At 54.9% G+C, this 57,671-nt stretch carries 47 protein-coding genes and 3 pseudogenes (2 of these 50 only partly in view); 40 read left to right on the top strand and 10 right to left on the bottom strand.

Features of this window, described 5'->3' with window-relative positions; translation table 11 throughout:
- A protein-coding gene (locus tag MJA45_RS16435; protein WP_315608038.1) for a pyridoxal phosphate-dependent aminotransferase crosses the window boundary here: on the bottom strand, nucleotides 1-366 show its 5' portion. Its footprint begins 825 nt before the window's first position; 366 of the gene's 1,191 nt are visible here — the first part of the coding sequence; its start codon is at nucleotides 364-366; the stop codon falls past the left edge of the window.
- A gap of 196 nt (nucleotides 367-562) precedes the next feature.
- Here MJA45_RS16435 and MJA45_RS16430 point away from each other — a divergent pair, with 196 nt between their 5' ends.
- Nucleotides 563-1,378, top strand: a complete 816-nt coding sequence (locus MJA45_RS16430) for a carbon-nitrogen family hydrolase (protein ID WP_315602997.1) — start codon at nucleotides 563-565, stop codon at nucleotides 1,376-1,378.
- A gap of 81 nt (nucleotides 1,379-1,459) precedes the next feature.
- Here the strand turns inward: MJA45_RS16430 and MJA45_RS16425 are convergent, their stop codons facing one another.
- On the bottom strand, nucleotides 1,460-2,350 hold the full coding sequence (locus MJA45_RS16425; protein WP_315602996.1) for a LysR family transcriptional regulator: 891 nt from the start codon (nucleotides 2,348-2,350) through the stop codon (nucleotides 1,460-1,462).
- A 124-nt stretch (nucleotides 2,351-2,474) separates the two neighbouring features.
- On the opposite strand from MJA45_RS16425, the gene leuC reads away from it, so the two are divergent.
- The 14 genes and pseudogenes from leuC to gyrA all read left to right on the top strand — a co-directional run bounded on the left by leuC (nucleotide 2,475) and on the right by gyrA (nucleotide 22,827).
- Entirely contained in the window at nucleotides 2,475-3,878 is a 1,404-nt protein-coding gene (gene leuC / locus MJA45_RS16420) for a 3-isopropylmalate dehydratase large subunit (protein ID WP_315602995.1), read from the top strand.
- 19 nt (nucleotides 3,879-3,897) lie between these two features.
- Nucleotides 3,898-4,503, top strand: coding sequence for a 3-isopropylmalate dehydratase small subunit (leuD, locus tag MJA45_RS16415; RefSeq protein ID WP_315602994.1), 606 nt, complete (start codon nucleotides 3,898-3,900; stop codon nucleotides 4,501-4,503).
- Between the two features lie 144 nt (nucleotides 4,504-4,647).
- Nucleotides 4,648-6,006 (top strand): N-acetylmuramoyl-L-alanine amidase family protein, encoded by a 1,359-nt coding sequence (locus MJA45_RS16410; RefSeq protein ID WP_315602993.1) that lies wholly within the window; start codon nucleotides 4,648-4,650, stop codon nucleotides 6,004-6,006.
- Between the two features lie 14 nt (nucleotides 6,007-6,020).
- Nucleotides 6,021-6,620 (top strand): GerMN domain-containing protein, encoded by a 600-nt coding sequence (locus MJA45_RS16405; protein WP_315602992.1) that lies wholly within the window; start codon nucleotides 6,021-6,023, stop codon nucleotides 6,618-6,620.
- A gap of 172 nt (nucleotides 6,621-6,792) precedes the next feature.
- Complete coding sequence (nth, locus tag MJA45_RS16400) at nucleotides 6,793-7,479, top strand: endonuclease III (protein WP_315602991.1); 687 nt, start codon at nucleotides 6,793-6,795, stop codon at nucleotides 7,477-7,479.
- A 26-nt stretch (nucleotides 7,480-7,505) separates the two neighbouring features.
- Nucleotides 7,506-7,781, top strand: a complete 276-nt coding sequence (locus tag MJA45_RS16395; RefSeq protein WP_315602990.1) for an NAD/NADP transhydrogenase alpha subunit — start codon at nucleotides 7,506-7,508, stop codon at nucleotides 7,779-7,781.
- Nucleotides 7,782-7,882: 101 nt separating this feature from the next.
- Nucleotides 7,883-11,554: a dynamin family protein gene (locus MJA45_RS16390; RefSeq protein ID WP_315602989.1), complete on the top strand. Its 3,672-nt coding sequence runs from the start codon at nucleotides 7,883-7,885 to the stop codon at nucleotides 11,552-11,554.
- Nucleotides 11,555-11,773: 219 nt separating this feature from the next.
- Nucleotides 11,774-13,549: an ABC transporter ATP-binding protein gene (locus MJA45_RS16385; protein ID WP_315602988.1), complete on the top strand. Its 1,776-nt coding sequence runs from the start codon at nucleotides 11,774-11,776 to the stop codon at nucleotides 13,547-13,549.
- Nucleotides 13,546-15,402 carry an ABC transporter ATP-binding protein gene (locus MJA45_RS16380; protein WP_315602987.1) on the top strand — a complete coding sequence of 619 codons (1,857 nt, stop codon included), beginning with the start codon at nucleotides 13,546-13,548 and terminating at the stop codon, nucleotides 15,400-15,402. Before MJA45_RS16385 ends, MJA45_RS16380 begins: the two co-directional genes overlap by 4 nt.
- A 141-nt stretch (nucleotides 15,403-15,543) precedes the next feature.
- Nucleotides 15,544-16,368, top strand: coding sequence for a GSCFA domain-containing protein (locus MJA45_RS16375; protein WP_315602986.1), 825 nt, complete (start codon nucleotides 15,544-15,546; stop codon nucleotides 16,366-16,368).
- A gap of 18 nt (nucleotides 16,369-16,386) precedes the next feature.
- Nucleotides 16,387-17,336 (top strand): annotated as a pseudogene (locus MJA45_RS16370) (ABC transporter ATP-binding protein).
- Nucleotides 17,329-18,316, top strand: a pseudogene (locus tag MJA45_RS16365) (ABC transporter permease). The pseudogenes MJA45_RS16370 and MJA45_RS16365 overlap by 8 nt, the downstream one beginning before the upstream one ends.
- Before the next feature lie 81 nt (nucleotides 18,317-18,397).
- Entirely contained in the window at nucleotides 18,398-20,374 is a 1,977-nt protein-coding gene (gene parE / locus MJA45_RS16360; RefSeq protein ID WP_315602985.1) for a DNA topoisomerase IV subunit B, read from the top strand.
- A 12-nt stretch (nucleotides 20,375-20,386) separates the two neighbouring features.
- Nucleotides 20,387-22,827, top strand: a pseudogene (gyrA, locus tag MJA45_RS16355) (DNA gyrase subunit A).
- On the opposite strand, the gene MJA45_RS16350 reads toward gyrA, so the two are convergent.
- Nucleotides 22,818-23,000 carry a hypothetical protein gene (locus tag MJA45_RS16350; RefSeq protein WP_315602984.1) on the bottom strand — a complete coding sequence of 61 codons (183 nt, stop codon included), beginning with the start codon at nucleotides 22,998-23,000 and terminating at the stop codon, nucleotides 22,818-22,820. The pseudogene gyrA and the gene MJA45_RS16350 sit on opposite strands and share 10 nt — an antisense overlap.
- A 181-nt stretch (nucleotides 23,001-23,181) precedes the next feature.
- Between MJA45_RS16350 and MJA45_RS16345 the strand changes: the two genes are divergently transcribed.
- Entirely contained in the window at nucleotides 23,182-23,592 is a 411-nt protein-coding gene (locus MJA45_RS16345) for a MarR family winged helix-turn-helix transcriptional regulator (protein ID WP_315602983.1), read from the top strand.
- Between the two features lie 167 nt (nucleotides 23,593-23,759).
- Here MJA45_RS16345 and MJA45_RS16340 read toward each other — a convergent pair whose 3' ends face one another.
- Together MJA45_RS16340 and MJA45_RS16335 are read right to left on the bottom strand one after the other, a co-directional pair.
- On the bottom strand, nucleotides 23,760-24,479 hold the full coding sequence (locus MJA45_RS16340; protein WP_315602982.1) for an RluA family pseudouridine synthase: 720 nt from the start codon (nucleotides 24,477-24,479) through the stop codon (nucleotides 23,760-23,762).
- Nucleotides 24,480-24,485: 6 nt separating this feature from the next.
- Nucleotides 24,486-25,349, bottom strand: a complete 864-nt coding sequence (locus MJA45_RS16335) for a class I SAM-dependent methyltransferase (RefSeq protein WP_315602981.1) — start codon at nucleotides 25,347-25,349, stop codon at nucleotides 24,486-24,488.
- A 218-nt stretch (nucleotides 25,350-25,567) separates the two neighbouring features.
- Here MJA45_RS16335 and MJA45_RS16330 point away from each other — a divergent pair, with 218 nt between their 5' ends.
- The 6 genes from MJA45_RS16330 (at nucleotide 25,568) to MJA45_RS16305 (ending at nucleotide 35,425) form a co-directional block, all read left to right on the top strand.
- Complete coding sequence (locus MJA45_RS16330; RefSeq protein ID WP_315602980.1) at nucleotides 25,568-27,562, top strand: stalk domain-containing protein; 1,995 nt, start codon at nucleotides 25,568-25,570, stop codon at nucleotides 27,560-27,562.
- Nucleotides 27,563-27,777: 215 nt separating this feature from the next.
- On the top strand, nucleotides 27,778-29,760 hold the full coding sequence (gene glgB, locus MJA45_RS16325; protein WP_315608037.1) for a 1,4-alpha-glucan branching protein GlgB: 1,983 nt from the start codon (nucleotides 27,778-27,780) through the stop codon (nucleotides 29,758-29,760).
- Nucleotides 29,760-30,899 (top strand): glucose-1-phosphate adenylyltransferase, encoded by a 1,140-nt coding sequence (locus MJA45_RS16320; RefSeq protein WP_315602979.1) that lies wholly within the window; start codon nucleotides 29,760-29,762, stop codon nucleotides 30,897-30,899. The genes glgB and MJA45_RS16320 overlap by 1 nt, the downstream gene beginning before the upstream one ends.
- A 28-nt stretch (nucleotides 30,900-30,927) precedes the next feature.
- Nucleotides 30,928-32,037 carry a glucose-1-phosphate adenylyltransferase subunit GlgD gene (glgD, locus tag MJA45_RS16315; RefSeq protein WP_315602978.1) on the top strand — a complete coding sequence of 370 codons (1,110 nt, stop codon included), beginning with the start codon at nucleotides 30,928-30,930 and terminating at the stop codon, nucleotides 32,035-32,037.
- 23 nt (nucleotides 32,038-32,060) lie between these two features.
- Nucleotides 32,061-33,497, top strand: a complete 1,437-nt coding sequence (gene glgA, locus MJA45_RS16310) for a glycogen synthase GlgA (RefSeq protein ID WP_315602977.1) — start codon at nucleotides 32,061-32,063, stop codon at nucleotides 33,495-33,497.
- Between the two features lie 155 nt (nucleotides 33,498-33,652).
- Nucleotides 33,653-35,425, top strand: a complete 1,773-nt coding sequence (locus tag MJA45_RS16305) for an MASE4 domain-containing protein (RefSeq protein WP_315602976.1) — start codon at nucleotides 33,653-33,655, stop codon at nucleotides 35,423-35,425.
- Between the two features lie 141 nt (nucleotides 35,426-35,566).
- Here MJA45_RS16305 and MJA45_RS16300 read toward each other — a convergent pair whose 3' ends face one another.
- The gene (locus MJA45_RS16300) at nucleotides 35,567-36,304 is read right to left on the bottom strand and encodes a TraR/DksA C4-type zinc finger protein (RefSeq protein ID WP_315602975.1); all 738 of its coding nucleotides are present in this window, start codon (nucleotides 36,302-36,304) and stop codon (nucleotides 35,567-35,569) included.
- Between the two features lie 268 nt (nucleotides 36,305-36,572).
- Here MJA45_RS16300 and MJA45_RS16295 point away from each other — a divergent pair, with 268 nt between their 5' ends.
- The 7 genes from MJA45_RS16295 to MJA45_RS16265 all read left to right on the top strand — a co-directional run bounded on the left by MJA45_RS16295 (nucleotide 36,573) and on the right by MJA45_RS16265 (nucleotide 42,679).
- Nucleotides 36,573-36,986 carry a VOC family protein gene (locus MJA45_RS16295; protein ID WP_315602974.1) on the top strand — a complete coding sequence of 138 codons (414 nt, stop codon included), beginning with the start codon at nucleotides 36,573-36,575 and terminating at the stop codon, nucleotides 36,984-36,986.
- Between the two features lie 75 nt (nucleotides 36,987-37,061).
- A complete protein-coding gene (locus tag MJA45_RS16290) occupies nucleotides 37,062-37,484 on the top strand; it encodes a VOC family protein (RefSeq protein ID WP_315602973.1) in 423 nt (140 codons plus the stop codon).
- 168 nt (nucleotides 37,485-37,652) lie between these two features.
- Nucleotides 37,653-38,447: a DUF2935 domain-containing protein gene (locus MJA45_RS16285; RefSeq protein ID WP_315602972.1), complete on the top strand. Its 795-nt coding sequence runs from the start codon at nucleotides 37,653-37,655 to the stop codon at nucleotides 38,445-38,447.
- Nucleotides 38,448-38,599: 152 nt separating this feature from the next.
- Complete coding sequence (locus tag MJA45_RS16280) at nucleotides 38,600-39,901, top strand: phytoene desaturase family protein (protein ID WP_315602971.1); 1,302 nt, start codon at nucleotides 38,600-38,602, stop codon at nucleotides 39,899-39,901.
- Nucleotides 39,879-40,754: an RNA polymerase sigma factor SigJ gene (gene sigJ / locus MJA45_RS16275; protein ID WP_315602970.1), complete on the top strand. Its 876-nt coding sequence runs from the start codon at nucleotides 39,879-39,881 to the stop codon at nucleotides 40,752-40,754. The genes MJA45_RS16280 and sigJ overlap by 23 nt, the downstream gene beginning before the upstream one ends.
- A 151-nt stretch (nucleotides 40,755-40,905) precedes the next feature.
- The gene (locus tag MJA45_RS16270) at nucleotides 40,906-42,381 is read left to right on the top strand and encodes a protein adenylyltransferase SelO (RefSeq protein WP_315602969.1); all 1,476 of its coding nucleotides are present in this window, start codon (nucleotides 40,906-40,908) and stop codon (nucleotides 42,379-42,381) included.
- Between the two features lie 70 nt (nucleotides 42,382-42,451).
- A complete protein-coding gene (locus MJA45_RS16265; protein ID WP_315602968.1) occupies nucleotides 42,452-42,679 on the top strand; it encodes a hypothetical protein in 228 nt (75 codons plus the stop codon).
- A gap of 128 nt (nucleotides 42,680-42,807) precedes the next feature.
- On the opposite strand, the gene MJA45_RS16260 is transcribed toward MJA45_RS16265, so the two are convergent.
- Both MJA45_RS16260 and MJA45_RS16255 read right to left on the bottom strand, forming a co-directional pair.
- The gene (locus MJA45_RS16260; RefSeq protein ID WP_315602967.1) at nucleotides 42,808-43,086 is read right to left on the bottom strand and encodes a YxcD family protein; all 279 of its coding nucleotides are present in this window, start codon (nucleotides 43,084-43,086) and stop codon (nucleotides 42,808-42,810) included.
- A 2-nt stretch (nucleotides 43,087-43,088) separates the two neighbouring features.
- Nucleotides 43,089-43,523, bottom strand: coding sequence for a hypothetical protein (locus tag MJA45_RS16255; RefSeq protein ID WP_315602966.1), 435 nt, complete (start codon nucleotides 43,521-43,523; stop codon nucleotides 43,089-43,091).
- Nucleotides 43,524-43,647: 124 nt separating this feature from the next.
- Here MJA45_RS16255 and MJA45_RS16250 point away from each other — a divergent pair, with 124 nt between their 5' ends.
- The 10 genes from MJA45_RS16250 to MJA45_RS16205 all read left to right on the top strand — a co-directional run bounded on the left by MJA45_RS16250 (nucleotide 43,648) and on the right by MJA45_RS16205 (nucleotide 55,771).
- Nucleotides 43,648-44,187 (top strand): DUF309 domain-containing protein, encoded by a 540-nt coding sequence (locus tag MJA45_RS16250; RefSeq protein WP_315602965.1) that lies wholly within the window; start codon nucleotides 43,648-43,650, stop codon nucleotides 44,185-44,187.
- The gene (locus MJA45_RS16245) at nucleotides 44,188-44,910 is read left to right on the top strand and encodes a response regulator transcription factor (protein ID WP_315602964.1); all 723 of its coding nucleotides are present in this window, start codon (nucleotides 44,188-44,190) and stop codon (nucleotides 44,908-44,910) included. It abuts the gene before it with no gap.
- On the top strand, nucleotides 44,907-46,349 hold the full coding sequence (locus MJA45_RS16240) for a sensor histidine kinase (RefSeq protein WP_315602963.1): 1,443 nt from the start codon (nucleotides 44,907-44,909) through the stop codon (nucleotides 46,347-46,349). The genes MJA45_RS16245 and MJA45_RS16240 overlap by 4 nt, the downstream gene beginning before the upstream one ends.
- 112 nt (nucleotides 46,350-46,461) lie before the next feature.
- A complete protein-coding gene (locus MJA45_RS16235; RefSeq protein WP_315602962.1) occupies nucleotides 46,462-47,070 on the top strand; it encodes a hypothetical protein in 609 nt (202 codons plus the stop codon).
- Nucleotides 47,071-47,097: 27 nt separating this feature from the next.
- Entirely contained in the window at nucleotides 47,098-48,891 is a 1,794-nt protein-coding gene (locus MJA45_RS16230) for a permuted SH3 domain-containing protein (RefSeq protein WP_315602961.1), read from the top strand.
- A 144-nt stretch (nucleotides 48,892-49,035) separates the two neighbouring features.
- On the top strand, nucleotides 49,036-49,755 hold the full coding sequence (locus MJA45_RS16225) for an ABC transporter ATP-binding protein (protein WP_315602960.1): 720 nt from the start codon (nucleotides 49,036-49,038) through the stop codon (nucleotides 49,753-49,755).
- Nucleotides 49,752-50,930, top strand: coding sequence for an ABC transporter permease (locus tag MJA45_RS16220; protein WP_315602959.1), 1,179 nt, complete (start codon nucleotides 49,752-49,754; stop codon nucleotides 50,928-50,930). The genes MJA45_RS16225 and MJA45_RS16220 overlap by 4 nt, the downstream gene beginning before the upstream one ends.
- Before the next feature lie 52 nt (nucleotides 50,931-50,982).
- Entirely contained in the window at nucleotides 50,983-53,517 is a 2,535-nt protein-coding gene (locus tag MJA45_RS16215; protein WP_315602958.1) for a hypothetical protein, read from the top strand.
- A 198-nt stretch (nucleotides 53,518-53,715) separates the two neighbouring features.
- On the top strand, nucleotides 53,716-54,420 hold the full coding sequence (locus MJA45_RS16210) for a response regulator transcription factor (RefSeq protein ID WP_315602957.1): 705 nt from the start codon (nucleotides 53,716-53,718) through the stop codon (nucleotides 54,418-54,420).
- Nucleotides 54,410-55,771, top strand: a complete 1,362-nt coding sequence (locus tag MJA45_RS16205) for a sensor histidine kinase (protein WP_315602956.1) — start codon at nucleotides 54,410-54,412, stop codon at nucleotides 55,769-55,771. The genes MJA45_RS16210 and MJA45_RS16205 overlap by 11 nt, the downstream gene beginning before the upstream one ends.
- A gap of 124 nt (nucleotides 55,772-55,895) precedes the next feature.
- Here MJA45_RS16205 and MJA45_RS16200 read toward each other — a convergent pair whose 3' ends face one another.
- Together MJA45_RS16200 and MJA45_RS16195 are read right to left on the bottom strand one after the other, a co-directional pair.
- Nucleotides 55,896-56,474, bottom strand: coding sequence for a beta-class carbonic anhydrase (locus MJA45_RS16200; RefSeq protein WP_315602955.1), 579 nt, complete (start codon nucleotides 56,472-56,474; stop codon nucleotides 55,896-55,898).
- A gap of 35 nt (nucleotides 56,475-56,509) precedes the next feature.
- Nucleotides 56,510-56,836, bottom strand: coding sequence for an iron-sulfur cluster biosynthesis family protein (locus tag MJA45_RS16195; protein ID WP_315602954.1), 327 nt, complete (start codon nucleotides 56,834-56,836; stop codon nucleotides 56,510-56,512).
- Nucleotides 56,837-56,959: 123 nt separating this feature from the next.
- Between MJA45_RS16195 and MJA45_RS16190 the strand changes: the two genes are divergently transcribed.
- Nucleotides 56,960-57,671, top strand: the start of a protein-coding gene (locus tag MJA45_RS16190; RefSeq protein ID WP_315602953.1) for a carboxypeptidase M32. Its footprint extends 803 nt past the window's final position; the window shows 712 of its 1,515 coding nt (coding positions 1-712); its start codon is at nucleotides 56,960-56,962; its stop codon lies beyond the right edge, outside the window.

The following is a 57,671-nucleotide window of genomic DNA, read 5'->3' as shown; positions in this document are numbered from 1 at the left end:
GAGGCACTGGCTGATCTCGACGAGGCCGGTTTTGCCGCCGAACAGAATAGCGACTTCCTTCTCGGGATCGAGCGTTACCCCGTAGTCTTCCTTGTAGCGCTTGGCGATGGCTTCCTTTAGGAACGCAAATCCGCTGAACGGAGGGTATTTGTGATAAAGGGGATTGGCCGCTTCCTCTTGAAGCTTGCGGACAATGTGGGCTGGGGTAGGCTGATCGGGATTTCCTTGGCCCAGGTTGATGACGTCATGCCCGAGGGCAGTCTGTTCATTGGCCTTACGGACCAGATTGGCAAAAAATTGAGCCGGAAGCTCTCTCATCCGGTCGGCCGGTGTGATTTGGATGCCTTTAGGCAGGCGGCTGTTCATTTGGTCTTCACTCCAGTTCTCATCATGACAATAAAACCAATTTACCATGTTTCGTTGTTCAAGTATAGGACAACCCGTGCATTCAGATCGGTTCAACAGGGATTGAATTGCCGGTAAACTTTCCTTATAGTGAAAAGAAGGAAGGGCTCATCCGGGTACCCGGAAATAGCCTGCTGAAGGAATGAGGAGTGAAACCATGGACAGAAGCAAGCTGAACGTAAGCGTTCTTCAAATGGATGTAGCCATAGGAGATCCGGACGCCAATTTTGCGGCAGTGAAACGGATGTTAAAGGAAGCGGTAGGAAGGGAACCTAAGCCGGATGTGCTCATCCTGCCAGAAATGTGGAACACGGGCTATGCCCTCGACCGCATAACGGAGCTCGCCGACGAGAACGGGGAGAGGACAAAAGCATTTTTTGCGGAATTTTGCCGCACCCATCAAGTAAACATTATCGCCGGTTCTATTGCAGAGAAGAGGGACGGCGACGTTTATAATACCATTTACGCTTTTGACCGGGAAGGACGCCTGGTGTCCGACTATTCGAAGATCCATCTGTTTCGTCTGATGGACGAAGAGAAATACCTTAAGGCCGGGGACAAAAGAGGACGATTGGAGCTTGGCGGGGTTCAAGCAGGAGCGATGATCTGCTACGATATTCGTTTCCCGGAGCTCGCGCGGACGCTGGCCCTGGAGGGAGCCCATGTGCTGTTCGTACCGGCTGAGTGGCCCAATCCAAGGCTTCACCATTGGCGTACCCTGCTCATGGCCCGGGCCATCGAGAATCAAATGTACGTGGTGGCCTGCAACCGGGTAGGGATAAGCGGTACCACGGAATTTTTTGGACACTCGCTTATTATCGACCCGTGGGGTGAAATTCTAGCCGAGGGCGGGGAGTGGGAGGAAATCCTGACCACTGAGCTGGATCTTGAACTGGTGGAGGGGATCCGCCGCCAAATACCGGTGTTTGAGGACCGGCGGCCGTCTCTATACCGCCAATCCGATGAAGGGTAACTTCTGGGAAAAGGATTCTGATCAGACTTTTCACCAAAAAAAGCCGCCATGGGAATGGCGGCTTTCTCACGGACGAAGCGTTTATTTGACTACATCGGTCAAGGTCGAGATGAAAGCCTCCGCGGCCTTGGACAAATAGCGCCCTTTCCGGTAGGCGATCACCAGTGTTCGGAATGGAGCTCCTTCCAGATGCCGGTATACGGGGGTAAAGGAACCGGCCTGCTGCTTGGCGATCATGGAGGGTACAAAAGCAATCCCCATCCCTGCGGCTACGAGGGATTGAACCGTTCCAATGTTGCTGCTCTCGAAAACAATATGGGGCTCGAACCCATGCCGGCGGCATAGATCCAGAGCAATGGTACGGAACCCTTGGCCTTTCTTCAGTAGAATAAAAGGTTCATTCTTAAGGTCGGCCACGCTGATCCGCCGGTTCTCGTCTGTTTGAGCGAGAGGGTGTTGGGGAGGAACCGCCAGACAGATCTCTTCTTCTATAAGCGTTTGACAAGATAGCGAGGCTTCCTCGAGAGGGAGCGTCAGCAGGCTGATATCGGTTTGACCGCTCGAAATGAGGGATTCGAGATTGGCGGAGGTATCTTCAATCAGAACAACCTCGATTTCGGGATAATTGGCATGAAAAACAGGCAGAACCAACGGTAAAATATGAGATCCGGTGATAGGAAGGCTTCCGACCACCAGCTTGCCTTTGCGCATCTGGGAAATATCTTCCATTTCCTTCTTGAGCTGGGCGACCCGGTCGAGAATGATCTGGGCTTTCTCCACGAAGACGGAGCCGGCATGGGTGACTTCCACGGAGTTCGTGTTGCGCTGAAAGAGTAGAACTCCGATTTCCTTCTCCAGCTTGGACAGCTGCTGGCTCAGGGATGGCTGGGCGATATGCAGCTTCTCTGCGGCCCGGGAGAAGTTTTTCTCGGTGGCGATTTGGATGGCATACTGAAGCTGTCTGAGTTCCATGAGATCACCTCTTATTATCTTTGCCTATAAATCTTATAGTAATTATATCTTGGAACAATGAAGAAGGAAATGCTAATATGTAAAAATAGAAAGCAAGAATGTAATCTTTATAGAGGTGACCATAATGGCAAAAACAATGTTCGAGAAGATTTGGGATAATCATGTTATCTATCAGGAAGAAGGAAAGCCCAGCATCATTTATATCGATCTTCACCTGGTGCATGAGGTAACGTCTCCGCAAGCTTTTGAAGGGCTTCGTCTTTCCGGCCGCAAGGTGCGCCGTCCTGACCTGACCTTCGCAACGATGGATCATAACGTTCCAACCAAGGACCGTTTCAATATTACGGACGAAATTTCCCGGCAGCAGATCGATACCCTGAGCAAGAACTGCGCGGATTTCGGCGTAACGCTGTATGATCTCAAAAGCGTGGATCAAGGCGTCGTGCACGTAATGGGGCCTGAGCTCGGTCTGACGCACCCTGGCAAAACGATCGTCTGCGGGGACAGCCACACCTCCACACACGGAGCCTTCGGTGCTCTGGCGTTCGGGATTGGAACGAGCGAGGTGGAGCATGTGCTCGCTACCCAGTGTCTGCAGCAGTCCAAAGCCAAGACGCTGGAAGTTCGCATCAACGGCAAGCTGAATCCGGGAGTAACGGCTAAAGACCTTATCCTTGGCGTTATTGCCAAGTACGGAACGGACTTTGCTACCGGTTATGTTATCGAGTATACCGGGGAAGCCATCCGAGGCTTGTCGATGGAAGAGCGCATGACGGTGTGCAACATGTCCATCGAAGCGGGTGCTCGTGCAGGTCTGATCGCACCGGACGAAACAACCTTCAATTACTTGCGTGGACGGGAATACGTTCCCCAAGGTGAAGCTTTCGAGGCCGCCGTCCAAGAGTGGAAGAAGCTCGTTACGGACGAAGGTGCTGTCTACGACCGCGTAGTGGATTTTGACGCCGACTCCCTGATTCCGCAAGTGACCTGGGGAACGAGCCCGGGGATGGGAACGAGCATCTCGGCAACGGTGCCGAATCCGGCCGATTTCACAACGGAGAACGAAAGAAAAGCCGCCGAGAAAGCCCTCGAATACATGGGCCTCACTCCGGGAACTCCGATGAGCGAGCTTGAAATCAACCGGGTGTTTATCGGTTCCTGCACGAACGGACGGATCGAGGACCTGCGTGCCGCTGCTTCCGTAGCGAAGGGCTACAAGGTTTCTTCCAAAGTAAACGCGATCGTGGTTCCGGGCTCGGGCCGTGTTAAGATTCAGGCGGAGAAGGAAGGACTCGACAAGGTTTTCACGGAAGCGGGCTTTGAGTGGCGGGATGCCGGCTGCAGCATGTGTCTCGCGATGAATCCCGACGTACTGGATCCGGGCGACCGCTGTGCCTCGACCTCCAACCGTAACTTCGAAGGCCGTCAAGGACGCGGAGGACGCACGCATCTGGTTTCTCCTGCAATGGCAGCCGCTGCTGCGATCCAAGGACGCTTCGTAGACGTCCGCGACTGGAAATTCAACTAACCGAGAGGAGTCCCTTTCTATGGAATCATTCAAAAAACATACCGGTCTGGCTGTTCCGGTCGACCGGGTTAACGTAGATACCGACGCAATCATCCCTAAGCAATTTCTAAAAAGAATCGAGCGTTCCGGCTTCGGCCAGTTTCTCTTCTTCGAGTGGAGATGGTTTGAGAACGGGGAAGTGAACGAGGAATTCCCGCTTAACCAGCCGCGTTACCAAGGCGCCTCGATCCTCCTGTCCCGTGCCAATTTCGGATGCGGCTCCTCCCGGGAGCACGCCCCCTGGGCGATCATGGATTATGGCTTCCGCGTGGTAATCGCTCCTTCGTTCGCGGATATCTTCTACAACAACTGCTTCAAGAACGGAATTCTGCCGATCAAGCTCTCGGAAGAGCAGGTGGAAGAGCTGTTCCAGCGCACGGCTTCTAACGTTGGTTACCAGCTGACCGTTGATCTCGAGAACAAGACGATCTCCGATGATCAAGGCTTGACGATTTCCTTTGACCTTGACGAGCACCGCCGTCAGTTCCTGCTTCAAGGGCTGGACGACATCGGGCTTACCCTTCAGCATGCCGATGCCATCAGCGCCTACGAGCAGAAGAACGAGCAAAGAATCGCTTATAAGTAAGAGCCTAACTTAACAAAATACCCGAAAATCCCCCATTGAAACAGAATTTTCTGGCAATGGGGGATTTTTTTCGCAACTTTTTGTCGGGAAGCTCGTCTAATCTATCGTCCGCACGCAGAATCTATTAAGTCCCAGAGGTGAATGATGAAAAAGCTTTTAGTCTCCATGTTGTCGCTGCTCCTGCTCACCGTTCTGATTCCCCAGTTTACTTTTGCCGCCCAAGCCGATATCAAGCTCTATTTCAACGGAAAACAGTTAAACCCAGAAGTCGCTCCCCGCAAGATCGGCGATTATTCGATGGTTCCTGTACGTATCATTTCCGAGAACATGGGCGCCAAAGTAAGTTGGGACCAAGCGAAGCAGATGGTGACCATAGAAAAAGCGGACATTTACATGCAGCTGGTCATCAACAAGAAAGAAGCTGTCCTTAATTCCAAGGCGATCACATTGGAAGCGGCTCCCGTGCTGCTTGCGGGCAATACGCTCATTCCGGTGCGGTTTGTCGCGGAGAGACTGGGACTGCTTGTGGATTGGGATGACGCCACCCAGTCGGTCTACGTAAAGACTCCTGATCCGTCTAATGGCGGAACGACACCGACACCTAGTCCGACACCAACCCCAACCCCTAAGCCGGGAGTTCCCCAGATTACTTCCATGGAATCGGTCGGGGATCAAATCATCATCAAAGCCAGCGGACCGATCAAAAGCAAGCTGATGTACCTGTCGAATCCGGAAAGGCTGGTTATTGACCTTCCGGGAACTACCTTCGGATCAGGCATCATGGTACCGGGTGCCGGTCAGATGGGGGGAGTGTGGACCGCGAACCCTTCCATCTCAGCCATTCGTTATGCCGTGAACGATCCCGCCACCTCGACCATCCGCGTAGTGGTTGATCTTAAGGTGAAATCGGGGTACAGCCTGATTGAGGACGGATCCAAAGGCCAAGTCGTGGTGCAGCTGAAAAATGCGAAGTACAAGGTTGTGCTGGATGCTGGCCACGGGGATCAGGATCCGGGTGCCATTTCGATCTCCGGCAAGCAGGAGAAGGACTTTAATCTGACCATGGTCCTGAAGGTCAAGAAGATTCTGGATCAGAACCCGAATATCCAGGTTTATCTGACCCGCAGCGACGATACGTTCGTGACGCTTGACGGACGCTGTGAGTTCGCGAATAACCTGGGAGCCAACGTATTCGTGTCGATTCACGGGAACAAATGGGTTCCTTCCACAAGCGGATCGGAAACCTATTACTGGAGACCCGAAAGCCTGTCGCTTGCCAACATTATGCACAAGAATTTGGTTGCCGCAGCAGGACTCCCTGACCGCCAGGTAAGACAGAACGATTTCCGTGTCGTCAAATATACGAATATGCCGGCGGTGCTGCTTGAAGTGGGATACCTTTCGAGTCCGAATGACGAGCCGCAAATGTTCAATGCCGCATTCCAGGACCGGGTGGCAGGCGGAATTGCCAATGGTATCAAGCAGTATCTGAACCTGAACTAAGGAGAGTGTCGTCGATGCCCAACAAATCATTACCGCTTCTTCTGCTGACGGCCTGTGCCCTTGCGGTTTTCTCCGGCTGCGGACAGAATAACAAAAACCCGGACAAAACGCAGGGGGCTGCGGTTTCGAGTCCTAGCACCAGCCCTAGCCCGAGCGTCAGCCCGTCTGCAAGCCCGAGCACGGCGCCTTCTCCGTCGGCCAAAACGGCTCCTCCCACGGAAGAGAAGGAAGTCAAAGCCAAGGTCTATTACGCCAATGCGGACGGAAGTCAGCTTGTGGAGAAAGTGTCTACTCTCCGCTATACGACCGATAATTCCAAATACCTTTCCGCTTTGAATACGATGAAGGTCAAGGTGGATGCCCAAGTCGTGCCTCTTGCGGAAGGAATGAGTTTCAACAAGGCGGATCTTAAAGAAGGAACATTGACCATTGATCTTACGGTGCCGAAGGAATCTCAACTGGGAGCTCCCGGGGAGCAGCTTTTGATCGATGCGTTGAAAAAAACTCTCTTTCAATTCGAGGAAGTAAAAGCCGTGGATTTCTTGGTGGACGGCAAAGCCGTAGACAGTTTGATGGGTCATGTCGGACTGGACCATCCGATCAAGAAATCTTAGCCTGTCCTTGGGACGGGAGCCAAGAAGCCGTTTGTCGGACAAGCGGCTTCTTTTTTTTGCCTAAAAAAATTCGTTTTTTTGGGATGGAAGGCATTGATAATTGGGTTAAACTCCGATAGACTGAAATTTAATGAAAGTTCGAAGTCAGCAGCAGGGAGGTGGGGCAGCAAGGATGACTTCCAAGCATATGCGTCAGGTTCTGGACACCATGGCTGCCATGTTCCCCGACGCGCATTGCGAGTTGAATCACTCCAATCCGTTCGAGTTAACCATCGCCGTCCTCCTGTCCGCCCAGTGTACGGATGAAACGGTTAATAAAGTAACGGTATCCCTGTTTGAGAAGTACAAGAAGCCCGAAGATTATTTGTCCGTGCCCTTGTCGGAGCTCGAGCAAGATATTCGCCGAATCGGCTTGTTCCGCAACAAGGCCAAAAATATACAGAAGCTCTGTGAAATGATCCTGGAGAAATATGACGGCCGCATTCCGGAAAAGCATGAACAGCTGGTCGAGCTTCCGGGAGTAGGGCGCAAAACCGCCAATGTGGTCGTTTCCAATGCTTTCGGCGTTCCGGCCATCGCTGTCGATACCCATGTCGAGCGTGTCTCCAAACGGCTCGGTCTCGCCAAGGAAACCGATTCGGTGCTAGAGGTGGAGAAGAAACTGATGAAGAAGATTCCTAAGGATGAATGGTCGTTAGCCCATCATCGCTTTATCTTTTTCGGACGCTATCACTGCAAAGCCCAGAATCCCCAATGCGAGGTTTGCCCGCTGCTTGAAACATGCCCCGCCGGCAAAAAACGTATGAAGTTGCCCAAGAGCAGGAAAACTAAGGAACATCAGCCTACAAGCCAAACATAGAAAATAATTAAGGATGGGATATCGAGATGAAATGTATTGCCGTTTACACCAAAAACTTTGAGTTGTTTTCCGATATATATGAAACGGTGCTGAGTACACCGCTCGCGGATAACGAAGAAAAAGAAATCGAAGGTGTCATGGTCAGCGAATCCGGCGAAGTTCCCGAGAATTATTTGGAACGCATGAAAACCAAGCCGGAAGTAGTCGTTATGAAAGTGAAGGACAAGGACATCACCATCCTCCAGCATGGAGACGTGTTCGAAATTTTCCTTCCGGAGAAAGAAAGTGCGCTTCTGTCCTAAGAGAAGCACCCTATAGGTTTAGGAAGGGCGGCCTTGTGACTAGGCTGCTTTTTCCTTGTTACGGGAAGATTTCGTTACAGACGGGTAGAGGAGAATGGGAAATGAATTCACAAGCAATCTCCCGGGCCGCCGATTCAATGAGGCAGGCGGGAGACAAAGGTAACGCCGAGAAGATGGGGGAGTTAAGAAAGAAGCTGGAGGAGAAGGAGCTTTATGTGGCCTTCTGCGGCCATTTCTCGGCAGGCAAATCCAGTATGATTAACAAGCTGTGCGGAACCCGGCTTCTGCCCTCCAGCCCGATTCCCACCAGCGCCAATGTGGTGACGATCCGCAATGGCGAGGCGTCGGCGATCATCCATCGAGCCGGTTCGGAAGGGAGCGGGGCGGCAGAGGAGCGGATCCCGCTGGAGGAACTGGACGCCTACTGCAAGAATGGAACCGACATCGAATCGGTGGAGATTCACCATCCGATTCCCTTGCTCAAGGGCCATACGGCGCTTCTGGATACCCCGGGTATCGATTCCACCGACGATGCCCATAAGATGGCGACGGAATCGGCGCTTCATCTGGCGGATGTGGTGTTCTACGTCATGGATTACAATCACGTTCAATCCGAAATGAATTTGGTTTTTACGAAAATGCTGAAGGATTGGGGAAAGCCCCTCTATCTGATTATCAATCAGATTGACAAGCACCGGGAAGCCGAGCTGTCGTTTGAGCAGTACCGAAGAAGCGTGGAAGAGGCTTTTGCCGGATGGAACATCGTCCCCGATGGAATCCTTTATTTGTCTCTTCGGCAGCCGGATCATCCCCACAATGAATTCTCCAAGCTGGTCTGGCTGCTGGACCGTCTCATGAAAGAAGCCGAGCCCCTGCGGGACTGGAGTGTCCGCCGGTCGGCGTTTCATTTGGTCGCCCAGCATGCCGCTTACCTGACGGACAGCAACCGGGAAGAGAAACTTTCTCTTCAACAGGCCGCGGACGCCGAGCAGGGGGAGGGAGGTTCTCTTCCAGCTCTTTACGACAAGTTGGCCAAGCAGCTTTCTGACGAACGGCAGAAGCCGGTGGCACTTTTTAACGAGTGGAAGAAAGAAATTAACAGCATCGTGGAAAATGCCAACCTCATTCCTGCTCCAACCCGGGATCTGGCCCATCATTATCTGGAGAGCCGCAGGCCGGGCTTCAAGACAGGCTGGTTTGCCAGCGCCGCCAAAAATCAAAGGGAAAGCGAGGCCAGACTGGCGGCTCTGCACGAAGATTTCAGCGGAAAAGTCACAGCGGCCCTGGAATGGCATCTTAAGGATTACCTCAAGAAGCTCGTAAACGCCTATGCTCCCGGAGAGGCCAGACTGCCCGGAGAAGCGGAGGCCCTACACGTAGAGCTGACTCCTGATACGCTTAGCGGGCTGGTGAGTACTGGGGCGGTCTTCTCCAACGAGTACACCATGACCTATTCCAAGCTGATGGCTTCGGAAATCAAGTCCGATTACCGCAAAATGGCCATGGAGCTGCTCGAAAAGCTGCGGGCGGCCGTCGAGCGTTCTTCCCTCTCCGAAGCGGATGCGCTGGAGAAGGAGCTCAAAAGGCTGGAAGGTAAGCTTGCCTCTTACCGGAAGCTGCAGGAGCTGGAGCAGGAAGAACAGACTCAACTTAACCAAGTGAAAGCGGCGTTAGCCGGAACAGGGGAGGAGCACGCTCCGCGTCTTCCTCATCCGGAAGATTACCGTGAGGTGCCGGGGAAAGCCCCGGGTACAGAAGCCGGTAAATCTTGGCCGGCCGCGGAAACGGGAGCGGCGGCAGAACGGAAGGCGGCTTCCTCTGTCGCCGTGCTGACAGAGGAGCCTCCCCAGGCGGCTGCCTCCCGGACGACTTCGCTTCTGACGGACCGGCATCACCGGGGCAGGTTGGAATCATCCGCAGGCCGCCTGAAGGAAGCGGCTCACCTGCTCCAGGAGATTCCGGCGATGAAATCGCAAGTTCGCTCCATGCTTGATAAAGCGGAAAGGCTGGAGAAGAACCGGTTTACGATCGCGTTGTTCGGTGCGTTCAGCGCAGGCAAATCCTCGTTTGCCAATGCGCTTCTCGGGGAAAGAATTCTGCCGGTTTCGCCTAATCCGACAACGGCGGCTATTAATATGATTCTTCCCGTAGACCAGGAGCACCCGCATGGGACGGTTGTGGTAAGGATGAAGTCCCCTGCTTATATGCTGGATGAGGTTCAGCACTCCTTGAAAGTACTAGGAGTGGAGGGAGGCGGCTGGGAGGACAGCTTAAGAAGCATCCGCGGCCTGACCCCGGATCGGGTGACGGAGGCCGGAAAGCCTCACTATTCTTTTCTTCAGGCGGTTAACAAAGGCTGGGAGCAGGCGAAGGAGCACCTGGGGCAGGAAAAGACGGTAGGTCTGAACGAGTTTGCCGAGTATGTAGCGGACGAGAGCAAATCCTGCTTTGTGGAAACGATCGGCCTGCACTATTCCAACCCTTTGACGGATCAAGGGATTGTATTCGTCGATACGCCCGGAGCCGATTCCATCAATGCCCGGCATACCGGGGTGGCTTTCAACTACATCAAGAACGCGGATGCCATTCTGTTCGTAACCTACTACAACCACGCCTTCTCCCAGGCGGACCGGGAGTTTCTACTCCAACTGGGCCGGGTGAAGGATGCCTTCGAGCTGGACAAAATGTTCTTCCTCGTCAATGCTTCGGACCTCGCGGCGGATGAAGAAGAGCTTGGCCAGGTCATCCGTCATGTGGAGGACAATCTGGTCAAGCACGGAGTTCGAAATCCCCGGATGTATCCCGTCTCAAGCCAGCTCGCCGTTCAGGCGAAGCAAAGCGGGGACGGCCGGATGCTGCAGCAATCCGGAATCACAGTCTTTGAGGAGGACTTTATCCGCTTCACCCTCGGGGAACTGACCGACATGGCGGAGCGCTCGGCCCGTCAGGAGCTTACACGGGCGTCTGCGCAGCTTCAGGAATGGATCGGCCGCTCCCAAGAAAGCGAGGAGCAGCGGCAGGCGCAGCTAGGGGACCTGAACGCGGCCTACTCGGAAGCTTTGACGATGATCCAGGACCGGGAAGCTCCTTATTGGCGGCAGGAGCTGACGAAGGAGATTGAGGAGCTGCTGTATTATGTAAAGCAGCGTCTGTCCTTCCGCTTCGGGGAGCTGTATTCCATGGCGTTTAATCCTTCCTCCCTTCAGGATGACGGCCGGGATATCAAGCAGGCGCTGCGCTCCTCCTGGTTCGAGCTCGTGAGGCTCGTTTCCTATGACCTGTCTCAAGAAGTGCTGGCGACCACGCTGCGCATCGAGTCCTATTTAAACAAGAGCTTGGCCAAGCAGTTTGCTTCCGATGAAGCCGTGCTTCACTCCCGAATGGCAACTTATCCGGGAATGGACTATCCGGTGCCGGCTTTCCGCACCCCGCAGGTTCGGGAGCAGATAGAGGCAGGAGAAGCCGATATCAAGAGGCTGGCGGGCTATTACCGGAACGCCAAAGCCTTTTTCGAAGGGGAGGGCAAGCAGAAGCTCAGAAGCGTACTGGAAACGGATTTCAACGGTTGGATCCAGCTATTCGTTGACAAGCACAGAGAGGAATTCGAGACCGAATACGCAGCCCAATACGTGGAGGCCCGCCAGAATCAGCGGTCCCTTTTGACGGAATCGGCAGCTGAGCACTACGAAGGAATGAAGAGCGCGTTGGAGATGAAAGTTGACTTGAACGGGCTTCAGCAGAAACAAATTCAAATCGGAAAGATGCTGGAGTGATACCCGGGGATTCCGATGATTTAAAAGAGAACCGCAGATTGTCTGCGGTTTTTCTGTGTTCTATCGGATATATACGGAATTATGGTGGATTCCCCTCGTTGAAGGTTGCCAGGTAAGGTGTTAATATTCATAAATGTTATGGAATACCTGGCGACTTTTGGTTAGACTTCCAGAGGCGGCCCGGTAAATTTAATGGGGTAATCGAGCGGGGGGCTCATCATGAATGTATTTAGGCAGCTGAAGGAGTTTTATTGGTCGGAACGAAAGTTGTTATTTTCATCTATTTTTTGTTTAATGTGCGCTACGGCATTAGGCTTGGTTTATCCTAACCTTTTGCGCTATCTCATTGATGATGTCATCAAGCCGAGACAATTTCAGACGGTCCCTACGTTAGCCTTGTTAGTCGTCGGAGTGGTGACGCTAAAAGGCTTTTTACAATTTATCCACGGTTTTCTTGGGGGAAGGCTCGGAAACCGGGTCGCTTTCAACCTGAGAAATGCGCTGTACGAGAAGCTTCAGTTTCTGTCCTTCCAGTATTATGACAAAGCGAGAACCGGGGACCTGATGTCCCGTTTAACCGCCGACCTGGAAGCGATCCGCCAGTTTATCGGCTTCGGCTTCGCCCAAATCGTCAATGTGGTGCTAATGCTGGTCTTCGGCTGCGGCATGATGTTCGCGATCAACTGGAAGCTGACGCTGCTTACGATGGTCACTATGCCTTTCTTAGCCTTCACCGCCGTTAAATTCGAGAGCAAGATTCATCCCGCTTTCCGGAGCATCCGGCAGTCCATGAGCAGCATGACCACCGCGGTGCAGGAGAACATCACGGGTGTCCGTACAGTCAAATCCTTTGCCCGGGAGCCTCATGAGGTAGAGAAGTTCTCGATCCGCAGCGAAGAGTACAAGACGAACAATATCACGACGTCTTATATATGGGCCAAGTATTTTCCCGCTATGGAGCTGTTTGCGAATTTAAGTGTCGTCGTTCTGCTCGGAACCGGCGGCTATATGGTTATCAAGGAAAGCATGACCACCGGTGAACTGGTCGCGTTCTTCAGCTTGATCTGGTATATCATCGGCCCCATGTGGGGAATCGGCTTTCATATTAACAATTTCACCCAATCCAAAGCATCCGGTGAACGGATTCTGGAGATTCTTCACCAGTACGTTCATGTTAAGAACAAAGAGAACGCTCTGGAACTCAAGAGCGAGTCGGTAAAAGGACATGTGAAGTTCAACAACGTGACCTTCCATTATCCCGATAAGCCGGCTGCCATTACCAATCTGAACCTTGATGCTCCTGCCGGAACGGTGATCGGATTGCTCGGAGGCACGGGGGCCGGCAAGTCGACGGTCATCCAGCTTCTGATGAGGGCTTACAATGTCCGGGAAGGAAGCATCACGCTCGACGGGGTCAACATCAATGATATTACCTTGGACAGTCTGCGGAAGCAAATCGCGGTCGTGTTCCAGGAAACGTTCCTGTTCTCTTCCTCCATCCGCAACAATATCTCCTACGGCAACCGCGATGTGTCTATGGAGGATATTATCAAGGCGGCAAAGCTGGCCAAAGCTCATGATTTCATTATGGAGCTCCCCTTGGGCTATGACACGATCGTAGGGGAGAGGGGAATGGGCCTGTCGGGCGGCCAGAAGCAGAGGATTGCCATTGCCCGCGCCCTGCTGAAGGATCCGAAAATCCTCATCCTCGATGACGCGACAAGCGCCGTCGATATGGAAACCGAGCACGAAATCCAAGCCGGCTTCCGGGAATTGATGGCGGGCCGGACAGTATTCATTATTGCTCACCGGATTTCCTCGCTGCGTCACGCCGATGAGATCCTTGTTCTCGACGAAGGAAAAGTCGTTCAGCGGGGATCCCACGAGGAGCTGCTGGGCCAGCCGGGCCCTTACCGGGAAACCTTCGATATCCAATACGCCGATAAACCGGAGCCCAAAGCGGCTCCCCAAGCCGAACGGAGGATGGCCAATTGAGTACCGCGAACAAGCCTAACCAGAAGGGAACCGCAGAAGAGAGCAAGGAAACCAAGCAAGAGCGGTTCGTATATCAGGACGACGACGCCATCGAAAAGCCCTTTAACTGGAGCCAAATCCGGCGGCTCGGCACTTACATGAAGCCGTACAGCAAGCAGATGCTTCCGATTATCCTGCTCAGCATGCTGCTTGTGACCATGACGAAGCTGGCCATTCCCATGCTGATTTCCTTTGCCATCGACCATGCCTTAGAAGATAAAAACCTGAAGCTGCTCTATATCTTCGTCGGTAGCATGGCGGCCGCTTACCTCATTCAGTGGCTGGCGGGCAATTACCGGATCCGGTATACTAACATGATCGGACAGCGGGTCATTTACGACCTTCGGCATGATTTGTTCAGCCATATCCAGCGGCTGTCCTTCCGCTTCTTCGACAAGCGGCCGGCCGGCTCGGTGTTGGTCCGCATTACGAACGACGTCAATTCGCTGCAGGATCTTTTTACCAACGGGGTCGTGAACGTGCTGATCGACTGTGTCCAGCTGCTAGGAATCATCGTGATTCTGCTGACCTTTAACGTGAAGCTGGGGCTCGCGATCATGCTGACGGTTCCCCTTATGTTTATGGTCTCGACCACCTTGCGCAAAAGAATCCGGCTCGCCTGGCAGGATGTGCGGATGAAGAACTCGAGAATCAACGCGCATCTAAACGAAAGCATCCAGGGCATGAGGGTAACCCAGGCCTACACGCAGGAAAAGGAAAACATGAAGTTCTTCAGCAACATGAACGGGGTTAACCGCGTGGCCTGGAACAAGGCATCGGCTCTTAATCAGAGCTTCGGGCCGATTATCGAAGTCACAGGCGCGATCGGGTATTGCATTCTGTTCTGGTATGGCGCCAAGCTCGTGCAGAATGGGGAAGTCTCCATCGGGGTATTGGTCGGCTTCGCTACCTATATCGGGCATTTCTGGGAGCCGATTAACCGGCTCGGTCAAATGTATTCCCAGCTTCTCATCGCCATGGCATCGTCGGAACGCATCTTTGAATTTATCGACGAAGAGCCTACGGTTGCGGAAAAAGGGAATGCGCCTGCGCTTCCGAGCATTCAAGGCCATATTCAATTCGACCATGTCGTATTCGAGTACGAGCCCGGCCGTCCGGCGCTGCACCGGTTCAACCTGAAGGTTCATGCCGGCCAATCGATAGCGCTCGTTGGGCATACAGGCTCCGGCAAGAGCACCATCATCAATCTGCTGTGCCGGTTCTACGACCCGGTCGAAGGAAGAGTTCTAATCGACGGCCACGATATCCGTGATGTGACGATTCAGAGCCTGAGGTCCCAAGTGGGCATTGTGCTTCAGGATACGTTCATCTTCTCCGGGACGATCCGGGACAACATCCGGTTCGGCCGGCTGGAAGCGACGGATGCCGAGGTGGAGGCGGCCGCCAAGGCTGTCCACGCTCACGATTTCATCGTGAGTCTGCCGAACGGCTACGATACGGAAGTACAGGAGCGGGGCAACATCCTGTCCATGGGGCAGCGGCAGCTTCTCTCCTTCGCCCGCGCGCTCCTCGCCGATCCCCGTGTCCTCATTCTGGATGAGGCGACGGCGAGCATCGACACCGAGACGGAGCTGAAAATCCAGGAAGCGCTGAAAACGCTCCTTCACGGCAGAACGTCGTTCATCATTGCCCACCGGCTGTCTACCATCCGCCATGCGGACAACATCGTGGTGCTGGACCATGGCAAAATGATGGAATCCGGCAGTCACGAGGATCTGATGCACAAGCAGGGAATCTACTATGGATTGATTCAGGCCCAGTACCGGTTCCTCAGTGAAGCGGCGGGGCAATAAATCATTAATACCGACAGCTGCGGAGAAACCGCGGCTGTCTTTTTTTATTGGCGCCGCGCAGAGGTGATTTGCAAATTAAAGAGCGAAGCTTTACTCTTATAATAAATTTAATCCAAGATACGGTAGATGGAGGGAAGTGTCATGAAATCCACCCGGCTGCTGTGGCGAACAGCGGGCGCCATCGGCTTGCTGTCCACTCTGCTCTTTCTGTTCGGCTTCGTGTATGCCGTTCAAACGACCCTCAATCCGAAACCGACGGAATTGGGACAAGCCCCCGCCCCGACCCCGCAGCCTCAGCAAAATGCTCTGGACTCCTCCAAAATTCAAATTTTGGCGCTGGGGGATTCGCTTACGAAAGGAACGGGGGACACCTCGGGGAAAGGCTATGTCGAACGGGTAAAGGAAGGGCTGGCCAAGGATCTTAAGAAAGAGGTTTTCGTCTGGAACTATGCGGTAATCGGCTCGACCACCCAGCAGCTTCTCGATTCGCTTAACAAACCGGGAAGCCAGCTCCCCGACTTTATCAAGCAGTCCAATGTCATCCTTCTCACCATAGGCGGCAACGATATTTTCCGTACCGGGGTGAACGGGAACAACATTCTGAACAGCAAGGGTGAGCTCAACATCGACATGGACAGCCTGGCCAAAAATTTACCGGAAGCGACCGCCAGACTGGATAAAATCTTCGCAAGAATCGCGGAGCTCAATCCGAAAGCCAAAATCGTCTACACCATGTTCTATCATCCTTTTCTCGATGTGGATCCCGATCGCAAAGGCTCGAAGGCGGTACAAGATTTTGCCGATGCCGCATTCCGGAGCGCCAACAGGTATTCGAACATTACCGTTGTGCCGACCTATGATCTGTTTCAGCAGAATCTCTTGAAGTACTTGTATAACGATCATTACCATCCTAACCAGGAAGGCTATGCCCGCATGGCCGAACGGGTTCGGCAGGTACTGGAATAGAGGGAGGGGCCGTAAGCCATGGAGAAGGAAGTGATTCTGTCCGTTCATGGGTTAAAAAAGAAAATAAAAGACCGCTTAATCATCAAAGGCATTTCCTTCGATGTGAGGGCAGGCGAGGTTTTCGGCTTTCTCGGACCGAATGGCTCCGGTAAAACGACAACGATCCGTATGCTCGTGAACTTGATCCGTCCGACGGAGGGTACGATATCCATTTGCGGAATCCCTGTCGGAGAGAAGCCGGAAGAAGCGCTCGTTCATGTCGGATGCATCGTGGAAAATCCTGAGCTGTACGGGTATTTGTCCGGTTGGAGAACCTGGAGCATTTTGCCAGAATGTTCCCTAACGTCGGGCGCGAGCGAATTCAGGAAGTCGTCGAGATTGTGGGGATGGACCAGCGGATTCACGACAAGGTCAAAACGTATTCCCTCGGGATGCGGCAGAGACTAGGTATTGCCCAGGCTTTGCTCGGGTATCCTAAGCTACTGATTCTGGATGAGCCTACCAATGGCCTGGATCCGCAAGGAATTAAGGAAATGCGGGAGTTTATCCGCCGCTTGGCCGCCACGGGGCTAAGTGTCTTTGTGTCGAGCCACCTGCTGAGCGAAATCCAGCTGATGTGCGACCGGGTGGCCATTATCAGTCATGGCAGCGTGATTGCCGTAGGGGAAGTGAAGGAGCTGATTCAGCAGTCCGAAAGCACGGTGGTCTGGAAGGTGGCTCCTTATCGTGAAGCCTGGCCGCTGCTGCGGGAATATGCCGAGCCGTCGGCTGATACTCAGGGAGAGGAAGAACCCGGGGTTCTTACGGCCGAAACCTCGGAGATCGTCACGCTGATGCCCGCCGACCGAATTCCTGACCTTAACCGGAAACTGGTTCAGGCCGGGACTGACGTCTATTCAATCGTGATTAAAAATCCCACGTTGGAAGATCTGTTCCTGCGGCTGACGGAGGGTGAGAAGATTGGTTAGCTTGTATCCGCTTGTTAAGAACGAAACAATCAAGATGCTGAAGAAACGCCGGTTTCTCGTCGTCCTCCTTATCATTCTTATTCTCATCCCCATCTTTACCTACGCCCAGATGAAGGTCGCGGAGAATACCCGCAAGCAGCTGGGAACGACCGATTGGCGTGTATCCGTCAACAAGCGGATTACGGATTTGACGAACGGGCTCAGCAACAACATTCCCGAGGACTGGAAAAAGTGGCGCCGCGTCGAGATCCAGAGGCTCCAATATTCGCTTGATAAAAACGTCGATCCTTCGTCTCCTAACGGGGTAACTTTTACCCGGGATTTCTTAAAAAATTCGATTTCCCTTTTCCTTCCACTGCTTGTGCGGTGGTCGCTTCCGACCTCGTTCCTCCGAGCAGTCGACCGGTACGATGAAGCTGCTCTTGACACGGCCCGTCAGAAGATGGAAAATTCTCATGAGTAAGCTGGTCTCGCTCCTTCTGTTCGTCTCGCTCATCCTTTTGTCGACGGGAGTGCTGTCTTATTTGATCTCCGGGCTCGTTTTCGGCTATGGTGGTTGGGACATGCCGGTGCTGACCGGCTATCAGGTGACCGGTGATGAACTCAGCACCGAGAAGGTTCACGTCGTACCGCAATGGCTGTATCTCATCATGGAGTTCGGGCTGGCCTGGTTCAGCTGCACGGTGGTAGCCTGCCTGACGCTGATGGTATCGGTATTGGTTCGAAGCACGGCGGCGGGAATGGGCATCATGCTAGCGACGCTGATTGCGGGAACCATTCTGACGAACATGGTTTCTTCGTGGGAAAGCGCCAAATATTTGTTTATGATTAACCTGGATTTGGTATCCTACATGAACGCCACTCTTCCCCCGGTTCCGGGATTGAATCTTGCCTTTTCCCTGACGGTTCTCTCTATTTGGGGGCTGGCCGGGCTGGCGATCGCCTTCCGGGTGTTTACGAAAAGGGATATATTAGGGTAAACTATAAGAACAAGCGTTCTTGTTATGGAGATCCTCCCTGGAGGATCTAAGGTCATTTTAGAGATATAGGAGGCTGTTTGGATGGCCGAGCAGTTAAATCTTTTTGAGGAACAAGCGAATCCGAAGTCGGGAAAGTACGATGCGGATGACATACAAGTACTGGAAGGGCTGACGGCCGTCCGCAAAAGACCGGGGATGTACATCGGCAGCACGGGCACTTCCGGGCTTCACCATCTGGTATGGGAAATCGTGGACAACGCGGTGGACGAGCATCTCGCGAAGCATGCTTCCGCTATCGAGGTCACGATCCATAAGGACCAATCCATCACGGTGTTCGATAACGGGCGGGGCATTCCGACCGGCATGCACAAGATGGGGATCCCGACGCCGCAGGTTGTCTTCACCATTCTTCATGCGGGAGGGAAATTCGGCGGTTCCGGCTACAAGAAGTCCGGTGGCCTGCATGGGGTCGGGGCGTCAGTAACCAATGCGCTGTCCGAATGGCTCCAGGTCGACATATACCGCGACGGCAAAATCCACCGACAGCGGTTCGAGTATTGGGTCGACAAGGACGGCAAGGAGCATGTGGGAGAGCCGGTGACCGGACTCGAGATCATCGGCAATACCCGCCAGACGGGTTCGCGCATCACCTTCAAGCCGGACAAAAGAGTGTTCCAGGGCGGCATTAACGTTAACTACGATACGCTGGCGGAGCGGCTGCAGGAGATTGCCTTCCTGAACTCGGGCTTGAAAGTCACGATCAAAGACGAACGGACAGGCAAGGAAGATATCTTCCAGTATGACGGGGGAGCGAGCCAATTCGTCCAGTTCCTGAACGAAGAGAAGACGGTCCTGCACGACGTCGTCCACTTCCAGGCCGAGAAAGACGATATCGAGGTGGAGGTAGCCCTTCAGTATAATGACGGGTACACCGAGACTCTTGCTTCGTTCGTAAACTCCATCCCGACCCGCGGGGGCGGAACCCACGAGACCGGCTTCAAGACAGCCTTTACCCGGGTCATGAACGATTACGCCCGCAAGGCGGGCATCCTCCGGGAGAAGGACAAGAACCTGGACGGCGCGGATCTCCGGGAAGGAATGATGGCCGTCATCAATATTAAGATGGGCGAAGTGGAATTCGTCGGCCAGACGAAGGATCAGCTGGGCAGTTCCTCGGCCAGAAGCGCCGTCGACGCCGTTGTGTCGGAGAAGATGGCCGTCTTCCTGGAGGAGAATCCTTCCGTAGGCCAGCTTCTTCTCAAGAAAGCTGTTCAATCGGCGAAGGCACGGGAAGCCGCTCGCAAAGCGCGGGAAGAAGTGCGCAGCGGGAAGAAAGGCCGGAGCGAAAGCTCAAACCTGAACGGCAAGCTCACCCCGGCGCAATCGAAGGATTATATGCGCAACGAGCTCTTTATCGTGGAGGGGGATTCGGCCGGGGGCTCCGCCAAGCAGGGGCGGGATTCCAAGCACCAAGCCATTCTCCCGCTAAAGGGCAAGCCGATGAACCCCGAGAAGGCGAAGCTGGTCGACATTCTTAAGAATGATGAATACAAGGCGATCATTTCGGCTATCGGAGCGGGAGTCGGCTCGGACTTTGAGCAGGAGGGCAGCAATTACGGCAAGATCATTATCATGACGGATGCGGATACCGACGGGGCGCACATTCAAGTGCTTCTGCTGACCTTCTTCTACCGGTATATGAAGCCGCTCGTGGATGCGGGACGCGTTTACATCGCCCAGCCCCCGCTTTACAAGGTAACCAAGAAGAGCGGAAAGAACACGATGGAGAAATATGCCTTCTCCGATGAAGACCTGCAGAAGATCACGAAGGAGTTCGGTCGTAATTTCGAGCTTCAGCGGTATAAGGGTCTGGGCGAGATGAACCCGGATCAGTTATGGGAAACGACGATGAATCCGGAATCGCGCACTCTTTTCAAAGTGCAGATCGAAGACGCCGCGAAGGCGGAGCGCCGGGTAACCACCCTTATGGGAGATAAAGTGGACCCGAGGAAGCGCTGGATTATCGAGAACGTGGACTTTACGGAATATGAGGAGTAAGGGAGTAGTTAGATGGGAACACTGGAAGAATTTCTGCCCGCCTTTCTTGAGGACATTGTTAGCGACCGGTTCGGCCGCTATTCCAAATATATCATTCAGGACCGGGCCATTCCCGATGTCAGGGACGGACTTAAGCCGGTTCAGCGCCGGATTCTGTATTCCATGTATGATGCCGGCAACACCCCGGACAAGCCGTACCGCAAGTCGGCCAAGACGGTAGGGGACGTCATGGGGAATTACCATCCTCACGGAGACTCCTCCATATACGAGGGAATGGTCCGCATGGCCCAGCCTTGGAAAATGGGACACGTGCTGATTGACGGCCACGGGAACTGGGGCTCAATGGACGATGATCCGGCGGCCGCCATGCGCTATACGGAAGCCCGGCTTTCTCCTATCGCCATGGAGCTTCTGCGCGATATCGAGAAGCGGACCGTCCTGTTCAAGGATAATTTCGACAATACCAACAAAGAGCCCGTGGTCCTTCCTTCGCGGTTTCCTAACCTGCTGATTAACGGAGTAAGCGGGATTTCGTCCGGCTTCGCCACCGAAATTCCTCCCCATAATCTCCGGGAGGTTATCAATGCTTGCATCTTGCTCATGGAGAATCCGGATACGGAGCTCGACCAGCTGATGGAGATCGTCAAAGGACCGGATTTCCCGACGGGCGGCATCATCATGGGTGAAGAGGGAATCCGGGAAGCCTTCCGTACCGGCAAGGGCCGGATTTATTTGCGGGCCCGGACCGCTATTGAAGACATGCGCGGAGGAAAGCAGCAGATCGTCATCACCGAGATTCCCTACCAAGTGGTGAAATCCCGACTCGTAACCGTCATGGAGAACATCCGGCTGGAGAAGAAAGTGGAGGGGATTGCCGAGGTTCGGGACGAGAGTGGCCGTAACGGGCTTCGGATCGTCATCGAGCTGAAGAAGGAAGCGGATGCCCAGGGCATTCTCGCTTACTTGTACAAGAAAACGGACCTTCAGGTCGCTTACAACTTCAACATGGTGGCCATTGTCAACAAAACGCCTCGGCAGCTTGGCGTGCGCGACATTCTTCAGGCTTACATCGAGCACCAGAAGGAAGTGGTGACCCACCGCTCCCAATACGAGCTGGAGAAGGCCGAGGACCGGGCTCATGTGCTGGAGGGGCTCGTGAAAGCCCTGAACATCCTGGATGAAGTCATCGCCACGATCAAGGCCTCCAAAAACCGGCAGGATGCCCAGAAGAACCTGGTCGAGCAGTTCGGGTTCACGGAGCGTCAAGCCGATGCCATCCTGGTTCTGCAGCTGTACCGCCTGACCAATCTGGAGATCCATTCCCTGGAGAAAGAACTGAAGGAAGTTCAACGGACGATCGCTTACCTGCAAGGAATTTTGGGCAGCACCCGTAAGCTGATCAAGGTTATCAAGGAGGAATTGACGGAGATCCGCGATAAGTACGGAATCGACCGCCGTTCCGAGATCCAGGGAGAAGTGGAAGAGCTAAAGGTCAACCTGGAGGTTATGGTCACTCCGGAGGACGTGCTGGTTGCCTTGACGCATGAAGGCTATGTGAAACGAACCAGCAAGCTTTCCTTTACGCGCTCGGGCGGAGAAATCGGAAGCACCGGAATGAAGGAGGGGGACTACCTCCGCTTCATCTTCGATGTCAATACGATCGAGAATCTCCTTCTTCTCACGAAGAACGGGCAATCCTTCGTGCTGCCGGTTCATCAAGTACCGGAGTACAAATGGAAGGACACCGGCACGGCCATCGTGAATGTGATTCCGTTAGCCAAGGATGACCGGATCGTTAGCGTCATTCCGGTTAAAGACTTCCAGGCAGCGGGCAAGTCCCTTGTCTTCGTGACGAAACGGGGCAGGTAAAACGGACCGAACTCAAAGAGTACTACACGAATCGATCCAGCGGGATCGTAGCCTGCAAGGTTGGGGACAAAGACGAGGTCATCCACGTCCAGCTGAGCCAAGGGAATCAGGAGATCGTGCTGGTCACCAAGCAGGGAATGAGCATCCGGTTCCGGGAAGAGGAAGTCAATCCGATGGGCCGCGCGGCGGCCGGGGTACGGGGAATTGCTCTGAAGGAGAATGACGAAGTGATCAGTGCCGGGTGGGTCGATCCGGATGAAGGGGAGCTTCTCGTGATATCGGATCAAGGCTATGCCAAGCGTTCGCTCCTATGCGATTATCTTCAGCAGGGACGCGGGGGCAAGGGCATCCTCACGTTCGAGTTTAAGGAAGGCAAGCGGGTCAAGTCCAACGGAACCGAGCTCGTTCAAGCCTTTGCTGTGAAAGAGCCCTTTGATTTCATGGTGGTCACCAGTTCGGGAGAGAAGCATACGTACTCCACGGAGAAGACCCCTATCGAACAACGAAGCTCCATAGGTAGAACCCTCGTTCCTCTTGGAAAGGGCGAATCGGTCAAGGATGTGCTCCGGCTTCCTCAATCGTAGCTTCCGTTCGGGGGATTCAGTTTCTCGAGAAGAGCCATAACCAGATTCAGAACGGCCCAGGCCGGCATCGGTTCCTCCAGGGAACGGATCCAGTCCGGGTCGTTTTGGATTAATCCTTCGGCCCGGGCACGGGATAAGAGTTCTTCCTTGTCCATAGGGGTAAGCGGGTGCATAAAATGTTCCTCCTTGTCATTGCGCCTACTGACAGTATATGTGGAATGCCGTCAAAAGCTACATGATTCTATCGATTAATGAATTAAAATATTAATTGACTTAACCTTTTTTTCGCGCTCCTCCGATGGTATGATGGAGCTATGAAAAACCAATAGTACAAGGTATCGGAGGAATAACGGTATGTATTCAACGGATTTTATCAAGCTGTGGCACAAGCTTTCCAAAGACATGAAGAGCTTCATGGATTCCCAGCTGACCCCATCGCTGACCGAAAGCCAGCTGAACGTACTGGAGCACCTGCACCTTCAGGAACGCATGAAGCCGTCCGATTTCATCGAGTATCTGGAGACGACCCCCGCCGCGATCACTACGCTTCTCGACCGGATGGAGAAAAGCGGATTGATTGTCAGGGAAAGAGACGAGAAGGACCGGAGAATCGTTTGGGTCATGGCGACGGAGAAAGGCCAGACGGAATGCCAACGCGGCTTGGATATCCGCCGTCAGTTCGTGGAGTCCCACTTGAGCAAAATTTCTTCTCATAACCAGCAGCTGCTTGTGTATTTGCTTGGCAAGGTAGCGAGCAGCGCTTAAGCCCCAACGGGCCATAACAGGACGGCCAGCCAGCCGACCAATCGGCGTTCCCCCGGTAGGATTCCCAAGGGCGGACGAAAGTATCGCCTTTGGGTAGTTTGCGCCCAGGGTGGCTAACCCAACAAAAAAAGTGCGGAGACGTTAGCGTCCCTGCACTTTTTTTTGTTCTATTCGAAGGGAAGGTAGTCCGATTCCTCCCAAAGGGTCCACGGATAGAGATGGGGCGGCGGGGAATGAAAGGACAACGGTTCCTTTGTGGTCGGATGCTCGAAGGCCAGTCCGGTTGACCACAGGGCGATCTGCTGGCCGGGAGAGGTCCGGTCCGCCCCGTACCTCTGGTCGCCATACAGCGGACAGCCGGTGGCCGCAAACTGGACGCGGATCTGATGGGAACGTCCCGTTTGGAGCCGGACGGCCACCAGGCTGTATCCATCGCGGCTGCCCGACGTTCGGTAATCCAGAAGCGCCTCCTTGGCGCCCGGAGTTCGGGAGGATACGGCAGAAACCGTATTCGTCTTGAAGTCCTTCAGCAGGTAATGATGCAGCCTTCCTTCCCGAGGGGAAGGGGATCCATGCACCACGGCGGCGTACGATTTCCCTATGCTGCGGGTGCGGACGGCATCCGACAGACGGGAAGCCGCCTTGGACGTTCGGGCAAACACCATGACTCCACCTACCGGCCGGTCCAGCCGATGGACGAGGCCAAGATAGACGTTGCCGGGTTTGTTGTATCGAACCTTGATGTCTTCCTTGAGCAGAGTCAGCAGATCCGGATCACCGGAATCGTCAGCCTGCACGGGGACATTGCAGGGCTTCACCACCACGAGCAGGTGATTGTCCTCATAGAGGACAGGGATATCGGCGGAAGAAGCGGGCGTGTTCCCCATAGCTTCTTACGCCTCCCAACGGCCGAGAATGCCGCACGGCAGATTAAGACCGGAGGCCGTGATCGGAAGCCCGATTTCATCGCTAGTGATGGTTCCCCCGTGGTTTCTTTTCAGGGTAAGCGTCAGGATGTTGGTCAGTACCGAAGCCGATAGTCCCGTCGTATAAGAGTTAATCAGGAAGAAGAGAGGGTTGTCGGTCAGAACGGCCGTGCAGGATTCCACGAACCGGTACAGGTCCGCTTCGAGCTTCCACATTTCACCGCCCGGGCCTCTGCCATAGGAGGGAGGATCCATGATAATAGCGTCGTACCGGCTTCCACGGCGCTGCTCGCGCTGAACGAATTTGAATACATCGTCGGTAATGTAGCGGACGGGCCGGTCAGCGAGCCCGGAGAGGGCGGCATTTTCTTTGGCCCACTGCACCATGCCCTTGGCGGCATCCACGTGGCATACTTCTGCTCCGGCATAAGCACAGGCCGCGGTCGCTCCTCCCGTATAGGCAAACAGGTTGAGCACCCGAATCGGACGGCCCGCCGAACGGATCTTGTCCATCATCCAGCTCCAGTTGGCCGCTTGCTCGGGGAACAGGCCGGTGTGCTTGAAGCTCGTCGGGCGAATGTAGAATTTCAGGCCTTCGTACCCGATCGTCCACCGCTCCGGAAGCTTTACCTTCTCTTCCCATTGCCCGCCTCCGCTCGAGCTGCGGTGATAACGGGCACTGACTTGGGTCCAAACCTCGTTCTCCTTCTCAATCGGCCATATGATTTGAGGATCCGGCCGGCGGAGGACGAAGCCTCCCCAGCGTTCCAGCTTTTCTCCGTTTCCGGTATCAATCAATTCGTAGTCTTTCCACTTATTGGCAACTAGCATGTCAGAACCTTCCTTCGTCGGTTGTCCCTCCTATTCTACAACACCGGGGAAGGGAATATCCACCGGGGCCTCTCCTAAAGAGTAAGGGGCCGCTATTCTTGTGGGAAATGCGGCACCGAAAGGAAGAAATAGGATGTGAACCAAGGCGGAAAGAGGTATAATTAGGAAAAGGAAATAAGGATCAAGATCCACATCAAGAGAGGAAGACACCTAATCCCATGAGCCCAACCGTTAATCGCCTCCCATCCGCCGCCCCTTCCCGAAAGAACCGTTCCGCCTCCGCCAAAATGCTGTTTTCAGCCGCAGCTGCAGCCGTCCTGCTCGTTACCTCCGTCACGGCCCCTCAGGTGGCTCATGCCGACAAATGGTGGACCATGGAGGTTAACGCCAAGGCACAGGAACAGGCCGGGAATCCTGCTGGAGCCGTCCCTTATTGGAAGGAACTGATTCCTCATTTCGCCGGACTCGGCGAGTGGACCAACGCCGCCCTTTATGCGAAATCCCTGGCCAAGTATTACGACTCCGTTAAGCAGTATGACGAAGCCATCCGGTATTACGAGCTGGAGAATGAATATTGGCTGAAGGACGGCAAGGATTGGGGAGCGGCGGACACGATGCGGGCCGAGCAGATCCGCACCACCCTTGATCTCTATGTGTCGACGACCGACGAAACGGAAATAAGCTCGATGACCCGATCTTCCAAGGGAGGACTAGCCAAGTTCGAGCCCGAGTCGGGCGTATACATCGGCATGTATTCAGAAACCGATCCCCAAATGGGAAACAACTTCACCCGTTCCGAATCGATTTACGGCAAGAAGCATGCCCTGTATCTGGCGTATACGCCCTTTGACGTGAAGGCGCCGTTCCCTATGCAATATGCCCGGAATGCCAAAGCTGCAGGAGCCGCTCTCCAGTTCGGCTTCGAACCAACGGGAGGACTTGATGTAGTGCAGGACGGGCCGTACCTGCGCCAATGGGCAAGGGATGCCAAATCGACGGGGCTGCCCATCTTTCTTCGTTTTGCCAGTGAAATGAACGGGAATTGGACGAACTGGAGCGGCGACCCGGCGAAATACATCGAGAAGTTTCGTCTGGTGGCCAAGGTAATGAAGGAAGAGGCGCCGAATGTCGCCATGGTTTGGAGCCCGGGGGATGTGCCGAAATATTCGATGGCGGCTTACTATCCCGGGGACGAATACGTAGATTGGGTAGGCGTCAGCTTGTATACGGAGCCTTACGGCAACGGGGAGAAATCCGATCCCATGCTCGGGACGAGCCCGATAGAGCGTCTGGATGAGCTTTACCGTCTATATGCGGACCGGAAGCCCATCATGTTAAGCGAGACGGCGGTAGCGCACAAGACGCACAAAAACGAAGAGTCCTTCACGGAATGGACGAAGATGAACCTGGACCGGCTGTACTCCATAATGCCGAAGAGGTACCCGCGGCTGAAGGCGATCACCTACTTCAATTCGGATCTGAAATCCCGCGATTCCCAGAACGACTATCTGCTCCGGGACAATCCGGCGGTGATGGACCTCTACAAGAAGCTGATCGCCGATCCGTCGTTCCTCACCAAAGTGGAGCAGGGAGCGGAGCCGGCTGCCCCGGTCGGGTATGTCAAAGCGGAGACCAGCGCTTCGTTCAGCAAGGAAGCGAGAATCGTTCCTTTTGCCAAAATCCCGGATATTTACATCGGCCGCATCGACTACACGTTAAACGGCCGGCTCGCTGCCTCCCAGACCAGTCCTCCTTACGGCATCAGCTTGTCGGCTAGTGAGGTACCGGAAGGCTCCGTCCTCCAGGTACAGGTGTTTAACCAAGCCGGGAAGCAGGCCGCGGTTAAGTCCATTACGCTGTCCTCGCGGGTCAGCATTCAGCTCGACGGCAAGGACTGCATGTTTGAGCAGCCTCCCGTGATCCGTAACGGAAGCACCCTTGCACCCATGAGAGCGGTGTTTGAGGCGATGGGGGCGACGGTCCAATGGGACCAGGCGAGCCTGACCGCCTTGGGCCGCAAAGGGACGACCACGATCTCGCTGCCGATCGGACAGCTCAACGCCAGGCGCAACGGGGAGGTCGTGCCTCTCGAAGTGCCGGTGCAGCTAATCAACAATTTTACGATGGCTCCCGTCCGGTTCATCGGGGAAGCCTTCGGGGGCAAGGTAGAGTGGGACAACCGGACCAGAACCGTGAAAATCAGCACCCGTTAGCCCTCTAGTCGTGGGTATGCCAAAATTCTTTTCTCCAGCCGAAACCCGCCGCTCGCCGGCGGGTTTTTTCTTTTTTGAGGGCGGGGTGTTTGGAGTATGGCTTCTTTGGGGTAATACAATTTGAACTGCCCAAAAAAGACGGGTATGATAATACCAAAGCTTTACAGGACAGTCCATTAGCTGAACAAGGAGCGGTGCGTCTTTTGAAACGGGAAATGCTTTACGAACCGGATCTATATCTTTATCATCAAGGCAATTTGTTTCAAAGCTACCAGCTGATGGGGGCCCATCTTGCGGAGCGGAACGGGATGACGGGAGTGCGCTTTACCGTATGGGCGCCTAACGCAAGGCAAGTGGGCGTTGCGGGTGATTTTAACGGGTGGAACGGAATGTCCCATCCGATGGAAAGGGCGGGAGAATCCGGCCTTTGGACGGTGTTTATCCCGGAACTCGGAGAAGGAACCCCCTACAAGTACGAAATACATACCGGGCAGGGTGAGCGGATCCTGAAATCCGATCCCTATGCCTTTTTCTCCGAAGTAAGGCCTAATACCGCCTCCATCGTAACGGAGCTCAACGGATTTGAATGGACGGACAAGGAATGGCAGAGGAAGAAGCGGCTTCAGAAGCCTTACTCCAAGCCGATGAATATTTATGAGGTTCACCTGGGCTCCTGGAGGATCAAGGGAATCGAGGATTTCTATACGTACGAGGAATTGGCCGAGAGTCTCGTGGATTATGTCGTCGAAGCCGGCTTTACTCACATCGAGATCCTTCCGCTTTCCGAGCATCCCTATGACGGGTCCTGGGGCTATCAGATCACGGGGTACTATTCCTTGACGAGCCGCTACGGGACTCCACGGCAGTTCCAATACCTGGTCAACCGCTGCCATGAGAAGGGGATCGGCGTGCTGCTCGATTGGGTGCCCGGACACTTCTGCAAGGATGCTCACGGCCTGCGGCTCTTTGACGGCTCTCCGCTCTATGAATATGCCGATCCCAACCGGGCGGAGAAGCCGCTTTGGGGCACCTTGACCTTCGATTTCGGCAAGCCGGAGGTACAGAGCTTCCTCATTTCGAACGCCTTGTTCTGGATGGAGGTCTACCACATTGACGGGCTGCGGGTGGATGCGGTCGCGTCCATGATGCAACGGAATTTCGACAAGCCGGAGTCCATGTGGACGTTCAATGAGGACGGCAGCACGGAAGACCTAAACGCGATCGCTTTCCTGAAGAAGCTGAACGAAACGGTGTTCCGCTATCATCCGAACGCCCTCATGATCGCGGAGGATTCCTCGGATACTCCGCTCGTGAGTGCCCCCACGTATGAGGGAGGACTTGGGTTTAACTTCAAATGGAACATGGGCTGGATGAACGATATGCTCCGCTACATGAAGCTTCCTCCGGAGCAGCGGTCCCGGCATCACAACCTGATCACGTTCTCCCTCATGTATGCTTTCACCGAGAATTTCGTTCTGCCGCTGTCGCATGATGAGGTGGTTCACGGTAAGAAGTCGCTGCTTGATAAGATGCCCGGCGATTATTGGAAGAAATTTGCCAACTACCGGCTGCTTTATGCCTACTGGATGACCCACCCCGGCAAAAAGCTGATGTTCATGGGAGGAGAATTCGCGCAGTTCGCCGAATGGAAAGACAGGGAGGAGTTGGACTGGCTGCTGCTCGATTACGAGATGCACCGGAAATTCCAAGGCTTCTCCAAGGGGATGAACACTTTCTACAAGGAGCAGGAAGCCCTGTGGGAGCGGGACCATGACCCGGACGGATTCGAGTGGATCGACGCCGATAATGCGGGCCAAAGCATCGTCTCGTTTATCCGGCGGGGGAAGAAGCGGAAGGATGACCTCATCGTGGTGGCCAACTTCACTCCGGAAGTCTATCATGAATTCCGCATGGGAGTGCCGGCGCGCGGGGAATATGAAGAAGTGTTTAACAGCGACGATGCCCGTTTCGGGGGATCGGGACAGAGAAGCAGCGCCGGTGTGCTCCATGCTAAGGCCCTTCCCTTTCATTCCCAGAAATTCAGCATCGAGATGAGCATTCCTCCGCTTGCCGTCGTCATTCTGAAGAAAATTGCGGCGGTCCGGGCGAGCAAAGAGCCTTCCATCCGGCTTTCTTCCGCCAAAGTAAGAACCAAATCAAAGCCGGCCAAGCCGCAAAAGGAAAGGGGAACGGTCTGATGCACAAGAAAGAAATGGTAGCCATGCTGTTAGCGGGTGGCGAAGGGAAACGTTTGGGGGCCTTAACAAGCAATCTGGCCAAACCGGCCGTTCATTTCGGCGGCAAATACCGCATCATCGATTTCCCTTTAAGCAACTGCTCGAACTCAGGCATTGATACGGTCGGGGTGCTGACCCAATACCAGCCCCTTGTCCTGAATGCCTACCTGGGCATTGGAAGTCCTTGGGATTTGGACCGGCAGGAGGGCGGGGTTTCCGTGCTGCCTCCTTATGTGAAGCAGGACGGAGGCTCGTGGTATACCGGGACCGCCAACGCCATCTACCAGAACATCAGCTTCGTGGAGCAGTACGATCCGGAATACGTGCTTGTGCTTTCCGGCGATCATATTTACACCATGGATTATGACAAGATGCTCTCCTACCACAAAAAAAACCGTGCCGACGCCACAATAGCGGTGATGCCCGTCCCTTGGGAGGAAGCCAGCCGGTTCGGCATTATGAATACCGACGACGATTACCGGATCACCGAGTTCGCCGAGAAGCCGAAGGAGCCGCAGAGCAACCTGGCCTCCATGGGCGTCTATATTTTCAACTGGAAAGCTCTGAAGCGCCACCTCGAGCAGGATGAGCGCAATCCGGAGTCGGACAACGATTTTGGCAAGGATATTATCCCCGCGATGCTGAAAGAGGAGCTCCGGGTCGTGGCTTACCCCTTTAAAGGGTACTGGAAAGACGTGGGAACCATTCAGAGCCTTTGGGAGGCCAGCATGGACCTGCTAGAAACCAATCCGGAAATCAGCTTGAACGACAAATCCTGGAGAATTTATTCGGTTAATCCTAACCAGCCCGCTCAATTCATCGCCCCGGAAGCGAAGGTCAAATGCTCCATGATCAACGAAGGCTGTGTGGTTCACGGAGAAATTGAACACTGCGTGCTCTCCTATGGGGTCCGAATCGGGAAGAACAGCGTCATCAAGGACTCCGTGATCATGCCGAACGCGATCATTGGAGAGAATGTTACGATCCAGCGTGCCATCATAGGGGAGGGTGTCATGATCGAGGACGGCCGTAATATCGGCGGCACCAAAGACGAGCAGGAGGACATCCTTCTGATCGGAAGCTTTGAAACGCTGAATTAGCCATTATTTGTCAAAGGAGCGGTTGTTCATGAAAGATGTAATGGGTGTCATCAATTTAGTCAATGAACTCGATGATATGGAAGAACTCACTTATAACCGCGCCGTTGCCTCCGTTCCGTTCGGGGGAAGATACCGGCTGATCGACTTCATTCTCTCCAGCATGGTCAATTCGGGGATACGGAATGTAGCGGTTTTTACCCATACCAAATACCGCTCCCTTATGGATCACATCGGATCCGGACGTGAATGGGATCTGGCGCGCAAGCGCAACGGGATTTTTATTCTGCCTCCGGCTGTGGAAGAGCTTCAGGAAATGCTGAGGGGAGATCTCTTCTACTTCTATAAGCACCGGGATTACTTCTACCGCAGCTCCCAGGAATACGTAGTCATCTCCCGCAGCCACATGGTCTGCAATATCAATCTCGAAGATGTGGTGGATTTCCACAAAGAAAGCAAAGCGGACATTACGCTGGTCTATAAGGATGACGACGATCAGAACCAGGCCAAATGCCGGCGCATTCAGGTCAATTCGGAGGGGCGGGTCACTGTCATCCAGGATCACTTCGGGCGGACGGAGAGCAATAAGATCTCCATGGAAATTTTCGTCATGAAAAAGGAGCTGCTTCTCGATCTAGTCGAAACCTCTCTGTCCGAAGGCTACGATCACTTCGTCCGTAATGCGATCATGAAGAACACCGACCGCCTCACCATTTATGGCTACCGCTACCGGGGCTATCTAGGTGTCATCAATACGATCCAAAGCTATTACCAGCACAGTATGAAACTGCTCGACCCGGATGTGTGGAACGAGCTGTTCTTCAAGCCGGGCTCCATCTACACCAAAGTCAAGGACGAACCGCCAACCAAGTATACCCCCAAGTCCTTCGTCCGCAACTCGCTTATCGCGAACGGCTGCATCATCGACGGCTCCGTGGAGAACTGCATCCTGTTCCGCGGTGTTAAGGTCGGCAGCGGGGTTCATCTGAAGAACAGCATCATCATGCAGAACTGCCAAATTTCCGAGCGGGCCAGCATAGAAAACGCCATTTTGGACAAAGATGTCACCGTCAGCAACGATACGGTCTTAAAGGGAGATCCAAAAGCGCCGTTCATCGCCGTTAAGAGGAAAATCATCTAAGAGGGAAGGGGGAGAAAAGAGAAATGAAGCTGTTATTCGCCGCTTCCGAAGCGGTTCCTTTTGTCAAATCGGGAGGGCTTGCCGATGTCATCGGCTCGCTCCCCCGGGCTTTGCAGGAGCAGGGGGTAGAGGTTCGGGTCATCCTGCCGAAGTACGAGGATATTCCGGAGAAATTCAGAAGCGAGATGAAGCTCGTGAAGACCTTCTCCGTTTATGTTGGCTGGCGGGAGCAGTACTGCGGTCTGCAGGAGCTCGAGGTCGATGGGATTCACTACTATTTCATCGACAACGAGTTTTATTTCCGGAGAAAAGGCTTATACGGATACGGGGACGACGCGGAACGATTCGTTTTCTTTTCCCGGGCGGTTTGTGAAGCCCTGCCTCATCTCGGCTTTGATGCGGAGATCCTACATTGCCACGACTGGCAGACGGGCTTGATTCCGTTTATCCTGGATGCCCATTACCGGCACAATCCGTACTACCAGCCGATCCGGACCGTCTTCACGATCCATAATTTGAAATACCAGGGTCATTTCTCCCGCGAGCTCCTGCAGGATCTTCTCGGGGTCGGCGACGATTACTTCACCACGGATGGGTTGGAATTTTACGGCGGCGGCAGCTGCATGAAGGCCGCGCTCCTCTATTCCGATATCATTACAACGGTAAGCAAGACGTACGCGGAGGAAATCCAATCCCCTACCTTCGGAGAGAACCTGGACGGCGTTCTCCGGATGCGGAGCTCCGATCTGTACGGCATCATCAACGGAATTGATAACGATGCATACGATCCGATGAGCGATCCATGCATCCCGGTGAAGTTCCGCAACGCGCTCGGCAAGAAGCAGATGAACAAAATTAAGCTTCAAGAAGAGCTGGGGCTTCCCGTCAGCGCGGCGACTCCAATGATCGGAATCGTTTCCCGTCTGGTGCAGCAGAAAGGGCTGGACCTTATCGAGCATGTGCTGGAGGAAATCCTGGAAGAGGACGTCCAGCTCGTCGTACTCGGGACAGGGGAATGGAAATACGAACAGCTGTTCCAAGACGCGGCCTGGCGGCATCCCGACAAGATTTCCACCCACATAACCTTTCAGGATGAACTGGCGCGTAAAATATACGCCGCATCCGATATGTTCCTCATGCCTTCCCAATTCGAGCCTTGCGGCCTCGGGCAGCTGATTGCGCTCCGGTACCGCTCGGTTCCGATCGTACGAGAAACGGGAGGTCTGAAGGATACCGTTATTCCTTACAACGAGTATACCGGGGAAGGAACCGGTTTCGGGTTTGCCAACTACAATGCCCATGAGATGTTGTTTACCATTCAGAGAGCCATCCGCTATTACCGGGAACCGGAGGTATGGAGCCGGCTGATTTCCAACATCAGCAAGCTGGATTACGGCTGGGGACAGGCGGCGAAGCAGTACAAGTTTCTTTACGACCACTTGTCGATCCAGAAGGAATAGTCAGCCCTTCCCGTGACCTTGATAAAACCCGCCGCTCTGCGTGAGCCGGCGGGTTTTTCTATCCATCATGCCGTCCGTTCCCTTATTTCCCTTTCTCTAATTCCCCCTAAACTTTTGACCGCAGTCATACGATAAAGGAAGCAGGGGGGAATTTAGTGTTGAAGCCGTCGGTCCGTCAGGAAGAAAGTTCATTCAGCATTACCGTTTATCCGTCCTCGGTCAAGCAGCGTAGAGCCGCTATGGCCGTAGGGCTTATTCTCGTTCTTGCGGTGGGCGTCGTCCTGCCCTATGCGAAGGTAGCCGGATCCCAGGTCCAGGCGTTCCTGCCTGCTTTTCTTACAGGGGTCTTCTTTAGTGAAGTGTTGACCGCTTATTTAATCCTGAGCGAATTTCAAGTAACCCGCTCCGTTTCTCTGCCTTTCCTTGCTGGCGCTTATCTCTATAACGCGCTGATCGTGATCCCTCATGCTCTGACCTTTCCGGGGATTTTCTCGGCGGCCGGGCTTCTCGGGGCAGGGACCCAAACGGCCACCTGGCTATGGGTGTTCTGGCACGGAGGGTTCCCGCTGCTGATCGGGCTTTATGCGGCGGTGGAACGCCGGTTCGGGCATAAGCAAGCCTCGAGGAGACAAGCCATCGGACTGATGACGGGATCCGTAGGAGGAGCACTGCTGCTGGTAAGCATTTTGACTTGGATCTCGATATCCGGAGAAGCTTGGCTTCCCCGGATCATCCAGAAGGACAATTTCCACATCCTGATCACTTCCGGGGTCGGCCCGGTGGTATGGGCGGTCAACCTGGCGGCTCTTGGAATGCTCCTCTTCCAGATGAGGGGAAGGACCGTCATTCAGCTGTGGCTGACGGTGGCTCTGCTGGCCTCCTTGCTCGATGTTACGCTTACGCTGTTCTCCGGCAGCCGTTACAGCCTGGGCTGGTACGCAGCGAGACTGAACAGCATTCTGTCCGCGACCTTCGTACTTGGCACCCTGCTGTACGAGATTCGCCGGCTGTACTACCGGATCGTCCGGCAGGAGCGAATATTCCGGACGGTCTTCGAGTTTGCGGCGGTCGGAATCGCCCGCATCGACCTCACCCGTCGGCCGATCGAAGTGAACCGGGCGATGGAGAAAATTCTCGGCTATCCGGAGGAGGACCTGTGCCGCATGAACGCGGCCGATCTGACGTACCCGGAGGATCTCACGAAAGAACAGGAGCTTCTGCAAGAGCTTAAGGAAGGAACCCGGGACCATTTTCAGGTGGAGAAGAGGTATTTCCATAAGAATGGGGGACTGGTATGGGGGAATTCCATCGTATCGGTGGTCCGCGGCGTTAACGATGAGCCCGAATTCTTCATAGGGATGGTGGAGGATATTACCAGGCGCAAGGAGTATGAAAAGCAGATCACCTACCAGGCTTTTCACGATGCGTTGACCGGCTTGCCGAACCGGGCCCTCTTCAGCGACCGGCTGCAGCTCGCGCTCATTCAGGCGAAGCGCACCTCCCGGAAGCTCGGGGTTCTCTTCTTGGACCTGGACGGCTTCAAAGCCGTCAATGATGAACACGGGCATGAGGCGGGGGATCAGCTCCTGCAGGAGGTGGCGGATCGGCTGGCGGGAACCGTCCGTTCCGGAGACACGGTGGCCCGCCTCGGAGGAGACGAGTTTATTGTCCTTCTTCCGGATATTGCCGAACGGATGGATGCCGAAACGGTAGCGGAAAAAATCCGGGAGCAGGTGAGCGCTCCGTTCGCGCTGGAAGGCTCCATGGCTTATGTGTCGACAAGCATCGGAATGGCCTTGTATCCTTATCATGGCGACGAGGCCCAGGATTTGATCAAGCATGCCGATCTGGCGATGTACCGGGCCAAGCAGCTGGGCAAGAACCGCTGGTGCTTCTTTGAGGGCAAGCAGACCTCGTTAGGAGGCTAAACGCACACAGAAGAAGGCCGCTTTCTGGGAAAGCGGCCTTCCAAGTGCTTTATCCGCAAATGAACTTCTTCTTCCTTGTGGAACATCGTGCGCCCTATAGAGGCTTCCCCACCAACGAAGTTTCCGGAAAAAGGCGCTAAGTCAGCGGGTTTTGGAGGAATTCGTTCCTTCTGCTTCCAGCAGCGGCTCTCCTTCTCCATTCTCCTTGTAGCTTTCCAGAGCTTTGTTTCGTACAGCCCCGAGCGGCCGGCCGGCACGGTCGGAGGCGAGGAAACCATCCAGCTCTTCCACGGCGCCATGGGCGTCTTTTTTCTCGTTGTCCGAATCGCTGTAGTGGAAGTCATCGGGGTTATCCGCCATGGCGGGGGAATCCGAGTTGCCATAAGACTCCACCATGTCCCAAGCGTTGGAATCGTCAAGCCGATTCTGCTCGGTGAGACTGTTCGGATCGGTGGCTCCCCGGCCCGGCTCCAGAACTTCTTCTTCCACGGGCCGGTTGTCGGAAGTATTCTGTGCCGGGGTATGGTCCACGCAGTAGGCGGTATAGGGGATGGCTTCGAGACGTTCATAAGGGATGTCTTTACCGCACTCCAGGCATGTGCCGTAGTCCCCCGAATCCATTCGCTTCAAAGCCTGGTTGACTTCGTCCAGCTGGTTGCTCATGGTTTCGTCGACAGCCAGGTCGCGGCTTCTCTCGAATACCTCGGTTCCTACATCCGCGGGATGGTTGTCCACCGAGGTCAACTCGCCAACCGAATCTCGGAGGGAGGCGTTTTGTGCTTCCGGGGCTTCTCCTTCAAAATGCTTTTCCAGTTCTTTCTGCTCGTCGACCAGCAGCTTATTTAAGGTATTCCATTGATCTTTGGTTAAATGACTCATGAGGGCCAGCTCCTTTGTTAATTCAGATGGGTTCTGCTAACCAAATGCGCTCTTCATGGAGACAATAAGGAAGAGCGTTCCGTAAATCCTTACCCGTTTCGGGTGAGGGTTGACTCAAACAAGCGGCGGCGAAAAGTGTTCCCATAAGCAGGAGTATCAGGAGAACGGAATGAAAGGCTTTCCAAATGGGAACATATGTGCTATTATGAGGGTAACTTCTTGGTACATACGGAATGGTTCACACTTGTTCAAGAAAGGAAGGATGCGATTGGAGAAAGCTTTACTTAAGCGGGTGGAATGCGTTTACCTGCCCGTTAAGGACGTGCCGGCTTCCGCGGTATGGTACGAGAGAGTGTTGGGCTTAACCCTTCGTTCGCCGGTCAAGCCGGGCGGGGGAGCGATCATGATCATGGCAAGCGGCCAGTGGTTATTCCTCCTGCCAAGTCCGGAGGGAGATCCCTTGATCTTCCTAACCACGGGTTGGACGGAGGATAACTCCCCTTACGAAATGTTTCCGCTTTGCTTTGAGACGGAGAATATCCACGCACTCGAAGCGTCGCTACGGAAATCGGGGGTATGGATGGAGCAGGGGATAAGGGATGAAGGCGGCTGCGGACTTCAGCTTACCTTCAAGGACCCGGACGGGAACAAAATTCAGGCATGGCAGCAGCCTGCTCACTAAAGCGGCAAACCACGATAACAGATGCTTGATCAACGAAGGATTCTAAAAGAAAATCGAGGGAAAGGAATGAACGTAATGTCAGTTGATGTTTATTTGAATTTTAACGGAAACACCCGGGAGGCCGTTGAATTTTATGCAGAGGTATTCGGCTTAGAGGTGCCGAAAATGATGACGTTCGGGGAAATACCGCCCAATCCGGAATATGCCTTGCCGGAAGCCGCTAAGGATATGATCATGCATACGCGTCTGACGATCAGCGGAAGCAACGTTATGTTCTCCGATGTATTTCCCGGCATGCCGTTTGTCGTAGGAAACAATATTACGTTAGCTTACGTGACCGAAAGCGAGGAGGAAATTAGATCCGTCTTTGACAGGCTTAAGGAAGGCGGATCCGTCAATATGGAGCTTCAGGAGACCTTTTGGAGCAAGTGCTACGGCATGTTGACGGACAGGTTCGGGGTTCAGTGGCAGTTTAATGCCGGAATGGGAGGATGGTAATACCCGCTGGCGACTAATTACTCTCCCTAACAACACTTTAGCTCAAAGGCCGCCCCTGGAAAGGGCGGTTTTTTTTGCGTTGGTCTGGCCCTTTTTATCCTCCCTTATTGGAATAGAGAGGATCATCAAGAAATAATCTTTAGGTAGGACGTACGAGGAGGGGATCGAGTGTCAACTGCATTTGTTGTCCGGTCTTTGGATGAAGTCAGATTTTGGTCACGCATCATGAAGGAGCATTCGCTTTTTTTGAGGCTCGGCTTTAGAGCGGAGGATAAGCAGCTGATTAACGAAGCGAATCATTTTTATTCCACATTTGAAGCAATAGAAAGCAGGGCCAACGGCATGAATGCGGGAGCGGATCCCCAAACCATTCAACGTTTTAATGTGGAAGTTCATTCAGCCGTCACCCAAATATGGGCTTTCAAAAGAAAAGTCCTGGGCTTGATTCTGCATTGTCAGCTGCCGGGAGCTAATAATTATCCGCTTCTTGTTGATCACACAAGCCGGGAAGCGTTCTACTTCCGAAACCGTCTGGAGGAACTAAACACGGGAAGGCTGGATCCTTTGCCGGATGCCATCATTAACGAGAATGTCTTTTTCTTAAGGATCATGGCGGATCACGCCAAATTTATAGGTCATCTGCTTGACCCCTCTGAAAGAAAGCTGGTGGATCAGGCCAGGGAGTTCAGCGAGGATTTCGATAAGCTGGTTTTTCAGGCCATAGACTTGGAATCCATGCGGCCCCAATCGCAAACGCCGCCGCTTCTCGATCAGTTCCTGGATCAGAACCGGGTATCGGTCCAGTCCTTGCGGGACTTCAAGAAAACGGCTCGCGATCTGATCGAAGCCTGCCGGATCAAGAGCATCATTCATCCTTTGCTTGCCGATCATGTTTATCGGGAAGCCGAAAGATTCCTGCACATCATTGATCGTTTTGAAGCTGCCTTGACGGGTAAAGAGTGACCAACAGGTGAGCATCAGACACGGTTCCGTAAGCATCCTCATGCCGCGAGGCGGGTGGTGCTTTTTTGATGATTAGAAGCCCTTAATCGAAATTGTCACAAAATCCCCTGCTTCCCCGTCATACAGGTAAACGAAGGAAAGAAGGGTTTCCTATGCAAAAGTATGATGTGGTGGTTGTCGGGGGAGGGGCGGCAGGTTTAACGGCTGCTATCTACGCGGCGAAAGCCGGTTTACGAACGCTAGTCATCGAGAAACAGAAGCAGGTGGGCGGCCGGGCGATCTCCGTGGTGAAACAGGGGAACTACTTTAATTTGGGGGCGCATGCCTTGTACTCGGGAGTGGCTCTTGAGACTTTTAGGGAATGGGGATTGCCCTTGCAGGGAAAGCAGCCTTCCATTGAAGGCTACGGAATATGGAAGGGAAAGCTTTATCCGCTGCCTTTTGGCGTGAAAGCATGGGCCGCGAGTTCCCTCTTCTCCTGGAAAGGAAAATGGGAGCTGGCTTCCCGAATCATGAAACTGGCGAAGCTGGATGCCCGCCGCTATGATTCGATCAGTGTCCGTGAGTGGGTGGAAAGCCATATTCAGGATCCCATGGTCAGGAACTTTTTCTATTCTTTGTTTAGGACGGCTAGCTATGTGGCGGCTCCTGATCTGCTGGCGGCGGGCCCCGTCCTGCATCAGCTGCAGCTTTCCCTTAAAGGGGTGCTGTACTTGGATCGGGGCTGGGGCAGCCTGATGGACGCCTTGTCCCGGTTGGCCGAGGATCAGGGGGTAACCATCGTGACGAATACCAAGGTGACGGCGATCGATCATGAGGATGGAAGGCTCCGGCAGGTGCGCTGTGAAGACGGCACGAGGATGGACACCTCTTGTGTGATTATGACAACTACGCCTGACATGGCCTGCCGATTGGTGCCTCAGGCCGAAGAAACGGCCCTCCATACCTGGAAGGAACAAGCCGTCGAAATTACCACCGCTTGTCTCGATGTGGCGCTGCGCCGCCTTCCCCAACCGAAGCAGCAGTTTGTGTATGGAATAGACCAGGCGGTCTTTCTCACCAACCAGTCCCGTGCGGCGCACTTAAGCGATACGGGAGCGCAGGTTGTTTCGCTTATTAAATACCAGGGCAGGCAGACGGATCCCGACCGGGATCTCCGCGATCTGGAGCAAACCTTGGATCTCGTGCAGCCCGGATGGCGAAACGAGTTGGTGGCCCGGCAGTATCTACCGCGGATAACCGTCAGCTCCGATTTTATGCATAGGCGCCGTTTGGAGAACCCGGGTCCGGCCGTACCGGAAATTCAAGGATTGTATGTAGCAGGAGATTGGGTAAGCCACGGGGAATGGTTACTTGATGCCGCGGCAGCCAGTGCCAAGAGGGCGGTGGATCATATCCTTTCCTATAGGAACTACGGGGGTGTACCTGCTTATGAGCATCGAAACGCTTTATAACCTTCACCGGGCTTCTCTCTTTTCTCTGGCTTACCGGATGCTCGGCAGTGTGATGGATGCGGAAGATGCTGTACAGGAAGCCTTTATTCGTTACAGCCAGTTACCCGATATGGCCTCTATCCTTAACGAGAAAGCTTTTTTGCATAGAATGGTGACCAACCGCTGCCTGGATTTGCTCCGCTCCTCGGCCAAAAAGCGGGAGCTGTACGTCGGCCCCTGGCTTCCCGAGCCCTTAATCGAACGAGGGGGGGTTCAGGAGGACCCGTCGGAGGTGTACGAGCAGAGGGAGTCGCTTTCCACGGCGTATTTGCTGCTTCTTCAGCAGCTAAATGCCGTCGAGAGGGCTGTTTTTCTTCTGAGGGAAATCTTCCATTATTCCTTTGAGGAAATAGCGGAAATGGTGGAGAAGAAAAGCGCCAACTGCCGACAAATCTACCGCCGCGCACAAAAGAGTCTAACCCATGATCCCCATGAACTCCCTTCGGTCACCGTTGCCGAGGAGAGCATCCGAGCGTTTGTCCAGTCCCTGATGAAGGGACACACCGAACGCTTGCTGGAGCTGGTCAGCGAAAATGTCGTATTTCTGTCGGATGGCGGCGGCAAGGTCAAGGCCGCCCAAGTTCCGGTTAGAGGATGGGAGCAAGTGGTGAAGCTTCACCAGCATCTGCTTGCGACTTATGCAGGACACTATACGCTTGATTACGTAACCGTGAACGGTTCCCCTGGACTTCGAATTGATCTCGCGGACGGAGGGCAATTTGTGTATTCCTTCGCTTACCGGAACGGACAGATCGACCGGATCTATGCCGTTGCCAATCCCGAGAAGCTGCAGCACCTTAAGCAAGCTAAGTAAGGGATCTTCTAAAGAACCGTCCCCCAAAGAAGAGGAAAGGACCTCATGGCCTAGGATGAGGTCTTTTTTTTGTCCGTTGATTCAGATTGGGGTAAGATAAAGGGAAAGGCTGGGTTAGACCGGCTTACCTGAGGACCAAAAGGAGAGTAAAATGACGGAGAATAACCCTACCCCAAAGACAGGTTGGAATATGGAATCCAGTTATGCAGACCTGCCGGATGCTTTCTATACCTTTACCCGTCCGACTCCCGTACGGGCCCCCAAGATTACCATACTAAACGGCCCGCTGGCGGCGGAACTGGGTCTGGATGAAAAGGCGCTTACCGAGGAGGAAGGGGTTGCTGTTCTGGCGGGCAACCGGCTCCCGGAAGGAGCCCAGGCTCTGGCTCAAGCCTATGCGGGGCACCAGTTCGGCTATTTTACGATGCTCGGCGACGGAAGAGCTCTTCTGCTAGGCGAGCAGATTACCCCAACCGGACAACGGGTGGATATCCAGCTAAAAGGCTCCGGCCGTACTCCTTATTCCCGCGGAGGCGACGGGCGGGCCGCCCTCGGCCCTATGCTTCGTGAGTACATCATAAGTGAAGCCATGCATGGACTAGGCATCCCGACGACCCGAAGCCTGGCAGTGGTCTCTACCGGTCAGCCCATCCAAAGAGAAATCGAGCTGCCGGGGGCCATCCTGACACGGGTAGCCGCCAGTCATCTGCGGGTCGGAACGTTTCAATATGCGGCGAAATGGGGCACGGCGAGCGACCTGCGCGCGTTGGCCGATTACACCATCCGGAGGCATTATCCGGAGGCGGAAGAGGAAGGCAACCGCTATTTGGCTTTGCTGCAAGGAGTCGTTAAAAGGCAGGCTTCGTTGATCGCCAAGTGGCAGCTCGTCGGTTTCATTCACGGCGTGATGAACACGGATAACATGGCGATTAGCGGAGAAACGATCGACTATGGGCCTTGTGCTTTTATGGATGCCTATGACCCGGCAACGGTGTTCAGCTCCATCGATCGCCAAGGCCGCTATGCCTATGGCAACCAGCCTTATATTGGGGCATGGAATCTGGCCCGGCTGGCCGAAGCGATGCTGCCTCTCCTGCACGAAGACGAAGATAGGGCTGTGGAGCTCGCGGAGGAGGCGGTAGCCCTGTTTACGGAAGAGTTTAACCGTCACTGGCTTGAGGGAATGAGAGGGAAGCTCGGGCTGTTTACAGAGGAGCCGGAGGACCGTGCTCTCGCGGATAGCCTGCTTGCGATGATGAAGGATTTCCGGGCGGACTTCACGAACACCTTCCGCTCGCTCACCAACGGGAAGATGGAGGATATTCCCATGAACGGGACCTCCGGCTTCATGGAATGGCTGGACCAATGGGAGGCGAGAAGGCAGCGGCAGCCGGAATCAAGGGCAGCCTCCGAGGAGCTCATGCGGACCCGTAACCCGGCGGTAATCCCTCGCAATCACCGGGTGGAGGAGGCGCTTGAGGCAGCGTCGGAGCATGGAGAGCTGGAGCTGGTGCACAAGCTGGTTGCCGTACTTGCGGATCCTTACGCCTCATGCCCCGAGCAGGAGGAATATACCCTTCTGCCTCCCGAATCGGCGCGGCCTTACCGGACCTATTGCGGAACTTGAGGTTCAGCTCCAAATAGAGGAAGCCAAGATGGGGCATCCTAAGCTTCAAAAGGGCAGGAGGCGAGTAAGGATGGAATGGACCGATCAGGATAAGGCCGTATTGGAAATGGCATTGAACACGGTCATTGCCCATTCGGGCGACTACCAGGAAATCGGGATTTACCGCGAGGTGCTCGATAAGCTGCAGGGAAAGCAGAACCCGGCCGCCTCGATGCGGGTGGATACGGCCGCGTTTCCGGAAGATGCCGAAGACGGCTTCCGGTATGATTACGACGACGCCTCGGATCTTTACAGCTGAGGATAGCTTCCGCTTCCCACTTCCAAGCAAACCAAAAAGAGGAGCCGCGGCTCCTCTTTTTGGTTTGCTTGTTCCCGCTTTAGGCAGGACTGCCATCTACCCGTTGCAGCAGAACCCTGATAGCCGGGTTAAATCCGGATCTCCGCGAACATTTTCTCATCGATGTCCAGCTCGATCTGGCTGCGGAAGACACGCTGGTTGTATTCCGTCAGCATGTAGCGCTCAATGGCTTCCAGCATGTTCGCTTCAATGAGGAATTGGGTCCGGCCTTGCACGGTCACCTCCGCCGAGTAACCCAGCTCTTCATCCCAGAGAAGCTGGACTTCCACATCCGTCGGCCGAATCTGTTTACGTTCGGCTATATTCAAGCAGATGGCGTTCATGATTTCCTGCTCGGAAATTCTCATTCTTAGTACCTCTTATGGTTAACTTTACGGCGATTCACAAAGTAGCTGATGACCGACTTGATCAGTACGAACAGGGCCACAAGCGCAAACATGTTAAGCATGAACCCTAGAATGTTGCCCAGGAAGCCCATATTGCCGAATAGACCGCCGAACATCAAACCGGCCAGACCACCGAGGGCCAGTCCTTTAAGGAAGCTGCCGCCTCCGAACAAACCGGGCTTTTTGGCTGCCGTGGAGCTGCTGGTGCTGGTGGAATCCGATTTGGACGTAGTCCCGGTTTGGCTCTTGTTCACGCCGTTCGAAGGAGCCGTCGGGGTGTAGCTCTTCTTGCTGGACGAGTACCCGCCGCTGCGGCCTTTCGCGGCATCTACGCTGACGGGAGCCGCCATAGCGAAGAACACCATACAGGACATGAACACGATCAATAGTTTCTTCATTTTATCCTCCCTGAGAATGTGCATTTTTTGCTGCCTAATACTTACGTTCTACTATAGTCTATGGTTTCATTTTTTAAACGAATTTTGCTAAAATAACAGGAAAGCTAGAGAAGAGGCGATCGGATTGGGCCACTACCCGGAGGAATACAGAGCATATCTTGTTTATTTTCATGCGGAACGGGATTATTTTGAGTGTCACGAGATTCTGGAAGAGTATTGGAAAAGCAACCCTCAGGATCCGCTGGCCCCGGCCTGGGTCGGGCTGATTCAGCTTGCGGTCGGGCTATACCATGAACGAAGGAGCAATACGTCTGGCGCCCTCAAAATGTTAAACGGAGCCAACAGCCGGCTGACGGAGGACGCCCTGGAGAAGCTGGGCATTGAGGCGGGGGAGTTCCGCAGACGCCTGGAGGAGCGGATCCGGCTTATCGAGGAAGGGAGCAACCTTCCTTATCTCGATTGGAATCTTCCTTTAGCCGATTCGGACTTGTTGGAAGAGTGCCGGAAGGCGGCTCTTGAGAAGAAAGCCGTCTGGGAGGCGGCGAGCAATCTGGAAAATGCCGATTTGATCCACAAGCATTCCAGGCGGGACCGTTCGGATGTGATTCGGGAGCGGCTTACTAGCCGCGAAGCTAAAAGCAGACAGAGAGGAAGGATCGGCTAGATGGCTTCCCGTATACTGGTGGTGGACGACGAGCCCCACATTGTCGAGGTGATCCGGCTGTACCTCGAGCATGCCGGCTATTCTCCTGTCATTCTTTATAGGGGAAGGGCGGTGCCCGAAGCCGTGAAGGAGCATAAGCCGGATTTGATTCTGCTCGACGTGATGCTGCCGGATCACTCCGGCTTCGACCTCTGTGATAAGATCCGGCGCATGGAGGCTCCGTTGGGGTCGACGCCCATCATCATGCTGACGGCGAAGGACCAGGCTATGGACAAGCTGCGCGGCTTCAATCTCGGAGTGGACGATTACGTGGTGAAACCGTTCGATCCGAACGAGCTCGTGGCCCGCATCAAGGCGGTGCTGCGGCGAAGCACGGAGAGAACGCTTCCGGAGCCGGCCGGGTCGGAAGACAGACGGCAGCGGCCGCTGGACTTCCACGGGCTGCATATCGACCGCAAGCAGTACAAGGTGCTGGTGGACGGCGCAAGAATCGAGCTGACTCCCAAGGAAATCGAACTGCTGTATTTTCTCGCGAGCAGCCCGGGCCGCGTTTTCACCCGGGAGGATCTCCTCGGCCATGTGTGGAACTTTGATTTTGCCGGTGGAACCCGAACCGTGGACGCCCATGTCAAAAATTTGCGAAAAAAACTCGGCCCCCATCCCCGCTGGAGCATCCAGACGCTCTGGGGAATCGGCTATGCCTTTGAGGTCACCCCCACATGATCAAACGCTGGTACGGCAGTCTTTACCTCAAGCTTTTTCTTTCTTTTCTGGCCGTGTGCCTGCTTTTTTTTCTGGGGCTGGCTCTGTTCTGGAATTCCTACTTCAATGATCTGTTCTACAAGGACAAAAAGGAGCTTCTGCTATCGAGAGCCGAGGAGCTTACCCAGGTATTGAAATCCCAGCAGGAAGGGACCCTGTCCAACCGGGAGCTGCGCTTCGGACTCCGGCTGGTCGCCCGCAGCTTTAACGGGCAGGTGTGGGTGGCGGATCCTAAAGGGCTGATCCTGTACAGCTCCTCGCCGGAATGGGAGGGACATACCCTTCCCCGTTCACTGGACAGCGGGTATGCTCAGGCCCTTAAGGGCGGCACCGGCTTCCTGACCGGGCACATCGGGGCGTCCGACGGGCGGAACCCGGATAATTATCTAACCTGTTACAGCCTCGTTAACGGCCAGCAGAGCTATCTTCTCTTTCTTCATACGCCGGTCAACGACATTTCGGAAATTATTAACGCGGTCCGGTTCAACATATGGATCCCCCTGCTCTTTTCCTTGCTTGCCGTCGGCCTGATCCTGTACATACTCTCCCGCCGCCTGGCCAAGCCCCTTCAGCAGATGAACCGGGCTTCCCTGGCTCTTGCCGAGGGGGATTTCCGGATCCGGGTCGACGCTGCTTCGGAGGACGAAGTCGGGCAGCTGGCCCGGAGCTTCAACTTCATGGCCGAGCAGCTGCAGCAGTGGGAGGACACCCGCCAGGAGTTTCTCACGAACATTTCACATGAGCTGAGGTCCCCGCTTACGACCTTACGTGGACTGATTGCAGCCATGAACGACGGGGTCATCCCGAAGGAGGATCACCCCCGCTACCTGAAAATTTGCGGGCACGAGGTGCAGAGGCTCCAGCGGCTCGTAAACGATCTGCTCGACCTGGCCAAAATCCAGAACAGTCCCGACCCCTTTCACTTAACCGCCGTGGATGTGTTCTCCCGTACCCGGGATATCATCGATCTGCTTGCTCCCGCCTTCGATCGTAAGGAGCTCCGTCTGCAGGTATGGACCCCCGAGCAAACGGAAAAGGATGAGCCGCTTTTTGTCGAGCTGGATCCGGACCGGTATGCCCAAGTGGTGAATAACCTGCTGTACAACGCCATGCAGTTTACTCCGGCCGGTGGGGAGGTTACCGTGTGGCTTGGAACGGAAGAAGGGAGGTTCCTCCTGAAGGTGAAGGACACGGGAATTGGCATGTCCCCGGAGGAGATAGCCCGCATCTGGGACCGCTTCTACAAAGCGGATGCCTCCCGGGGGCTTCCTTCGGAAGGGACGGGCCTGGGGTTAACCATTACGCGTCATCTCGTGACCGGGATGGGAGGAACCATCGAGGTGGCAAGCGTGCACGGGGAAGGGACGGAGTTTACGGTGTCCTTTCCGCTTTTCCGGTAAGGTTTTACATTTGCTTCACAACTTCCGCACAGTTTGTTCAAGTTTATCTTTTATCCTGTCTAGGAATAGACAGGTTTTTTGGCGTTTTCCGGTTATCGTGGGAGGGATACGGATGAAGCACCGGAGGATTCGGATGGGTCTCCGGCGGCTGGCGCTCCTGCTGGTGGTAACGGGAAGCGCTTGCGGACAAGCAGGCGGCGGAGGGATGATCCCGCCGGACTCCGGTGAAAGGCCCGCCGTTCAGGAGCAGGAGCATAAGCAGGAGGAAGCCCCCTTTCAGAGCAGCCGCGAGCGGCAGCTCGTGATTCTTTTCCGGTCCCTGCTGGAAATGGACGGGGTGCCGGAGCTTCACTTCAGCCCCCAGGAAGCGGAAGCCCTCCTTCCGGCCGTGAGCCAAGCCGTTGAGAAGGGCGCGTTGGGTCCGCAGGACCTTACCCGGGTGCTCGACCGGCTCACCCCTGGGCAGAGAGCCTATTACAACGTGGTGAAAGAGAGGATGGAGAGGAGGCCCCCGCCGCCGGGAAGGCCTTTGGAAGAAGAGGAAAGGCGGCAGCTGCTGGAGGATTTCCGGCACCGGCACGGAGGGGAGGAACCGCCCGCCGGCGGAGGGGGGAGAGAGGGGGAGCACCCGGCAGGAGACATTCTCCCGATGAACGCAGATAACGGCACCAGCCTGGAGCAGCAGCTGCTGGATGTGTTAACCAACCGCAAGAAACCATGAAATGAAGGAAAGAAAGGGAGAGACGGAATGGCTGGGATTCGCAAGAAAAGAATGTGGATGACGCTTGGACTCGCGATCGTTCTTACCGCGGGAACCTCGGTGTTCTACTATCAGAAAGCCAAGGGAAGCAAGTCGGAGGAAAGCCAGGACGTGGTTTACACCGTCAAGAGGGGGGATATCCGGACCTCTGTTACGGGAACCTCCCAGCTGGAGCCGAAGGATTCGCAAATCATTACCGCTCCCGCCGACGGTATCATCAAAACCATCAACCTGAGCCGGAATCAGGAGGTCAAAGCCGGAGACGTGCTGGTCGAGCTGACCAATCCAACCTTGGAGAACAATTTGCAGAAGGCCAAGGTCAGCCTGGCGTCAGCGCAGAAGGACCTTAATGATCTCAAAGAGCAGATCGGCTCGTTGACCATGACCGCCCCGATCAGCGGAAAATTGACCCTAGCAAATGGGATCGATACCGGCTCGTCCGTGAACAAAAATGCCAAAATCGCAACGGTTTCGGATATTCAGAATCTGACGGTCACGATCCCTTTCCTGTTCGAGGATGCTTCCCAGCTCGCTCCGGGCGACACGGTCGATCTGGATATCGACGGCTTCATGCTGACGAAGACCGGTACGATTAAGGGAGTCGGCCGCGATGCGAGGGGAGATCTGAAGGGCGGGAAGCTGCTGGATGTCGAAGTGGCCATCGAGAACGATTCGACGATGGATGCCGGTCTGAAAGCAAAGGGAAGCGTGCTGAAGAATGGGCATACCTACCAGTCCCAGGATGCCGGAATCATACAATACGGCAAGATGGCGACTATCCTGGCGGGAGCGGCGGGAACGGTGGAAACTCTTCACGTCAAGACGAATGCCCTGGTCAAGGAAGGAGCGGTGATCGGCACCCTGATGAACGACTCCTTGAAAAGCGACTTATCCAACAAACAGAACAACGTCGACCAGCAGGCGCTTGCCGTGCAGGACAGCCAGGACAAGCTGGATGCCCTTGTGGTGAAGGCACCCTTCGACGGGATCTTCTCCACGGATTTTGTGAACAAGAAGACGAATATCCTCACGACGCTTACGCCGGGAACGAAAGTAAACAGCGGAACACAGTTCGGCGGGGTGGCCAGCCAGCAAAACATGCAGCTTCCCATCCAGGTGGATGAGCTTGATTTGCCTAACGTTAAAGCGGGGATGAAAGCGGAGGTCAAGGTCGATTCCTTGCAGAACCGGATCTTCAACGCCGAGGTGAGCCAGGTTTCGACCGTGGGAACCACGACGAACGGCGTGACGTTTTTCGATGTCGTCCTTTCGATTCAGAACACAGGCCAGTTGAAATACGGCATGACGGCCACGGGGGAAATCCTTTTTCAGGATAAAAAAGGGGTTCTTCTTCTGCCGATCGAGGCGCTTCAGAGGTCGAAGGGGAAATCGTTCGTCTCCCTGAAGAAAGCCGACGGCACGATCGAGAACGAGCATGAAATCACGATCGGCATGCGTAGCAAAACCCAAGTGGAGGTAACGGAAGGCTTGAAGGAAGGAGACCGGATTGTCCTTCCGCAGCTCAAGAAGCAGGATAAGCTTAACCAGGCCGATTTGAACCGGCTTCGCCAGCAGTTCCAGAACGGCCAGGGCGGTACCAGTCAGATGTCGCCGGAGGAGATCGCGAACCTGAGGCAGCAATTCCAGAATGGAGGCGGAGCCGGCGGCGCCGGGGGTGCCGGAGGAGCGCGGAATAACGGCAATGCCAATGGAGGAAATGCTGGGACAGGCGGCAACGGAGGAGGGGCGCGGCAGAATACAGGAGGAGGGGCGGCCCGATAGAGTTGAGGAGCTGACAGAGCCTGCAAGGAATGACCCGCTTTCCCTGCCGGAAGGCGTCGGTATGGCCGGTAAGTCAAGAAAAAGGCAAAGACAGCCGTGACGGCTTGCCTGCTCCGGCAGGCAGGATTTTCAGGAGGCATGACGATGGACATGATCGTGTTAGACAAAGTAACGAAGGTTTACCGGAGAGGCGACCAGGAGCTCCAAGTGCTCAAGGAGCTTTCCCTCTCGGTCTCCGAAGGGGAATTCGTCGCCATTATCGGCCCGAGCGGATCCGGTAAATCGACTCTAATGAATACAATCGGCCTTCTCGATGTTCCCACTTCGGGAACCTATACGCTGGACGGGGCGGAAACCTCCGGCCTTTCCGATAATCAGATGGCGCGTCTGCGGAATGAGAAGATCGGCTTTATCTTTCAGCAGTTTAACCTGCTCCCGCGCCTGACCGCGATCGAGAATGTGGAGCTTCCCATGATTTATGCCGGGGTTCTGAAGGCCGAACGAAGGGAAAGGGCAGCCCGGATGCTCGAGATGCTGGGAATGGGGGAAAGGGGACACCACAAGCCGAGTGAGCTTTCCGGCGGCCAGCAGCAGAGGGTCGCCATCGCGCGGGCCCTGGCCACTTCCCCGGCCTTGATCCTGGCCGACGAGCCGACCGGCGCCCTCGACACCCGAACCGGAACCGAGGTGCTGGAGCTCATTCTGGAGCTGAACGAGAAGGGCAACACCATCGTTCTCATCACGCATGATTCGCATATTGCGGCTCACGCCAAGCGGATCGTCACGCTGCGGGACGGGGAGATCATAAGCGACCGTCCGAACGAGCCGATCGGTTACGGCAGCAGAGGGGTGAGTGCTTCATGAAACTGATGGAATTGGTCGGCATGGCGCTGCGTACCGTGGTGGCCAACCCCCTTCGCACCATTTTAACCATGCTTGGCGTGATTATCGGGGTCAGCTCGGTCGTTGCGCTGGTGTCAATCGGAACCGGAACGTCCGCCAAGGTGGAGGATCAGTTCGAGAGCCTCGGGACGAACCTTCTGGTCGTGAACGTCATGGACGTGGGCCGGGCCACCCAGCTGAACTACGAGGAGCTGATGCAGTTCGAACAGTTCCCCGAGATCGATATGATCGCCCCGACCATTGTCAAAGCGAATTCGAACATCAAGTATGAGCGCACCCAGCAGAAATTTCAGGTGACCGGTACCAACGACCGGTATGCCGTCATGAACAAAGCCCAGATCGACAAAGGCCGCTTTCTGGCTCCCTCGGACCTGGAGTTCCGCTCGAACGTCGTCGTCCTGGGCAGCGAAGTCGCCAAAACCTTCTTCGGCTTTCAGGACCCGGTCGGAGAGGAGATCAACATTGACGGCGTGGTGTTCACCGTTGTCGGCACCCTGAAGCCAAAAGGAAAGAACATCAACAACACGTCGATCGATACGACCGTCCTGATGCCGCTCGAGACGGCCAGAAGGCAGTACAAGCTCGGGAACATCCGCACGACTTATATTGAAGCCACGAGCAAGGCGGATATCGATACCGCAGAAGCGACGATGAAGCAGTACCTGGCGTACAAGTTCAAATCGGAGGAAGGCTTCGAGGTTCTGAATCAGAACCAGATGCTGACGACGGCGAATGCGGCGTCCAAGCAGCTCAACTACCTGCTTGTCAGCATCGCCTGCATTTCCCTGCTCGTCGGCGGAATCGGGATCATGAACATCATGCTTGTCACCGTCAGCGAAAGAACGAGGGAAATCGGCATCCGCAAATCGATCGGGGCGAAACGCCGAACGATCCTGTTTCAATTCCTCGTGGAATCCGCCGTGATCAGCGGTCTAGGCGGGGTGTGCGGGCTCCTGCTCGGGATCGGGATATCCGCAGGCATTTCCTATTCCTTTCCAAGCGTCACGACCAAAATATCGCTGGCGGTCAGCCTTGGCGCCTTCTTGTTTTCGGTTCTGGTGGGCATTATTTTCGGATTGTATCCGGCCAACAAAGCCTCCAAGCTCCGTCCCATCGACGCCCTGCGGTTTGATTAACTCCTTAGAAAGAAGGGCAATTCCAAGTCACCTACCATTAGGAGGTATTTCCTTGAAAGCATGGTCACGATTTCGTAGGCTGCTGCGTTTGTTCCTGGTATTGGCGGTGGCAGCCGTTCCCTTTACGGCCCTTCCCGCTGTGCCGGCCTCGGCACAGGAGGGCGTTTTCCTAAGCCCGGACGTATACTTTACCCTGGAAGAAGCCTCCCTCTCGAAGGGAACGGACAACCAGAAGCTCCGGTTTGCGGTTCAATTGAACAACGAATCCGGGCAGGTGATCGATTACAACGCTTATGGGGTGAGGGTAGTGGACGCCGGCGGGCAAAGCTACTCCGCTTCCATGAGCGAGAAAGGCACGGCACGGGTTCAGCCGGGCTCCAAAGGGCTGTACCGGTATGCGGCCGATCTGCCGACGGGGCTGACCGCCCAAGATCTCAAGGTAGAGATGATAACCTGGGATTACCGCTCCTCTCTATCCTTCCGGGAGCTGGGTGCTCTTTCCGTAGCTCCCGTCATTCCGGCCGGAACGGGCGGATCCTCCGCGTTTACCGTGGACTTGGACGGGGTGGATTCGTCCCTGCCCGCCGGCTCGACCGTAACTTTTGAGCTCATGGGAAGCTACAAAGTGCTGACCGACGGAAGCTGGACGCTGTATTCGGATCTTCGTGTCCGCAACCAGAGCACCGCCGCCGTCAAGCTCCCTTCGGCACTCCAGCTCGGAGTGCAGGATCCGGACGGTCTCACCTATCCCGCGTCGATCCTCTATGGGGGGGACAAGTCGATTCTGCCTCATCAAACCGCGCTTATCGGAATTCAAGCCAATGTAGGGGCCTTCGGGGGGGCCGACAGCTATTCCCTTGTATTTCTTAAGAAAAACGCCTCCGCGGCTTCTGCGAACGGATCAGGCAGCGGCTCTGGGAATGGAACCAACGGGACAGCCGGCAATGCGGCGGCCTCCTCCTCCACAGACAGCACGCTGTTCGGCTCTCTCAGCCTGGAAGGCAGCTTTCGCACCGCGGCTGTCGGGGACCCGGCCGTCTTGACATCCAAGGGCACCCCGGCTCTTCAAGTGACGATCGACGAGTTCAAGCTGGATGCGGGGGCCGGCGCCACACAGGCGGAAGCCGAACTTACCGTGAAGAACACGGGAGGCAGCGCGCAGGCAGTGCCCGCTCTAGCGGCCGCTTACCAAATCAAAGGGAGCACGCTTTCGATTGGGGCGGCCATGGATACGGAGGAGCACCCCGCCTATTTATCTCCCGGGGAAAGCAGCACCTATCATTTTACGGCGGAGCTTCCGTCCGGACTGGATTCCTCTATGGTCGAGCTTGTCGTCCTGGAGAAGAAGCCGGGAACTCCTTCAGTAACAGCGCCGCTCCTAATCGCACCCGTTCCTGGTGACACCGGCGGCGGATCCGCAGGAGGAACTCCAACGTCCTCAGGCGTTCAGACGCCGGTTGGCAAGCTCTCTCTGACAGTCAAGTCGACCTACCGGCTGAATACCGCGTTGGATGACGATATCCTGATGAGTGAAGTGGAGCTCACGAACCTGGAGAAGAAAGTCATTACCCTGCCTTCCCTATATGCCGGCTACCAGGCAGGAGATATTGACTTGCCGGGAAAAACGGTCCGGATTCAATCCTCTCCTTATTTGAATCCCGGACAGAAAACGACCCTTTACCTGTACAGCAAGCTGTCCTATCAGCTGCCTTTTGAAAGCGGAAAGGTTTATCTGGGGAGCGGAATCCTGGATGCGAAGGCCGGCACCTGGAGCCAGAAGCGCGAATGGTCGAAGCTGGATGTTACGCCGCAGGCGGAGAACATTCACACCGCCGCTCTGTCCAAAGAGTGGATGATCCACGACACCGGCCGGGTTTCCACAGCACAGGTGGTGGACAGCAAGGTGTACGCGAACGGAAATCAGAAGATCATGGCCGTGCGGATCCAGCAAACGAACAAAGAAGCCCGCAATGGCGCATCCGTGTCGTATGTGGGGTATGTAACGGATGGAGAAGGCTCCGTCTGGCAGGCCCAAACGTTGGAGGAACCGGGCAAGCTGTGCAAGGAGTGCTCGGCCATGTCTACCCTATGGGTAACGGTACCCGCGAACGCGGATGAGAGCAAGCTGACGTTCGTGTTCGGACAGAAGCTGGAGGAGGAGGCGTTTGCCGCTCCCCAGCAGTATCCTTTCCAAGTGGTGGATGATCAGGACAGCGTAAGCGACGGACAGCTCAGCGCCGCCATGAATCCTTATCTGCTGACGTTGCAGAACATGCAGTTGGTTTACAGCTCCAAGAAGATCGACCTCAATTTCCAGTACCAGCTGGACAAGGGATTGAACGTGGCCGGCGTGGACAAGAACCGGTCCTTGGTTTTTGAGCTGGTGGACAGCACCGGCACTACGGTCAAAACCTGGGAGTCCCCTCTCGAAGGAGCGGGAGCCCTGGCGAACGGCAGCAGCAAGCTCAGCCTGGATACGGCCGCGGTTCTGGATATTATGGCTCTTCTGAATTCGGCCCAAATGAACGTTTACGAGAAATTCGAAGGGGCTTCCCGTCTGTTGGGAACGATGAAGGTCACCCGGTAATCTCCTGCTTGCGGGACCATTGGAACGCGTCTGCTCTCCTTACGAGAAGCAGGCGCGTTTTTTTCATAGGGTTAAGCAGGGCTTATCCCGCCTGCATGTTGCGAACCTATGGAGAAAAGCTGGCTAAGTAGTGGAGGTGCTAGGTTTTTCCTTTTCCCGTCGTATAATAGAAACATCAACGGAACGGGGGGACGAGCCATGATCCGGATCCTGATTGTGGAAGACGAGGAGAAAATTGCAGCCTTGATGGAACAGTATCTAGAGGCGGAAGGCTATGAGATCACCAGGGCGGGCAGCGGGGAAGAGGCCTTGGAGCGGTATGCCGAGGGAAAGCACGATTTGGTCGTACTGGATTGGATGATGCCCCGCATGAATGGGCTGGATGCCTGCCGTCGGCTCCGCGAGATAGGCCAGCCCGGTATTATTATGGTGACGGCCAAAACGGAAGAGATCGATAAAATCGTAGGGCTCGAATCGGGAGCCGACGATTACTTGACGAAGCCGTTCTCCCTGCGGGAGCTCGCGGCGCGGATCCGCTCCCTGGTCAGACGCATGAACCGCGGCGGAGACCGGGAGAAGAAGGAAGAAGGCGGGCTGATCCGGAGGGGGGAGCTGGTCATCGACGAAGAAAGCAAGCAGGTTTTCCTCAACGGGAAGGAGCTCCGGCTGACGCCTACCGAATATACGCTTCTTCATCTGCTAGCGACCAAGCCCGGGCGGGTCTTCAGCCGGATGCAGCTGCTTCAGCATGCTTTTGAGGAGGAATACGTTCTGGACGAGAGGACGGTCGATTCCCACATTAGCAAGCTGAGAAAGAAGATCGGGGACGACAGCGAGAATCCGGTCTACATTCAGACCGTATACGGCTTCGGCTACCGGTTTGGAGCCAGCCATGAGCATTAGAACCAAGCTCACCCTGGCTATGGGAAGCCTCATTGTGGTAATCATGCTCTGCCTGCTGGCCGTCACCCGGATTCAGTTTTATATTTTGAGGGATTTCGCTTATGCCCAGGACAGGCCCCGTTTCCTTGCCTTGGAGCAGGAGTTCGAGAGGTTCTATCGGGGGAACGGCAGGTCCTGGGAGAAAGTCGAAACCGCTGATTTTCCCCAGGCGGCCTTCTTTCCGGAGATGCTTCTCAAGACGGAAGAAGGAGTGGAGGTTCTTAAAGGCACCGTTCCTGTTAACGGCATGTATAACGACAGTTTCCCGCTTATTCTGGAGGAGGACGGGCGCCGGATCGGTATTCTGTTCGTGATGAACGAGCGGCAGACCCGGATCTACGAGCTTAAAGAGATGTGGTACGATATCCTGCCGAACATCCTGAAGGTCTCCTTGGGGGTAACGTTTCTGGCCGCCCTGATCATTATCTTCTTTCTGACCAGACGGCTGACCCGGCCCATTCGGCGTATCCTGAACGGAATTAACGCTATCGAGCGCGGGGAACCGGACGGGAAGCTTCCGATTGCCCGAAGGGACGAATTCGGAGCCATCGCGCTGGCGCTTCACCGGATGAATGAGAATTGGAGCCGGGCGGAGGCCTCGCGCAAGCAGCTGCTGTCCGACGTTGCCCATGAGCTGAGGACCCCCCTGATGATTATCCAGGGGGAGCTGGAGCTCGTGCTGGAAACGAACCGCCCGATGACCGAACGAAAGGCCTCTTCCCTGCTGGACGAGGTGCTCCGGCTGTCGCGGCTGGTCCACGATGTGCTTGATCTCTCCAAGCTTGAGGCGGGAAGGACCGACCTCAAGAAAAGTGAAGAGAGCCTGGCTTCCCTAGCTGGTCAGCTTATCGAGAAAACCCGCTATTTGGCCGAGGACAAGGCGATTAGCGTGACGCTTGAGGAGCCGGCGGCGGAGGTGCGGGTCCAGGTGGACAAGGCCCGGCTGTTGCAGGCGTTATACAATCTTCTGGCCAATGCCATTCACTATACGGAAGGGGAGGGAAGCGTCCGGCTGACGATAGGAACCGAATACCGGGAGGACAAACGAGGAACCTTCGCCAGCCTTGCCCTCGCTGACACCGGGATCGGGATAGCGGCGGAGGAGCTTCCGCATATCTTTGACCGCTTCTATCGTGCCGACGCTTCCCGCACGCGCAGCGGGACAAGCGGAGGGACGGGGCTCGGGCTCGCCATTGCCAACCAGAACGTCCGTCTGCATGGGGGGTGGATTGAGGCGGAGAGCGAGCCCGGCCGGGGAAGCTGCTTTACGGTGTATCTCCCGTTGGAAGAACTCCGCGGCTCCTTGGGATAGTAATAACCTCGCCTCAGGTTACGGAAGATATTCCAAATAAAAATACAAAAGGCTTTATCAGCTATTCCATGCCCATAAAAAAGCCCCTGCTCCGAAGGAGAAGGGGCCGGCAGGTACACCGCAGTCAGTCAGTGGCTTTAAGGGCATCGTATCCGTTTACGACGAGATCCAGCTTTCCGGTCTTGGGGTCGATGATCAGGCCGTGCACGGTGACGTCCTTAGGCAGCAGGGGATGGTTGCGGACGGTGTTCACGCTTTTCGTCACCGCTTCCTTCACATGCTCGAACCCGGTGAGCCATTGGTTCAGATTGATGCCGGCATGGGTCAGGGTGTCGATCACCGTCTCCGGAATGCCCCGGTTGACGGCCTTCTCGAGCATGCGCTCCGAGTTCAGACCGGTCATGCCGCAATCGTAGTGCCCGATCACATAAACGTCCTCGGCATTCAGTTCATAGATGGCGACCAGAATACTCCGCATGACGCTTCCGAACGGGTGGGAGCAGATCGCTCCGGCGCTCTTGATGATTTTGGCATCGCCGTTGCGGAGATTCAGCGCTTTAGGGAGCAGCTCGACCAAACGGGTATCCATACAGGTAAGAATGACCATTTTCTTCTCGGGAAACTTGTCCGTCACGAAGGCTTCGTATTCCTTATTCTCAACAAAGCTGCGGTTATAAGCAAGAACATCATCTAATTTGTACATGGTCTTCAGACTCCTATTGAATTAGTATAAGGGCTTTATCTTTTGTCTTTCAGGCTCAACGAGGCATTGTAGATTTGGCCGGTACTTTTCAGAACAAACGACTTGCGCTCCGGGTTATAATCGACCGTCATCCGGTCTTCAAAGAAAACCTCGCTCTTCCGGTCGCAGGCAACCGGCACGTAATTGCTCTCCACGGCCAATTCTCCGGAGTGCTCTGGTTGAGCCGGCTCGATCCACAGGTCGGGTACCCCGTTGACGGCACAACCGCAGCCTTCCGTGTCATAGACCAGCTTCAGCCTGCCGGAACCGGCGGCTTTCGTCTCAAGCTGTTCTTTGGCCGCATCCGTAAACACGATCTGCATGGTTTCACTCTCCTTTCTATATAGTTTATCATAAGAAGGGAAAGTTGATAAACGTGATCAGAAAAAGTAAGATCAAGGAGATTCAGCGTACGAGAGCAGGAGAGAAAGGGGCCAAGGCCAAGAATGAGCGAATTGCAAAGCAAACTGGCGGAATTCCGCCAGCTGGTGGCCAAAATCAAAAGCTACGAGGAAGCCATCGGCTTGATTTACTGGGACATGCGAACGGGTGCCCCGAAGAAGGGATTGGCCAGCCGGTCCGAAGTGGTCGGCCAGCTGTCGGGCGAAAGCTTCAAGCTGTCCGTCTCGCCGCAAATGGGAGAGCTGCTGGCGTACTTCCCGGAGAACGGGAGAGAAGACGAGCTGGACACGATCAACCGCCGGGTCGTCCGGGAAACCCGCAAGGAGTACGAGCGGAGCGTCAAGATTCCACCGGATAAATACCAAGCCTATGTCGTTCTTACATCCCAAGCCGAATCCGCCTGGGAGGAATGCAAGCATACGTCCGATTATGCCAAATTCCAGCCTTACCTCGAGAAGATCGTAGCGGCCAATCTGGAGTTTATTGACCTATGGGGCTACGAAGGCACGAAGTACAACACGCTCCTGGATATGTACGAGCCCGGAATGACGGTCGAGAAGCTGGACCAGGTGTTCGGGGCTTTGCGCGATAAGCTCGTTCCGCTGGTCTCCGCCATCGCCTCGTCAAGGAACGCGCCGGCCACCTCGTTCCTGCGGCAGCGGTTCGATATCGAGAAGCAGAAGAAATTCAGCCTCTTTATCCTGGGGCAGATGGGTTATGATTTCGAGGCCGGCCGTTTGGACGAAACGGTCCATC

It is taken from the genome of Paenibacillus aurantius (genome assembly GCF_032268605.1).
Lineage (GTDB): Bacteria > Bacillota > Bacilli > Paenibacillales > NBRC-103111 > Paenibacillus_AO > Paenibacillus_AO aurantius.
Note: the sequence above shows the minus strand (reverse complement) of the source record. Positions and strands in the feature narration are given on the sequence as shown.

What these genes read in the sequence shown, in the direction of transcription:
- glgB (WP_315608037.1), top strand. Translation starts at nt 27,778, where the DNA reads ATGCTTTACGAACCGGATCTATATCTTTATCATCAAGGCAATTTGTTT.
- MJA45_RS16260 (WP_315602967.1), bottom strand. Translation starts at nt 43,086, where the DNA reads ATGAGAATTTCCGAGCAGGAAATCATGAACGCCATCTGCTTGAATATA.
- MJA45_RS16230 (WP_315602961.1), top strand. Translation starts at nt 47,098, where the DNA reads ATGGCTGGGATTCGCAAGAAAAGAATGTGGATGACGCTTGGACTCGCG.
- MJA45_RS16350 (WP_315602984.1), bottom strand. Translation starts at nt 23,000, where the DNA reads ATGCACCCGCTTACCCCTATGGACAAGGAAGAACTCTTATCCCGTGCC.
- MJA45_RS16390 (WP_315602989.1), top strand. Translation starts at nt 7,883, where the DNA reads ATGAATTCACAAGCAATCTCCCGGGCCGCCGATTCAATGAGGCAGGCG.
- MJA45_RS16255 (WP_315602966.1), bottom strand. Translation starts at nt 43,523, where the DNA reads ATGAAGAAACTATTGATCGTGTTCATGTCCTGTATGGTGTTCTTCGCT.
- MJA45_RS16405 (WP_315602992.1), top strand. Translation starts at nt 6,021, where the DNA reads ATGCCCAACAAATCATTACCGCTTCTTCTGCTGACGGCCTGTGCCCTT.
- MJA45_RS16395 (WP_315602990.1), top strand. Translation starts at nt 7,506, where the DNA reads ATGAAATGTATTGCCGTTTACACCAAAAACTTTGAGTTGTTTTCCGAT.
- MJA45_RS16425 (WP_315602996.1), bottom strand. Translation starts at nt 2,350, where the DNA reads ATGGAACTCAGACAGCTTCAGTATGCCATCCAAATCGCCACCGAGAAA.
- MJA45_RS16235 (WP_315602962.1), top strand. Translation starts at nt 46,462, where the DNA reads ATGAAGCACCGGAGGATTCGGATGGGTCTCCGGCGGCTGGCGCTCCTG.
- MJA45_RS16205 (WP_315602956.1), top strand. Translation starts at nt 54,410, where the DNA reads ATGAGCATTAGAACCAAGCTCACCCTGGCTATGGGAAGCCTCATTGTG.
- MJA45_RS16210 (WP_315602957.1), top strand. Translation starts at nt 53,716, where the DNA reads ATGATCCGGATCCTGATTGTGGAAGACGAGGAGAAAATTGCAGCCTTG.
- MJA45_RS16345 (WP_315602983.1), top strand. Translation starts at nt 23,182, where the DNA reads ATGTATTCAACGGATTTTATCAAGCTGTGGCACAAGCTTTCCAAAGAC.
- MJA45_RS16220 (WP_315602959.1), top strand. Translation starts at nt 49,752, where the DNA reads ATGAAACTGATGGAATTGGTCGGCATGGCGCTGCGTACCGTGGTGGCC.
- MJA45_RS16240 (WP_315602963.1), top strand. Translation starts at nt 44,907, where the DNA reads ATGATCAAACGCTGGTACGGCAGTCTTTACCTCAAGCTTTTTCTTTCT.
- MJA45_RS16430 (WP_315602997.1), top strand. Translation starts at nt 563, where the DNA reads ATGGACAGAAGCAAGCTGAACGTAAGCGTTCTTCAAATGGATGTAGCC.
- MJA45_RS16225 (WP_315602960.1), top strand. Translation starts at nt 49,036, where the DNA reads ATGGACATGATCGTGTTAGACAAAGTAACGAAGGTTTACCGGAGAGGC.
- leuD (WP_315602994.1), top strand. Translation starts at nt 3,898, where the DNA reads ATGGAATCATTCAAAAAACATACCGGTCTGGCTGTTCCGGTCGACCGG.
- MJA45_RS16290 (WP_315602973.1), top strand. Translation starts at nt 37,062, where the DNA reads ATGTCAGTTGATGTTTATTTGAATTTTAACGGAAACACCCGGGAGGCC.
- MJA45_RS16330 (WP_315602980.1), top strand. Translation starts at nt 25,568, where the DNA reads ATGAGCCCAACCGTTAATCGCCTCCCATCCGCCGCCCCTTCCCGAAAG.
- MJA45_RS16280 (WP_315602971.1), top strand. Translation starts at nt 38,600, where the DNA reads ATGCAAAAGTATGATGTGGTGGTTGTCGGGGGAGGGGCGGCAGGTTTA.
- MJA45_RS16265 (WP_315602968.1), top strand. Translation starts at nt 42,452, where the DNA reads ATGGAATGGACCGATCAGGATAAGGCCGTATTGGAAATGGCATTGAAC.
- glgA (WP_315602977.1), top strand. Translation starts at nt 32,061, where the DNA reads ATGAAGCTGTTATTCGCCGCTTCCGAAGCGGTTCCTTTTGTCAAATCG.
- MJA45_RS16375 (WP_315602986.1), top strand. Translation starts at nt 15,544, where the DNA reads ATGAAATCCACCCGGCTGCTGTGGCGAACAGCGGGCGCCATCGGCTTG.
- MJA45_RS16200 (WP_315602955.1), bottom strand. Translation starts at nt 56,474, where the DNA reads ATGTACAAATTAGATGATGTTCTTGCTTATAACCGCAGCTTTGTTGAG.
- parE (WP_315602985.1), top strand. Translation starts at nt 18,398, where the DNA reads ATGGCCGAGCAGTTAAATCTTTTTGAGGAACAAGCGAATCCGAAGTCG.
- MJA45_RS16270 (WP_315602969.1), top strand. Translation starts at nt 40,906, where the DNA reads ATGACGGAGAATAACCCTACCCCAAAGACAGGTTGGAATATGGAATCC.
- MJA45_RS16245 (WP_315602964.1), top strand. Translation starts at nt 44,188, where the DNA reads ATGGCTTCCCGTATACTGGTGGTGGACGACGAGCCCCACATTGTCGAG.
- MJA45_RS16300 (WP_315602975.1), bottom strand. Translation starts at nt 36,304, where the DNA reads ATGAGTCATTTAACCAAAGATCAATGGAATACCTTAAATAAGCTGCTG.
- MJA45_RS16385 (WP_315602988.1), top strand. Translation starts at nt 11,774, where the DNA reads ATGAATGTATTTAGGCAGCTGAAGGAGTTTTATTGGTCGGAACGAAAG.
- MJA45_RS16410 (WP_315602993.1), top strand. Translation starts at nt 4,648, where the DNA reads ATGAAAAAGCTTTTAGTCTCCATGTTGTCGCTGCTCCTGCTCACCGTT.
- leuC (WP_315602995.1), top strand. Translation starts at nt 2,475, where the DNA reads ATGGCAAAAACAATGTTCGAGAAGATTTGGGATAATCATGTTATCTAT.
- MJA45_RS16195 (WP_315602954.1), bottom strand. Translation starts at nt 56,836, where the DNA reads ATGCAGATCGTGTTTACGGATGCGGCCAAAGAACAGCTTGAGACGAAA.
- sigJ (WP_315602970.1), top strand. Translation starts at nt 39,879, where the DNA reads ATGAGCATCGAAACGCTTTATAACCTTCACCGGGCTTCTCTCTTTTCT.
- glgD (WP_315602978.1), top strand. Translation starts at nt 30,928, where the DNA reads ATGAAAGATGTAATGGGTGTCATCAATTTAGTCAATGAACTCGATGAT.
- MJA45_RS16335 (WP_315602981.1), bottom strand. Translation starts at nt 25,349, where the DNA reads ATGCTAGTTGCCAATAAGTGGAAAGACTACGAATTGATTGATACCGGA.
- nth (WP_315602991.1), top strand. Translation starts at nt 6,793, where the DNA reads ATGACTTCCAAGCATATGCGTCAGGTTCTGGACACCATGGCTGCCATG.
- MJA45_RS16320 (WP_315602979.1), top strand. Translation starts at nt 29,760, where the DNA reads ATGCACAAGAAAGAAATGGTAGCCATGCTGTTAGCGGGTGGCGAAGGG.
- MJA45_RS16340 (WP_315602982.1), bottom strand. Translation starts at nt 24,479, where the DNA reads ATGGGGAACACGCCCGCTTCTTCCGCCGATATCCCTGTCCTCTATGAG.